The following is a 57,671-nucleotide window of genomic DNA, read 5'->3' as shown; positions in this document are numbered from 1 at the left end:
GGCTTAGCATCACGAATTGGAGAGCCTGCTTTGCAGGATTATGGTACAGACGAGGCGCTGCAGCGGCGGCGGGCAACTGAGGTGACTTCCGATTTGTATGCTATCGGTCACTTTCTACTCTTTATGCTGTATTCAACCTTTGAATCGTCAGAGGTTCTTGAGGAAAGCGCCAAAGGATGGGAGGAGGAGCTCGAGCTCACATCGGCTACGAAACGAATGATTCGCAAATTGCTCCAGATAGATCCCACTTACAACAGTACGCAAGATTTCATCGATGAGCTAAACGCGAGCCTTCCATAATCGCAAACAAAAAAGCCACTTTCGCGGCTTTGCCTTAACTTGAACTATGTTGTCTATTTCGGTAATAACCTTGACCTTGCTGGCTGTGACCATTCCCGTAATGCCGATCGGATGAAGAATGGCGACGACCATATTGGACCCTATGAGAGCTATTGTGACGGTAACCTCGGTGTTTGGAGTGGAAAATGGAGCCTAATAGTTTTTTTAGTAAATGTTTTATCATTTATCAGTAAGCCTCCAATCGTTTTATTTTTTAATACGAATGGAGAGCTTATTAGTTTCAAGCTTGCAGGGAGTTATTCCATCTTTTCTCGTTCTAATTCGTTAAGGCGTTCAAGAATTCTACGTTTTCTGTACAGCATTTTAGCAGATTCTCCTACATCCTTAAGCGTGCCGCGGTTAATCCATGCGCCGAAGAGAATGCCAGCAATCGGAATCAACTGAAACAGTTTCTTCCAACCCCAATTGTCACGGTAGGTAGCAAATACTTCCCGCCAGCCCTGCAGCTGTGAAATCATCTGCGCGTCTGCTTGATCATTGGCCGCATAGTCGCTCAGCTCATCGAGGATCGCCTTCTTACCGACGATGTCTGCGGAAGAAAATTGCATGCATTTGATTGTGAAGATCCGTTCCTGCTTGATTTTGGGATCATAGCCATAACAGATGGCCAGCTCTTGAATGGTTTTCAAAGACAGGCCGAGAACGGCTGGTATATCGATGGCAAGGGTCAGAATGCCGCCAATTCCCGTCGTTGCTCCTTGGAGCGTAGCTAATTTCGTCCGATTGTGAATAATCTCATCTGCTGCTTGATCAAGGATGTGAAGTGGAAGTGCCTCCACGTCTTCAATCGCAACAATCTGTGTATGTGCCGGATGATTTCCTTCACTTCGGTGCCGCACTTCTTCAATATGGCGCAATGTCCCTGCTTCAGAAATGAGATAGCGGCCACCCGCTTGCAAATAATTCCCTAGTTCATTTAAAGCCTCGCTAATCTTCTTGTTCAATAATTTAGGTGTCAGCCGATCTAACAGTTGAAAAGGTAGACGCCCAATTTTCTCCCAAAACCACAAATCCTTCTGCTCAGACTCCCAAGTTTTTATGATGTTTAGCTCTTGCAGCAATTGCTCTCTAGATTCCAACATGATTTACAACTCCTTTGCATCTTGTATACGTTTCAGAGCGGTATTTGGATGCAAAGTCAGATTTTTGTGATAACGAGTTGCAACTTGTTCCAAATATTTGTGAATCCAGTCATCGACAGATTCGGCGTTGAGACAGTTTTTGCGAAAGGAGCTTGGCGGAGTGCCCATTTCCTTCGTGAAAACTTGTGTAAAATAGTGGATGCTTTCAAAGCCAGTATCTTCTGCAATTTGTTTCAGCGGAATGTCCGTGTAACCGAGCAAATAAGCGGCTCTTTTGACCCTTTCTGTTTTGACCACCGAAGGAAAGGATTGACCTAATTCTTCCGCCATCAGGCGAGAGAGCTGCCGCTCGGACACGTGCAAGTTCTGGGCTACATCTGAAAGCGCTATCTTCTTAGTGAGATGCGTCTGGATATATTCTTTGGCCCGTTTGAGAGTGCCTTGCAGCTCGGAGATCGCAGTAGATGAAGCTGTATCGCCAGAGACGCAGTGATGCCGAAATAAGCTGATACAACTCATGACAAGCGTATAGGCTAGATGTTCAATGGACTCTTTGTAGCGAATCTCAGACTCGGCCGCCTGAATAAGCAGTGCTTGCCAAATGAGCGCGGGCGCGGTCTGTTCGGCATTCGGGATGAATAAGTGCGGATAAGCACTTAGTTGGTGAAAATCGCGAATAAAAGCTTCACTGGATTCGGACGCTACAGGTTCGATTGCAAAAAACAGCAGCAGCATGCCCTCATCGCTTTGTATATAATGTCTGCTCTCAGGTTTGGAACAATAAAGCGTTCCAGCACGCAGCGGATAGGTCACACCATCTGAGAAGTAAATGCCTTCACCTTGGACGACATAACATATTTCAAAAAAGGAATGGGCATGGGGGCTATTTCCCTTATGCTGCGGTTTCGCACCCCAGTAATGAACAAAGATGGATGCGGAGGCCCCTTGCAGCTGATCCAGATGTTGGTTGAGGTATAAGTTACTTCGAGAATAAACGGTATGGCTCAGCACGAAAGTGATCTCCCCTCTAGTAAGCTGACATCTATTATAGCACGGAATTTTTGAAAAAAAGCGGCGTGTTTTTACAAAGACTGACGCCATGTTCCTTTTCTATAATGAGGTGGAAGATAACGCAAAGGGGTTGTTCGATATGGGAAGCGAGAAGCATGTTTCGCTGGCAGGGATAATGGGTTTTCCGGTAACACCGTTTGATCATAACGAGAGTGTGAATGAAAAAGCGTTTGAGGCAAATGTTCAATTTTTATTGGACAATGGCTTAGATTCCATATTTGTTTGTGCGGGTTCTGGTGAATTTCAATCTTTGGATATCAAAGAATATGAGCAGCTCGTTGCGATCGGAGTCTCTGCTGCCGCGGGAAAAGTGCCCGTATTTGCAGGTGCAGGGGGCAACTTGAAGGAAGCAGTGGAACGCGTCCAACTGGCGGAAAGACTTGGCGCAGACGGGTTGCTGCTGCTGCCGCCTTACCTCATTATTCCTGAACAGGAAGGGCTGTACCACTACTATCGAACACTCGTTCAGAGCACGACATTGCCCGTCATTATTTATCAACGCGATAATGCGATATTTACTTTAAGCACTTTAGAAAAATTGGCGAATCTGCCTAACGTCATCGGGTTCAAGGACGGGTTAGGAAACTTCGAGCTTAATATCGAATTCGTGCAATCTCTTGGAAATAAGCTGCAATGGATGAATGGGATGCCGCTTGCGGAGCTGACTATGCCAGCCTATCATGCGCTTGGCTTTCATTCCTACTCATCTGCCATTTCCAATTATATCCCGCAGGTTTCGAGAAAATATCAGGAGAGTTTAATTGGAGGCAACCAGGAACTGCTGCAAGTGATCTACCGCGAGGTGATTTTACCGATTCACCGTATCCGTCAGCAACGCAAAGGTTATGCGGTTTCGCTGATCAAAGCAGGGATGGATATCGTTGGTCTGCCTGTTGGTTTGCAAGTTCGTTCACCGCTAGTCCAAGTTGAGCGAGAGCATTATGTGCAGTTGGAATCGATTATCAAGAAAAGCATGGACTTGATCGCTTCTGCCCATAACATTTAGGAGGTAATGAACAATGATGAAGGTATCGATTCAAGTTCCAACTTGTGATCTGTCCGATAGCGATTTGAAACAAATGTGCCAGCTCGGCGTCGATTGTATAGATTTTACACGGGGTTCTTCTTTTCCTGGCGTGAAGGAACTCGGTTATCCAGATCTCGATCAGTTGATTAAACTAAAACGAAGAATCCGTTCACATGGGATGGACATTAACCGTGTGACACTTCCAGATATATCAAGCAGCTTTATGTTGGAAGAACCTGGTTCAGACATGCAATTGGACCATGTCAGCAATGCCATCAAAGCATTTGGCGAAGCGGGGATCACCCTTGTTCGTCAGCGGTTTGCAGGGGATGTCTTTCCATATATGTCAGAGGAATATACAGCCGTGCACCGAGGAGGGGCGTTGGTACGCGGGGAATCTATTCAACGCAATCCAGACAAGCAGCCTCCCACCGTGGAACAAATGAATGCTTGGTGGAAACGTTTCGACCTCGTCTTCGGCAAACTGGTTCCATTAGCGGAAGAATACAACGTCAATCTGGCTGTTCATCCATCTGATACACCGCATCATAATACCCCATTCGGCGGACTTGGTTTTCACCGCGTTATCGATACTTTTCCCAGCAGGAATGTTGGATTGGTTTACTGCGTTGGTACTCGCGGAGAAGCAGGTGGCACACCGCTAGTTCTTGATGAAATTTATCAATACGGGCGTAAGAATCGGATATTTTTGGTGCATTTCCGTAATATACGGGGAAGTCTGGCGACGGCAGGTGCATTTGAAGAGGCACTATTAGACGATGGTCACATGAATATGGCGAAAATTTTATTAGCCTTGCATCAGGTTGGCTATAACGGTTGCATTAACCCGGATCACATTACTTCACTTGAAATGGACCGTGCACCGCATAATCCTTCGAAATCCGGCATGGGTTGGGTGGGTTGGGCCTATTCCATCGGTTATGTGAAAGCGCTGCTTGCGGCATTAACTGAATTTAGAGGCGGGAGGGACTAAAGAGTGGCTGAATCTAAAACGTATCTCAATTATGTTGACGGGGAGTGGAGAGCAGCTTCAAGTAACTTGGTCGAAGCTAGTATCAACCCGGCTAACCGCCATGAAACGGTGGGTTACATCCAGCAATCAAATCTGGATGATCTGAATGCGGCTGTAGGCGCAGCCAAAGAGGCCAAGATGGGATGGCGTAAATTATCAGGTCCGGCACGCGGTGAGTTCTTGTTCAAGGTCGCCAACCAAGTGGAGCAGCGTCTGGATGAAATTGCGGAGATGATGACCCGCGAAATGGGGAAAACGCTGCCAGAAGCGAAAGGCGAAACCGCACGTGGTTTGGCGATTTTACGCTATTACGCAGGCGAAGGCATGCGTAGTATCGGTGACGTGATCCCTTCTACGGATAGCGCCGCGTTGATGTTCACATCACGTGTGCCGCTTGGGGTCGTTGGTGTCATCACGCCTTGGAATTTCCCCGTTGCGATTCCTATTTGGAAAATGGCTCCTGCGTTGATCTACGGTAACACCGTAGTGTTCAAGCCAGCGCAAGAAACGGCAGTCACTGCTGCTTTGATCATGGAGTGTTTCCATGCAGCACGTCTTCCTGCTGGTGTCATCAATATGGTGACAGGTGACGGTGGCGTCATTGGACAGGCTATGGCCGACCATCCGGACATCCAAGGCATCACATTTACAGGCTCCAACGGAGTAGGTAAAAGGGTCGGGCAAAGCGCTCTCGCAAGAGGTGCCAAGTACCAACTCGAGATGGGAGGAAAAAACCCCGTTATCGTGGCTCGCGATGCGGATCTAGACCTAGCCGTGGATGCAACTATTAGCGGCGGCTTGAAATCCACTGGGCAGAAATGCACAGCGACGAGTCGAGTTATCGTCCATCACGAGATTTACGAAGCTTTTAAGAGGAAGCTGCTGCAGAAAGTTCAGACTATCCGTTTAGGCTCTGGTTTAGAAGCTGAAACATGGATGGGCCCTCTTGCGAGCGAAAATCAGTTCCGCACGGTGTTATCCTATATCGCAAAAGGGGTAGAAGAGGGCGGTACTTTGCTAAGCGGAGGCGGGCAAGGTCAGGGACACGAGTTGGAAGCTGGCTACTTTGTTGAACCTACCGTTTTCGAAAACATTTCCAGCTCCATGACGATCGCGCAGGAAGAGATTTTCGGGCCCGTACTTGCTCTTATTAAGGTGGATTCGCTGGAGGAGGCGATCCACATCGCAAATGACGTGAAATTCGGACTCAGCGCGTCGATTTTTACACGTGATATTTCGACCATGTTGACGTTCATGAATGATATCGATGCCGGCATGGTTCGGATCAATGCGGAGAGTGCAGGTGTGGAACTGCAAGCACCGTTTGGCGGCGTGAAGCAGTCCAGTTCCGGCTCTCGGGAGCAGGGGCAAGCTGCGATTGAATTTTATACGGATATTAAAACGGTCTTCGTTAAAGCTTAATCAGCGATTTAAAGGGAATAGTTGGGCGGGATTAACATCCTGCTCAACTATTTTTTTCTGCGATATGAACGGTTCTTATCGAAAAATAAGAGAAGACGACAAGAAATGTCAGCGATCTTTGTGTGAATCTGGCGTTTGAATGTATAATAGTCCTATAGATGATTTAACAACTAGGTGAACAAAGGGGGATGTACTGTGCAATCGAAGTTTAAAGTCGCTTTAGGCATATCCATTCTGGGGTATGTCGTAAGTCTCATAACTGCCCGCTTCCTGCCTGGCGCAGTTAACTTATTAGTGCCAACTACTTTTTCATTAGGCAGTCTTATCATACTTAGTCGCAATCATTCCATGGAAGTAAAAAGGTTAAATGTTTCGAATCCAGCTAGTGAATCATTGCCAAATGTGACGCGTACAAGCCGTACAAGCACCACGAGTGCCAGCAGTGAATTGGAGCTGAAAAGTGAAAGTGATCCATTTTGGGGGCCGATATCTGAGTACATTCATGTAATTGAGGAGACGATGATCTCAGAGGGCCAGAAGAATACATTGGATAATGAAATCGTAGAAAAGACACTTAGCCTACTTGCAAGAGTTGGCAGGTTAATTCCGCAGTTGAAAGAGCTTAATGATGCAAACATGAATCATAATATACAACGGTTGATCTTCAAGGACCTGAATGGCGCAATTAACCCCTTTCTTAAGTTGGGGGGAGAAGCAAAACGGTTAAATCGTCGGCTTCTGCTTACTGGGATCAAGGATATTAACTCCAAACTTTCCGCTTATGTTGAGACAATTGAACAAAAAGATCTGATTGAATTGCAAACTCGAATGGAGCTCATCCAACAACGCTATCGTTCTGAAGATTAAAGGAGGAACTAACTATGACAACCCAATTAGTGCAATTAAAGTCTGCGGATTTAGCGAGAGTAGAGCAGGAAGCGAAACAAATGCTCCAAAAAGTATCGACTACGGATGATATGGAATTAGAAGTCTTGATGGATTCCATCGGTCGTATGGGTGCCAAAACCATGGAGCAAGCTGGTCAATCTTTAGCCATGTTAGAGCGTCCTGTGAATGAACTGATGTCTGGCAAACGCTCAGAGGTCCAAAACAATATTTTGAAACTTCGCCATGAAATCGATTCTTTGAGTAAAAGTAAGCAGCTCGGCTTCTTTGAGAAAATTATGAAAAAGACACCACTCAAAAATTATGTTTACAAATATCAGTCTGTGAAAACTAACGTTAATGCGATCGTCCAATCGCTTCGAAATGGCAAGGAAACACTTGAAGAAAATATGGCCTACATGAAAACATTGAAGAAAAACTCCATAGAATCTGTCTACAATCTACAAATGCGGATCGCAATGGGCGAGAACTTAAAGCAGCTATTTGAAGAGGAGATTAGCAAGCCAGAAAATGAAGGCCGTAAAGTTCATCTCGAAAGAGGTCTTCGTAAAGTAGTGACGCGCATACAGTCATTTCAGGAAATGGTTATCCTCTATCAGCAGGCGATTGCTGGCACGGATATCATCAATGACAATAATGATAAGCTCATTGATGCGGTTGATGCGACTATCGATAAAACACAGAATCTGCTTACCGTATCTGCGATGATTTCTATGGCTATCGAAGATCAAGTACAAACCATTGATGCTGTAAATTCGGCGAATGCGACACTTAATAAAATGTTTGAGGACAACTCTCGGTTGTTGAAAGAAACGACGCAGAAAACGAATGAGCTGCTTGGTAACTCAGGTTTACAAATGGACTCCATCGAGCGGGGGATGAATGATCTCTTTAGTGCTTTGGATCTATTTGAACAGTCCAATCGGACGATCATTCAATCAGCTACGGAGCACACGAAACGGCTCGGGAACATTAGTCAGCAGATGACCCAGAGACTTGGCTTAATGCCAGGAAATAAAACGAATGCTGAGAAAGAATCTGAGCTCAGCGGGCTCTTAGAATAAAAATAGCGAGACTGCCTCTTGTACTTGGCAGCCTCGTTTTTTTATTCCCATTTTATCGTGAATAAGATCCATCCATAATTGGGAAATTAGACCGAATGTCAAACCAATCGATATGGGAGGTAAGTGCGATGCCTGATAATACGAAAGGCCAAAAGAACATCGTTGAAAACAAAACGAGTATGTTTAATAACATGGGACAGTCAGCGACAAATTATGTCCAGAACGCCATTGAGAATGTATTTGAATCCACGCAAGACGCGACCCAAAACTTGGTGAACAACGTCATGAAGCGACGGAAATCTGATAATAAAGATGAGTTGGAGTGATGATTCCATCTGGTTCAACAGCAGCGGGCGCTGGAGTACTTCGGATGAGCACACAATTCCATATGTTTCCCGCTAATACTTCAAAGACGCCGAATTAGCTTTCGTTCCATAGGAAACGGCCAACGCAGTCAACCTATCGTGCATGGTGTAAATTAATATTTATACGAATCAGCAAAAAAACCGCCAGTATGGCGGTTTTTCTATTCCATAATAATTTATCTGTTCATATACCCACTTTTCAGATCTATCAAATTCATGTAAAGTATGGAAAAGACATCTAAGAAATAAGCGTTTTTGGATGGTAACTAACCTTTTAAACGAGAGGAGAATGATTGATGTATTCTTTATTAATCGTGGATGATGAAAGGTGGGTTCGTCAAGGATTAGTTACAACCATTGATTGGCAAGCAGAAGGCATTAAAGTGATAGGTGAAATGGAGGATGGAGAAGAAGCTTTAACCTTCATTCAGGATCAGATACCGGATATCATCATCACTGATATCAAAATGCCGCGCATGGATGGTCTAGCATTCATTGAAGCACTCAAAAACGCCAATCTACCCTCAAAAATCATTATTATCAGCGGTTACAGCGAGTTTAGCTATGCGCAAAAAGCTATGCGTCTCGGAGCCGTCGATTATGTGCTGAAACCTATTGAGGAGAATCTCATGTTGGAAGTTGTGCGCAAGTGTATTGAGCAAATAAAACGTGAAAGAGAAGATCATGATGAATTCGTGCAGATGTCACAACGCGTTCGCGAAAGTTTACCGCTCGCGCGGCAGCGATACGTTGAAACACTCCTCAATAATGGAAGCGCTTCACAACAGTTCTCGCGAACGGTTTGGGACCGTCTTAATATTCAATTAGATCCGAGCCAAATCAAAGTTCTTATAATCAAGGTTTATGATTGGGGCGTGCATGAGCACAATCCGAAGGAGCATTATTTACTTCGCCACGCAATTGGCAATCTCGCCAAAGAAACCGGAAAAAATGCGGTGAAGATGATCGCTTGTCCTTTGCATGATGACAAAGATACGGATTTAGTCATTCTAGTTTCCCCCAACATGGAGAGTGATCTTAGCCATGAGCAGGCGATGTGGGAGACGCTAATTTCTGCTTGTTGGCGTTACTTGGGAATAGGTATCAACGTTGGGATAAGTAAGCAAAGTCAAATTACAGACATTCATGCTTCGTTACAAGAAGCCGTGCAAATCTCTGCTTATGCGTTCTACGAAGGATACGGTAAGGTTTATGACGCGGATCTGATGGAGGTGCCTCAATCACATCCACTCTCTAAATATTCGCAACCTAATGGCTGGGTGACCAGGTTCGTACATGCCGTGAAGCTTAGCGACGATGCTGCGCTTCGTACTTTAATCGATGAACTGTTCGCCCATCTGCAGATGCATAAACAGAAGTGTTCGCCGCATGCGTTGAGAAAGGGCTTAACCTTACTGTTCAGTGAAGTTGAGATGAAACTAGAGATCAATTCTCCTTCTGATTTGAAAGAGGTCAATAAGAGCTTTGTCCTTCCATACTTTGCTTTGTCAGATTTAAAGGATGTGCTGCTCACGATCTTGCTCCAATTCCAGCCAAGCGATAATACCTCGGGAAATCGAAAAAGATTTATCGAACTGGCTGTCGACTATATGGAAAAGCACTATACAGAACCGCTTACAATGAATCGAGTAGCTGAACATTTGTTTTTAAACCCTTCTTATTTCAGCAAAATGTTTCATGAAAAAATGGGCGAGACGTTTAGTAAATACTTAATTCGTCTACGGGTGAATAGGGCCAAAGAGCTTCTCAAAGTTTCGACGCTGAAAATATATGAGGTGGCGGAGCAGGTGGGTTACCAGGACTTCCGGCATTTTGTGAAACTGTTCAAGGAGCAGGAGGGAATGACTCCCGCTCAATATCGCGATATTGGCGTCTAATGCCTAATTTGGAGGGGACCATGGCTTGAAGCTTCTTACACATCTCAAATGGCGTTCGGTAGGCTATAAATTATTCATCTTATTTTTTGCAAGCATAACGATCTCCATCATGCTCATGGGGTATTTATCCTATCATAAAGCGAATGAGATCATCAGCTCCAAAGTTTCACAAGTAGCATGGCAAACGGTCCAGCAAGCGAACAGAAGGTTAGAGCTGATTATGAACGAATATGATAACAGGTCTTTATTGATTTTTGGAAATAAGGAAATTCAAAAAGGCATTCTTGGTGAATACAGGGATAGCTACGATCAGAGTTATAACAATCAACAGATCGGCAAGTTTCTGTCCAACTTGGTGAACGTCAAAAATGATACGTTGAACATTTATATTTTGGGTGAGCGCAGTGCCTCCTATCGGTTCACGAACACGGGGTTTACGGAGCTCCCGATGGTAAGCAAAGTGGAGGAAGAGGAGGATTGGTACAAGCAAATAAAAGCTGCCAACGGTCAGGTGGTTTGGTATGGCATCCGTTCACCTCTTGTTAAATCAACGATTGATCAAGACAATAAGCCTGTCTTTGTGATGGGGCGGTCGCTCAAAAACTTCGACAATCTGAATCAAACACTCGGTGTGCTCATCATGGAATTTAATCCGGAGTTGATCCAGCAATTTTTGTCCGAGGTCGATTTCCAAGCTCAAGGCACTACGTATATTGTGAATCAAAACGACACGGTTGTTGCGGATTCGAACGGTTTACTAAGCATGCGTCCAGCAGGCCTCAATCTTCCCCCGACGCCAAGCGGATACTTAACCGACAAGGTCGATGGCAAAGATCTAATGGTGGTCTATGATCAATTGAAAATCAATAATTGGAAGCTTGTCGGCATGGCACCGATTCAAAATTTGGTCAGTGATTCAAGAAAAATCGCCTACTACACGGTATATCTCGTCATTGGGTTTAGTGTTGTGGCTATCGCCTTAGCCTTCTTATTTGCCAAGCAAATGCATAAGCCGGTCAGAATGCTTCTGTGGTCCATGCGCAGGGCCAGAGAGGGCGATTTCGATATCCAAATTACGGATGAACGTAATGATGAGTTCGGCATGCTGTATCACAGCTTTAATACGATGGTCACACGAATTAAAGATTTAATTGATGAAGTGTATATTCAGAAGCTGCTGAAAAAAGAAACACAGTTGAAAATGATGGCATCGCAGATTAACGCCCATTTTTTGTATAACACGTTGGATTCCATTCATTGGATCTCCCGCATTTATAAGGTCGATGAGATCAGTACGATGATTTTCGGTTTATCCAAATATCTTCGGATCAGCTTAAGCGAAGGCAATGACTTTGTAACCATCCAGGAAAGCGCTGAACTGCTGGAAAGTTATTTATCGATTCAGAAAGTAAGATATCAAGACAAATTTACAGTGAATATGTACATAGATTCCGCCATGCTGAACCATAAAGTACTGAAATTCGTCTTTCAACCGCTGGTAGAGAATGCCATTTATCATGGGCTTGAGAATAAGCGAGGCAAAGGGCGTCTAGATATCAGTTGGAAAATGGAGGGGCAAATTCTTCATTTCCAAGTTGAGGATGATGGAATCGGGATTCATGCGGATAAAATGGCAGAGCTGACAGCAATGATGGCGAGTGATGAATGGGAGGGAGAGCATAATTTTGCTTTGAGAAATATTCATTCGCAAATTCAGTTAACCTATGGCAAAGAGTATGGTCTCTCTATTGAGAGTACGCCGGGAATAGGAACGAAAGTGAAGCTCGTGCTGCCACTTCGAATATGACGAATTTTAAGAACGAACAAAAATAATACACTAAAAACAAAAGTCCCCACGTTTAAAGAAGACCATGAAAGCGCCTACAATAAAGGTAAGCTCATAAGCGAGTGAGAAACTAAAAGGAGGATCAATATGAACAATAGAAAAAAACGTATCGATTGGCAAAGCAAAAAGTTGATTGCACTCCCACTCTCAGCAGTACTGGCAATGACTCTGACAGCAGCCGGCTGCAGTTCCACGAACACCGCATCGAGCAGTCCAGATACCAAAGGAACAGAAGTAAAGAGCACGGACGCTAGCACGCCTAAAGCAGCAACAAGCTCAGGCGAACCTGTTACAATTGATTTTTGGTTTCCGTGGGGCGGAGACTATCAGAAGGATTTTAAAACAAATGTCGTAGACGTTTTTGAGAAGCAGCACCCTAACATAAAAGTGAAAATGACATTCGTGGAGACAACAGGCCAAACACAAGCTTCAGATAAATTGCTAACTGCCATTGCAGGTGGAAATCCACCAGACGTCGCTTTGTTCGACCGATTCTTGATCGGCTCCTGGGCGGCTAAAGGTTCATTGACAGACTTATCGGGCTATGTGAAGAGCAGCGGAATATCTCCAGATGACTATTATAAAGGCCTTTGGGCCGAAACGGTTTATAAAGACAAGGTTTACGCACTTCCTTGGGGAACTGACAATCGTGGCATGTTTTACAACAAAACGTTGATGAAAGAAGCGGGCCTTGATCCGAACAAGCCGCCTGCAACGGTTGCTGAGTTAGATCAAATGGCGGAGAAGATTTTCAAAAAGGGCGGTAATGGTAAATATTCACAAATCGGTTTGATCCCATGGATGAATCAAGGCTACTTATTTACGCAAGCCTGGAACTTTGGTGGGAAGTGGGAGGATAGCAACCATATCTTGACGCCTAACGACCCGCAAAACGTTAAAGCGCTTGCATGGATGGCTGACTATGCTAAAAAGTATGATATCGGGAACTTGACCAGTTTCTCCGACGCTATGGGTCAAACCGGTATGAATCCATTTTGGACGGGTAAGGTTGGTTTCGTATTTGATGGGAACTGGATTCTCAACGATTTGGCGAAATACAAACTAAACTTCGATTGGGGCGTTGCTCCAATGCCAGCAGCAGAAGGTAATAAATCGGTAACATGGGCAGGTGGTTGGTCCTACGTCATTCCGAAGGGCTCCAAACATGAGAAAGAAGCATGGGAATTCGTGAAATTCGTCGCGCATAAGGATGGTACACTGCTCTGGGCGAAACGTCCGAAAGCGGGCTTTGATATTACAGCAATGCCGAAAGTGAATGAGGAGTTGAAGCTGTCCGAAAACCCGAACTTAAAGGTATTTTTGGACTTAATGCCAGCGGCATACACAAGACCCGTATCCCCAGTAGGCGCTTTCTTGTGGAATGAAGCCATTAGGGTGCAAGATTTGGCGATTCATGGCAAAGGGGATGCCAAAACGCTGCTCGATGAAGTGAAGAAGAATGTGGATGCCGAATTAGCTAAAGTAGGTAACTAGTTTTTAGAAAATAGGAGGCAGGGCATTCTGCATGGCCCTGCCTCTTTTACTTGAAAAGGAGGGGAACGGATTGAAATTGGCTGAGACTGAAACTTCTATCAATAAATTGTCAGCTTCCGCAACGATCGCAAAGACGAAGAAAACGCGCTTCGAAAGAAAGATTTCCTTATTCGGCTTGATCTTCGCAATGCCTTGGATTATCGGTTTGCTTCTCTTTCACGCCTATCCGCTTATTATGTCAGCTTACTACAGCCTAACCACCTATAGCATTCTTGAAGCAGGAGAATTCGTAGGTTTCGATAATTATGTCCATCTTTTTAAAGACGAGGTATTCTGGATCAGTATCTATAATACCTTGTACTATACGGTGATTTTCGTTCCGTTAAGCATTGCGTTTGGCGTGGGTCTCGCTTTGCTTCTAAATTTAAAAATACGCGGTCAAGGCTTTTACCGAACACTGTTTTTCATTCCTAGTTTGGTGCCTCCAGTCGCTACTACAATCATCTGGTTGTGGCTGCTTAACCCGCAATTCGGTCTCGTGAATTTTTGGTTGGAAAAAATCGGCATATCGGGCCCGCCATGGATTGGAAGCGAAGCATGGTCTAAGCCTTCTTTAATCTTGATGAGCTTATGGGGCACGGGGCAAGCAGTTGTTATTTATTTGGCGGGCTTGCAGGATATTCCCCAAGATTACTACGATGCCGCCAGCGTGGATGGAGCCAGTGCTTGGCAGCGTACCAAAACGATTACGTTACCACTGTTAACGCCTGTTATCTTCTTTAATTTAATTATGGGTACCATCGGCGCTTTACAAAATTTCGTACTGCCCTTTACGCTCACGAATGGTCAGGGGACGCCAGCTAATTCCATGATGTTCTACGTGATGTATCTATACACGAACGGTTTCGGCTATTTGAAAATGGGTTATGCTTCCGCTATGGCCTGGATTCTGTTCTTGATTGTGGTCGGTTTAACGGCGCTGATTTTCGTGTCTCAGAAGCGTTGGGTCCACTATCAAGGGAAAGAATAGGGAGGAGAGATCATTATGGGAAGCACGGAACTTGGAACTGTTCGAAAAATATTTTCACATCTATTGTTAATTATCGTGGGCGCCTTTTTCCTTTCGCCATTTCTATGGATGGTTTCTACTTCACTCAAAGCAAACGATGAATTGTTCATGTGGCCGCCGGTATGGATTCCACATGTCATGGAGTGGAGCAACTATCCGGCAGCGTTAGATTATATTCCTTTTTTCAAATACTTGAAGAACACGCTTACGATTGCAGGCCTATCGACATTCGCGGTGCTATTATCCTGCCCGCTTGTCGCTTATAGCTTGGCCAGGATTCCTTGGAGGGGGGCGAAGCCGCTTTTTGCCGTTACACTCATCGTCATGATGCTGCCTTATCAGGTCACGATGATTCCTATCTTTATTGCCTTCAAAAATTTCGGCTGGGTCGGGACCAGTATCCCGCTTTGGCTTCCCGCTTTTTTCGGCGCACCGTTCTTTATTTTCTTGCTTCGGCAATTTTTTATGGGCTTGCCCAAGGAGCTGGAAGACGCTGCGCGCATTGACGGCGCCTCAGAACTACGCATATATTGGCAAATTATTCTTCCGCTGTGCCGACCTGCTTTGCTGACGATCGCACTGTTCCAGTTCATGGGCAGCTGGACGGATTATCAAGGGCCTCTCATTTATTTGTCGGACGAAAGCCAGTACACGTTGATGCTTGGTATGCAATCGTTCAAATCACAGCACGGTGCCGAGTGGCAGATGATGATGGCTACGCTGGTTATGATCACACTGCCTATTATCTTGCTTTACTTTTTTGTACAAAGAGCATTTATTCGAGGCATTACTTTCTCAGGTATTAAATAGGAGGCTACAATCCAGTGAGCAAAATTCGTATTGGTATGATTGGAACGGAAGGAATCTCCCAAGTACATGGCCGTCAGTTGCTGGAATTAGAGGAAGTGGAGATTGTTGCGCTTTCCGATACAAGCACGGAGAACAGAGAAAAGTTTGCTGCCAAGTTTGAACTTGAAGCTGTCAAGCATTTTACAGACTATAAAGCGATGTTGGATGAAACCGAATTGGATGCTGTCGTAATCTGCTCTCCGCATACGCTGCATTTCCAGCAAGCGACCGATGCGCTGAGCAAAGGACTGCATGTTCTCATCGAGAAGCCGATGACTTGTTCCTCAGAGGAAGCGGAGCTCTTGATTGCAACAGCTGAGAAGGCTGGGAAAGTGATGCAGGTCTCCTACCAGCGTCATTTCCAACCGGAGTTCCTGTTCATTCGCGATGCGATTGCAAGCGGTGAGATCGGAAAACTAACGTCGATTACAGCATCGTTGTATCAGGAGTGGAAACAATTCACTACTGGCTTGTGGAGACAAGTGCCTGAACTGTCTGGCGGCGGTATGCTGATGGATTCTGGCAGCCATATCATCGATGTACTCCTATGGACGACTGGACTCACACCGGCTGAAGTGAAAACGAACCTGCATATGCAAGGAGCGCCTGTAGAGATTGATTCCTTTACTTCAATCCGGTTCGAAGAAGGTGCGGTAGCGGGATTAAGCATTATCGGTTTTGCGCCATGCTGGCATGAAACCTATGTGTTTTGCGGGGAAGACGGGGGTATTTTCTACGATAATGGTAAAATTACGATCCAGCGCTTTGGAGAAAATCCTGTTGTTCCAGAACTGCCTAAATCGACGACCAATCAAGATAAGAGCTTTATCGACGCCATTCTAGGGCGGCATGAAGTCAAGGTTCCAGGTACTTTTGCCCTGAAAGTCGTCAAGCTTACCGAGATGATTTATCAGGCTGGTGGATATAAACCCTATTAAGACAAAGTTGGCAAAAGGAGAGATGATTATGAAATTACAAATAGGAATGCGGATCCCGCCTAGAATCGGCGCCGAAGGGTTGGAGTTAACTGCTGCATGGGCCGCTCAGGTTGGCTTGGATGTCCTTGACGTCCCTCATTTGAATCCTGAAGTCAAACGTGTCTGTGATGCAGCGGGAATTGGCATTGGTTCTGTGGATGCGGTCCAAATGGGTGCACTTTTAAGCCAAGAGGATCTTCGCCGAGAAAACGCTGCCGAAGCAGTCAAGAAACAGATTACGGAAGTAGCTGCTCTAGGTGCAAAGGTCATGTTCATGTGTCTCGTACCGGAAAATCACACACAGACGCGTCAGGAGAGCTTCGCTTTATGGAAGGATACATTCCCGGAAATTGTTAGCCACGCCGAGCGCGAAGGCGTCTACATAGCTATTGAGGGTTGGCCAGGTCCAGCGCCTCATTACCCAACTATCGGCTGTACGCCGGAAATGTGGCGCGCCATGTTTGAAGCGCTCCCTTCCAAGCATTTTGGCTTGAATTATGATCCGTCACACATGGTGCGGCTTGGTATCGACTACTTACGCGCATTGACGGAATTCGGTGAAAGAATCAATCATTGCCACGGCAAAGATACGGAAATTCTGCATGATGAGTTATATGAATGCGGCATCTTGCCTGCAACCTTTGGGGCGAAATACGGATTCTCTGAAGGATCTTGGCGCTATACGATTCCTGGTCAAGGGGACGTAGAGTGGAGCAAAGTCGCTGTGCGATTAGACCGGCTGGGCTATCAGGGAGCGATTTCCATTGAACTGGAGGATCACCGTTTCTGGGGAACACTGGAGAAAGAACGGGAAGGTATCGTGAAAGCAGCAGCGCATTTAAGAAATTATTTTTAATGGAAAAAATAGATAGTTCGAGAACCTTATCTGATCAGCATTCTGCTGTTTAGGTAAGGTTCTTTAGTTTGTGACATATATATCCAAGATGTGACAGATGTGATAAGATATTGTCGAATTAGTATCCTACCAAATTTGATGTAGATTTGCAGGGGGGAGCCCAATGCACGCACGTATCTGGAGTCAAGCTGCCAAACAACAGTCCCAAGGAGGGAATTCAAGCAGGTCGAGTACACAACAGAATGTGTCGAATAATCCTTATTCATCTCTTTTACAATTACAACGAACGATCGGAAACAAGGCTGTTCAGCAGATGGTGGTCGGAGCGCCGCTAATACAAGCTATGAGATGGCCTGCTGCCAAGCAGCAACCCAAATTAATGAACCAAATCGCAGAATATTGGAGCGACTTAGACAATGCGGATGTTAAGGCGTTCTATGAATGGTGTACTTCGTCAGAACAATTCGTGAATATCCCCAAAGAACTCAGTCACTCGGAATGGAAAACGCTCAGAGATAAATGCACAGGCACACAGTTTGATGAGCAAGGTTTCGCGCAAGATTCCAGTGTGGAGAATGTACGCGGGATTTTTACTTACCTTACTGCGAAGAAAGCAATTCCCTTCAAAAGTTACGATATGGGAACTTATGTACAAACGAATGATCTGCTAGCCGGTGAGATATCAAGCAAGCAAACCCAAGGGGTTTTTGACCTCAATCGAATTATTGATTTGGATAAATCTCTCGCTTTTGATCTCGTGGAGGCTGACAAAGAACGGCATGCAGCATTGTGGGAGAAAGAGAACAATACGGACCTCGAAAGAGAAAAAACATTGTCATTGAATCAAAGGATTAAGGCGGCTAAAGAAAAAATACAGCTAGCGCTAACCGCTTTGGTTCATGCGCATGAAATCAGAGTCGCTGAAGAGCTAGAAGCTGCCAAAAAGCAAGCGAAGATTGATGGTGCTATAGTAGCAGCAGAACAGTCGTATGCAATTACCGGGAGCAGTCCATTGACACAAGCGATATGGACTAGCACGAAAGCGAATGCTGGTGCAACGGGTTATTTGGAGATCGGCGGATCGTATTCGGCTCAGGATTTGCAGACCGCTCATGACGAATGGCGTGCTTTTGGGATCGCATATAACAACTCGGTCGGCAAAGTCGATTATCTGGATAATATACATAGCCCAGGGAATGGAACCGCGCAGGATAAAACCGGACATGCCAATTTTGAGAGCCGGTCCTGCTGGAGGCAAGTCGATTTCATCTCCACATGGGGTGGAAGCCGTACGGTTATGCATGTGGGTTTACGAGGAACTGAGAAGTAAACTCGTGCCGAAAATAGGGAGATGCGAACCGCGCTTAGCGCGGTTTTTTTCTATAGATAGTTACCTGATCTACTACTTGTATGATACAATGAGTTTAGAAATTGACAGAAGATGGCATGCTACATACAACAAACATGTTTTGAGGTGAAAGGTTTTGAATGACAAAGTTGTGCTGCCGGTTTGGACGGTCGGCTTATTTATCGTTATCATGAATACGACGATGTTTAATGTCTCGATCCCTAGCATTATTGGAGATCTTCACATATCTGCGGATCTCGGGGCATGGGTCATCTCGAGCTACTCCATTGGATATGCACTGTCCACGGTCATTTACAGCAGGTTAACGGACATTGTGCCGCTAAGAAGATTGCTGTTGATAGGGCTGCTTGTACTTGGCCTCTCTTCCGTTTACGGGATTTTTGCACACAGTTTCAACGCTTTGCTTGCAGCTCGTATCCTTCAATCCGCAGGTGCTGGCGTAATGGCAGGACTTGGCTTGGTACTGGCGAGCCGATACGTGCCCATGGAAAGACGCGGCTCTGCAATCGCTATGATTTCAGCTGGCAGTGCGATGGCCTTCGGACTAGGCCCAATTGTAGGTGGACTGATCAGTGAATATTTCGGCTGGAACGGGCTGTTCGCGATCACTTGTCTCGTCTTGGTCATCCTGCCTGTACTGCTTCGCTTGCTTCCGAAAGAGGACCCTAAGCCGTTCCGTTTCGATCTGTTCGGAGCCATCTTAACCGTTATCAACGCTGCCACGGTGCTATTAGCTGTGACGCAATTATCCTTGATTTGGATCGGCATTAGCCTTGTATCCTTCATGCTGCACGCTTGGCATTTGAGGCGGGGGAAAGAAACGTTCATCAACCCAAGCCTCTTGAGAAACCATGATTTTCGTAAACTGATTGTCATTGGATTTTGTGTTTTGGTTTTAAATCTTGGGAATCTATTTCTGATGCCGCTAGTACTGGCAAATCTGTTCCATCGCTCAGCGATGGAAATCGGCTTGACGATTGCGCCGGGCGCTATTCTTTCGGCTTTCTTGACTCGCTTCGTCGGTCGCTGGATTGACACATACGGGAATCTACGGTTTCTCCTTATCGGACACATTGTAATTTCTGTTGTCATGCTGTTTTTTTACACCGTAGTAGGAGCTTCGTCCATCGTTGTGCTCGTTGGGTATTTGTTCTTTTCGCCTGCTTTTTCTGCAACGCTTTCCTCCTTAAACAATGAGACTTCGCGAATTCTACCGAAATCGCTCATCGGATCAGGGATGGGGTTGATGCAGTTGATTCAGTTTTGCGGTGGATCTATCTCAGTCGCGGTGTGCGGTATATTGCTCGAGGTCCAGAATCATACGAGCCTCGTGCTGTCCTACCAACACGTATATGGTTTATTGCTACTGATTGGCATGGTTTCTATTGGGATGTTATTGTGGTATCAGGCTGCTGGTAAAAGAGCGCGTCTGGCCGAAAATTGAGTATCACAAAAAGGATTTGCTTGAAAAATAATTGAAAGTCAACTATTATGGATATTATAGGTCCATAAAGATATGAACTACATTATAATCGCTGGAAGGTGATACTCATGCAATTCTCCAAAAGCACAGGCTACGCTCTGCACGCCATCATTCATTTAGCCAGGGCTGAAAGAGGTCATCATGTAGGCATTAAGGAATTAGCTGCGCTTCTTGGCGTCTCCGAGAGCTACTTGTCCAAAATCATGTCGAAGCTGCGGCAAGATGGTATTGTACGTGCAATGACAGGTGCGAGTGGAGGTTACGAGCTTGCTAAATCAGCTAAATTGATTACGTTTCTTGATGTCATTCAGGTTGTTGAGGGCCGTCAGACGATGTATGAATGTTTCAACATGGATTCCCTGCAGCATCAGTTATTTTTTGACTCAGAAGCTCAGGGCTCAGATTCCTCTGACCATCATGAAGGTAATGGGTGCGAATGTTTGGTTAAGAAAGTGATGGATGGTGCTGAACAGCAGATGGTTCACTACTTACAGCAGCAAACGATTCAGGGTGTGCTTGATACAGCAGCATCTAAATGTACTAAATAAGCAGTAATCAAGAAGCTATTAGCTTCTTGCACTAATATTATGGATATTAAGGATCCAGGAGGATGGTAAAGATGGAGCAGCTTATGGATGTAGGGATAATTGGCGGAGGACCGGCAGGATTGAACGCAGCACTTGTGCTCGGGAGAGCTAGAAAAAACGTCGTTGTTATCGACGAAGGACGACCTCGTAATCGAGTAACACGGGAGACGCATGGTTTTCTAACGCGCGATGGTGTTGCTCCAGCGGAGTTTCGACGGATTGCTAGAGAACAGATACTAGCCTATCCATCTGTTCAATTTGTTGATGAAGCAGTTGTTACGATAACAGGTATGGATGGTAACTTTCAGATAACGACAGCTCAAGGCAACACGTATCGGACAAAAAAGCTGCTATTCGGAGTAGGCATGAAAGACCTTCCGGTTGATATTGACGGCTTAGCTGAGATATATGGCAAAAGCGCATTTGTTTGTCCCTATTGTGATGGATGGGAGCTGCGTGACCAATCGCTCGTCATCCTTACAAAAGGGGCGAGGGCGCTGCACATGGCCAAAATTCTGGCAGGCTGGACCAAACAATATGTCATTTGCACCGATGGTCCCGATGAATTGACGGATGAACAACGTGAAGAACTCAAGCAGCATCATGTGTCCGTGTATGAATCACCTATCTTGCGTATTGAATCGGACAATGGCATGGTGCAGCAAATCAGCTTAGAGGATGGCACGATTGTTCCCTGCACGGGCATATTCTTTGCACCGAAGCTTGCAGCTGGGTCGGATATACCGCACACCCTAGGCTGCCAGATGACGGAAGCAGGTGCTATTGTCGTAGATGCTTTTGGAAAAACGAATTTACCAGGTGTTTATAGTGCTGGGGATGCAGCCTCGGAAATGTATCAAGCGATTGCAGCCGCTTCATTGGGTGCTTTAGCGGCCGTTGGGATTAATAGTGAACTGCTTGCAGAGGCATGGGATCATAAGGGTTAGATTAAAGCAGCAGCAGCAAATTCGGCTTCTTTTTATCATGCGATAATAAATAATTCTGTATACTGATGTAAAAAAAACCAGCTTCTCGTCACATACACGAGGAGCTGGTTTTGCTTTTTGGAAGCAACCAATTAGAAAGTTAATGCTTGTGTGCGAGCTTCTTGTACAGCCTTTTCTTTGATCTCTTGAGCTTGATCCGAAGCTGCGGCCATGCCTTCTACAAAAATAGCATCAAAGCTTGGCACACCTAAGAATTTCATGATGGTGTCCAAATGGCGGTGGCTCATTTCTAAATCAGCGTAAGCCGATCCCGGTGACAAAACGCTGCCGCTAGCTTGAATGTGAAGGGCTTTTTTCTCCGTTAACTGCCCGACAGGACCTACACCAGCTACGTATTTGAAGGTTTTGCCTGCCACACAGATCGCGTCGATATAATCTTTGAGTACTGGCGGATAGGAGAAGTTCCACACCGGATTGACGAACACATATTTATCTGCGGCAACGAATTGATCAACAAGCTCAGATAGACGACCAACTTTATGCTGCTCGGAGCTTGTTAATTGATCAAATGCTGTTCCGGAGCCTAATTTCCCCCAAGCGCTTAGTACGTCAGCGTCAATGCGTGGAATGTCCATTTGAAATAGGTCAAGGTAAATGACTTCATCATTCGGGTTAGCCTCGCGATAAGATTGGATAAATTGGTTTCCGACGGCTGTGCTATAAGATGCTTCACCTTGCATAGGGTGAGCTGAGATATAAAGAACTGTTGACACTGTAAATTCCTTCTTTCGTTTAATAATGGGAGTTATAATTCCTCCTTAACTTACCTTTAGTATGTTACTATGAAAAGATGGAGCTGTCTATTGACATATAGTGGTACACCACAAAGACCACAATAAGCCAAAAAGGCCGCCCTGTGAGGGCTAGCCTTAATGACTTAAGCAAAAACTCGGTTAAACTTACTTAGGAGCTCACCGAACTTTTGCTGATCTTCTGTCGACCAATCTTGGAGTAGCTCTACAACGCGTTCGTATCGAGCTTGTTTGTTCGAGGCAAGTTCCGCAGCGCCTATTTCCGTAATTTGCAAGGAATAGGCACGTCCATCTTGAGGATCGGGGATCCGATAGACGTAGCCTTTTTGCTCCAGCGAAGCAGTCTGTCGACTGATTGTCGAGATATCTAGCTGAAACTCTTCCGCCAATGCTTTCACACCAGAGGAGCCGTTCGAAGAAATCTGATGCAGCAATAGATAAGCGGAACGGTCTAAAGTGCCAATTTTTTTAGTGGTCGTTGCAGCAAGGAATCGACGCATTAGAATGGCGAGTTCGAGTTCAATCGTTTCGGCAGGATGAAGGATCTTTTCGGTCATGGAATACCTCATTTATAATGTAATAGATAGAAAACCATAACTTTATCGTAACATACAAGATTTGTTTGGCATATGTTTCTGCATAGGTACGAATTACAATTGAACTTCCTTGTACATAGTTGTATAATACAAATATATAGTTGCATTATACTGCTAGATCAAACAGAAAGCAATTTATATGGGGGGGATCGTCATGAAAGCTAAAGAAATTATGGTACGCCAAGTTTACAAAGTAAAAGAAAACGACCCTGTTAGTGATGTGATTGAGAAATTTATCAAATATAGAATTAGTGGGCTTCCTGTCGTCAATGAGCGGAATGAAGTAGTTGCCTACATTAGCGATGGAGATATTATGCGTTATATAGGCAAACATGATGATCATGTGTTCGGGACTTATATGTACACGGCTGTGATCAAAGGGGATGACGAAGAGTTTGATGAAAGAGTTCGCAAATTGCTTCCAAGATGCGTCATGTCTATCGCTCAAAAGAAAGTGATTGCCGTAGATGCGGAAGAAGATATTGAGCAAATCGCTGCGATATTAGGTAAAAAACGAATAAAGAAACTGCCTGTGGTCCATCGAGGCGTACTAGTTGGTATCATTAGCAGGGGAGATGTTATCCGCCATTCATTTCAATCATTATTGTAAGCGGATACTATAGCTTGAAAAAAGAAAAAAAGGATGTCCTTATAGCCCCAAGAGGCTGAGGGCATCCTTTTTTACTGTATTAATAGGCTAAAGCGAAAAGACCATGGATATGCGACAAGTAGCGAATGTTACTTGCTTCTTTCATCAGGGAGGCAGGTAAGCCTTTCAGCTGTGTGCTGTTTCCGCCGATTGTGCCGATTCCGTCTTTGCGGCCTAAGCTGCCAAGTGTTCCGGAGAAGACAGGAGTGAATTTATCCATAGCGCCGCCTTTGATCTGAACGGACAGATTGTAGCCAACTGTTTCGCCCATCTGCCAAGCAAGTTGTGCAGTAGGAGGGTAAGGTCTTTCACTTCCTTCAGGGAATACCACAGCGCAGTCGCCTGCAAGGAAGACATCGGAGTGAGAAGTGGATTGAAGCGTTGAAGTGACAGTCGCACGACCGCGGTCTTCTGCGATTCCACAGCTTCCAACAACCGGATTGCCTTTCACGCCGCCAGTCCAAATAATCGTATTCGACTCGATTGTTTGTCCACTTTTCAGAGATACCGTGTTCTTGGTAGCTTCTGTAATGGCAACGCCTGTTAAGAACGTAACACCGCGTTTCTCAAGGCTAGTCACTGCGCGCTCGATCAGTACTTTCGGGAATACTGGAAGGATTGCAGGGCCAGCTTCTACGCAATAGATGGAGACATCGCTGAAATCGATGCCTTTGCTGTGGCAAATTTCAGGCAGCTTATCAGCGAATTCGCCTACGAGCTCAACGCCTGTTAGACCGCCGCCGCCAACTACGATTGTTGCGTCAGCTTTGTTGCCGGATGCTTTGTAAGCGTCCAGACGAGCTTCAACATGCTCACGAATACGGTTAGCATCAGAAGCTGATTTGAGAACCATGCTGTTCTCTTCCAATCCTGGAATGCCGAAGTAGTTCGTTTCGCTGCCAAGAGCAACGACTAGCGCATCGTAATTATGTACTGCGCCACTAGTTGTTACGACTTTTTTGTCATCTGGTTTAATTTCTTTGATTGTATCAACCACGATATTAACTTGTTTGTCGCCTAGCAGTTTTTGCAAAGGTAGTGCAACAGCTTGCTCTTTAATCGTTCCGCCTGCAAGACGGTGTAATTCCGTAATAATTTGATGTGTTGGGAAGCGATTAATAATTGTTATGTTCGCTTCTGAAGCTGTCAGATGTTTACGTGCTGTCAATGCGGTTAATAGGCCGCCATAACCGCCGCCAAGAATAAGTATTTGTTTAGCCATCGTTATCATCCCTAGTCCGTATTAATTTTTACGTTCAGAAAGTACGTTCAAGAATGCTTGTGCAAAACGAAGAGTTTTCTGCACTTCAGGATCTTTTAGCATTTTTAGTATTCCGAAGAGACCGATTGTTGATCCTACTTCAGCCTGCGAGCGTTCGCCAGCTTCAATTGCCGCAGATGCAATGTCTTTTGCCTTATCAGATACAGGTTTTACAAACTCGCCAATACCTTGGGCAAAATCGTTGATCAATACTTTGTCTGTAGCTACGCTTTGCGCAAAATCATAAGCTTTCGTTAACACAGTCACCATTTCTGCCAATTTAGGCAGGTTATCGACCAGGACAGTCAGAGATTGTTGCACCTCAGGCTTCAGCAATTGGTCAAGTACGTCTAACGATTTTGGTTCCGCAGCAGCCGTTGCTGCCACTTCTTGAACAGCAGATGTCTGTGACATATGAAAATCCTCCTTTGCGATGAAAAAAATCGGGTACTGTCACAATGTGCACGGGTGAAACATATGTTTCCCAGATGGTTGTAACATTTTTCACATAAGAAAATGTGTAGCAACATCGCACAATTGGATATAAACCGTATTTACATATTGTACACCTAATGGACACAAAATTATATTTGAAAATATTTCAAATTCGTGAACATTGGATGAATATGGGGGAGAAAATCACTGGACGGATAGGGTGAGAATTATTATCATTGAAGGTGTACGGAGAAGGACTGAAAGGGAGTTCAACTAACGATGATCAATGATAACCTATGGAACCAAATGGGAGACGTCAGCTTCAGTCTGTGCCAACCGGTGCGTAAACGATATCCAGCAGGCAAACGTGTACGACGCAGGTTTATTACCTACTATCACCTTGTGCAGATTCAGGAAGGCCGCGGTACTTTATATATAAATGGAACGGAATACGAGGCAACCCCTGGTTCGTTATTCTTACTGCATCCTAAGAGCTTAGTGGAAGCGGTTGTAGACGGGGAGCAACCCATTCAATTTATGATGCAATCTTTTACATACAAATGGATAAATGCCGTGGTCACAGAGATCTTCACTGAGGAAGGGTTATTAGCCTTAAACGACTCAGCCACAATCATGCGAGGATTTGAACAACTCCACGAGCTAGGGAGCACATCCAACCCATTGCTGCCTTGGAAGCGGCAATTAGTTTTTCAAGAATTGCTGTTCACAATCGTGACCGATCAACAATCAGAGAAGCAGCAGGGTGGCACACGGTTTGCCATCGAGAAGGCGAAAGATTTCATGGATACGTATTATCACGAGGATATTCCGCTTAGCACGCTGGCACAACGCCATGGCATTAGCCCGAGCAATTTTGCAGGTATTTTCAAAAAGCATACCGGCGTACGACCCATTGAATATTTGACCCGTCTACGAATGGAACATGCCAAAACATGGTTAAGGTCGCAGCAAAGCCTCAAAACGGTAGCGTTTAAAGTAGGTTTTCGTGATGAGCTCTATTTTAGCCGGACATTTAAGAAAGTTGTAGGCGTTTCACCAACCATATATATGAAGAGTCACGTCAATTCCAAAATCATGACGGTATTTCCGTTGTTAAATGACTATTTGCTGGCGCTGGATCTTAAGCCCTTCGCAACGCTCTCGTATGCTGGGAACGACCAAATCCGCGGGCTGCTGCCGCATATCGCAGATGAACTGATGGAGACCAAGATTGTTGGCCGCTGGGATCGTCCAGATCGAGAGTCTGTACTGCGCGCAGAACCTGAGCTAATTCTTGGCGTCAATTGGGCAAGCCTGAGCGCTGACACCTATCGGAATGTCGCTCCGACAATCACGCTTTTTAATAAGGACAATTGGCGCGATACCTTGCTTGAATTGGCAACCCTGTTCGGGAAAAAAGAGCAATATGCCGCATGGTTGAAGCAGTATGATCAGAAAGCGGCAGACGCCAGATCACGTTTAAGATCAGGTTTCGGTCACGAGCAGACGGTTATGTTGCTAGTGGATGCCGGCAGGGAATGGCGCGTATATGGGGGGAAACGGCAGCTTGGAGATATTCTGTACAAGGAGTTAAAGCTGAGTCCACCTATTGGCGTTAAGCCGCATAGTCACTACACCGTGATCTCAGAGGCTGATTTGGAACGAATGAATCCGGACCATATTTTCCTTACCACATGCAACTCCAATTCTGATGCTCGATTAACTGAACAATTAAAGAGCAGCCAGGCATGGAAATCTCTGCGTGCTGTCCAAAACAGCCGATTGAGTGAGGTTCCAAGCTGGTTCAATAGTCATGCTCCCATACAGCATAGTTTAGCTATAGATATGGCGGTTAATTCTCTGCTGTCGTCTCAGTCCTTCTAATGGGAACTGAATTTTATCCATATGCTTGAAAGATTTTATCCATTGAACGGAGGGGTTGTTTCGCTTACGATTACCTTTGATGATAATGATTATCAATTTCATAAATTAGAGGTGGTCAGTAATGAAACAGACGTATACAAGAGAAGAGGCAGGTCCAGGAGCTGTAGCTTTGACGGTTCGTTCACGCAGAACAATGCGAGCTTTTACGGATGAACCCGTCTCCGAGAAGTTTGTGATGGCCTTGTTGAACGATGCCGTGTGGGCTCCAAATCACGGTCTCCGGGAGCCGTGGAGATTTCTTTTTGTACCATCTGAGCAGAAGGAAGCGTTCATTGAGCATTTGATGCCAGGGTTTGCGGTAGACCAGCATGAGAAAATGCGGAAGTATCTCCATGCGCAAGGGTCGGCTTTCTTAGTCGTCATCATGCCGGAAGATCCGCGTCCGAAACAATGGGAAGAAGATCTCATGGCATCAGCGGCGCTAATCCAAAATTTCCAACTGCTGGCCTGGGAACGCAAACTTGGCGTCGTTTGGAAAACGAATGACCACAACTGGAATCCAGCGGTTAGGGCGTTATTAGGCGTGCAGCCGGGGGAGAAAATAACGGGTATGCTGCATCTTGGATTTTTTGAGGAAGATCATATTCCCGAACCCAAAAGACCGCGAACGTTGGCCGAAGTGAAAACTCACATATTTGGAAAGACAACTAGAGAGGGCAGTGTTGAATAATGAAACAAATCATACGCAAATCCACGCCAATATTGGCACTTATGCTTACTACAGCATTACTTATGACCGCATGCGGCAAATCGCAGTCAATCTCATCAAGCAGTCCTGCTGCTACTCCAGTCCAAGAATCAGTAAAGTCTCGCACAATCAAGCATTTTGCGGGTGAGACAGTGATCACTGGAAAGCCTCAAAAGATAGCCGCTCTTAACCCTTGGTTGATTGATCTCATGCTGGCCCTTGGCGTGAAGCCGAGTTCTGCCGTTCAAGCTGGACCGGAAACGAAAGATTTTTCCTGGTATTTGAAAGATAAAATGGCTGGTGTTACGAATTTAGGTTGGCAGTCGGAGACGAACTTCGAGTCGATTCTGTCAGCTGCTCCTGATCTTATTCTCGCTAACGACGGAATGGGAAAAGGGTTCGAACAATTAAGCAAAATTGCTCCTACGGTTGTTTTGAAGCCAGAGGAAACAGACGGAGCCAAAGATTGGCGTAAAACATTTACCGTCTTGGCCGGTGTTCTTGAAAAAGACGAAGAAGCGAAGAAGGCGATAGCCGCTTATGATGAAAAAGCGAAGCAAGCAAAAGAGAAAATTGCAGCTTCTATTGGTAACGAGACCGTTATGTTTCTGCGTGTAACTTCCAAGGAACTTCGCTATTATGGTGCAAAGAATTACGATATTCTTTACAAGGATCTAGGTCTGAAAGCACCACCGTTGTTCCCGGATAATAAGGCGACTTTCGCCCCTATTTCCATGGAAAAGCTGCCTGAGATCAATCCGGATCATATTCTTATCCTGAATGAAAGCAATGAGAAGCTGGATGAGCTGAAGAAAACGGCCATATGGAGTCAGTTAAAAGCTGTGCAGAAAAACCAAGTTCATCCCGTCGACTATGACTTGTGGTTCCAGGGCTTTGGACCGACAGCCTATTCAATTATGATTGATGAAACAGTGAAAATGTTGACGACGAAACAATAAATGCCTACATGAATATAAACGGCATTCGGTCTAATCGATCGGATGTCGTTTTTTGCTGATCTCGAAAAGGATTCTTTAGGGAAAATATTGAAATACTAAAAAAGTACGCCACGCGGAAGTATTCGCAAATATTTGTACATTGTGCTTATAGGGGAAGGAGATATACGATCTTGCATGTATTTATCATTATTCTAATCTTGTTGATTCTTATTGGTGTTTCCAATGTCGTGAACCGCTTTGTTCCATTTATTCCTATACCGCTGATTCAAATTGCCTTGGGGGCTGTGCTGGTGATTGTGCCGCTAGGTATTCACTTGGAACTAGAACCGGAATTGTTCTTCCTTCTGTTCATTGCCCCGTTGTTGTATCACGATGGCAAGCATACGCCACGAGATGAGCTGTGGAAACTGCGAGCACCGATTTTGCTTCTTGCTGTGGGTCTTGTTTTCATAACGGTGTGTGTCGTCGGGTATGTTGTCCATTGGTTGATTCCATCTATCCCTCTGGCGGCGGCATTCGGGTTAGCTGCCATTCTTTCGCCTACGGATGCTGTCGCCGTAAGTTCCTTAGCCGGTCGCATTCATTTACCGAAAAGCTTGATGCGGCTCCTTGAAGGAGAAGCCTTGATGAACGATGCGTCGGGCCTCGTTGCGTTCAAATTCGCCATCGCCGCGGCGGTCACCGGTGTGTTTTCGTTCCCGAAAGCAAGTCTAAGTTTTCTCGTCATCTCAATCGGGGGCTTAGTGGTGGGAGCGCTAGTCGCCTTCTTAATTATTGGCATTCGCCAGCTGCTGCGCCGAGCAGGACTTGAGGATGAGACGATGCATATGCTGCTGCAAATACTGACGCCTTTTATGCTCTATTTGATTGCGGAGGAGATAGGTGTATCGGGCATTTTGGCAGCAGTAGCAGGTGGAGTAGTGCATGCGATCGAGAACGAGCGTTTGGCGTTTACGATGCCGAGTCTCCGTAATGTCTCTAATTCAACATGGTCTGTCATTTTGTTCGTGCTCAATGGTTTGGTTTTTATTCTTCTGGGGCTGCAAATTCCGGGTGTGTCGAGGACGATTCTCAAAGATCCTAACTTCGATAATTTCAAAGTGATTGGCTACGCCATTCTAATTTTCGTCTTACTCCTGCTCTTGCGTTTTGTTTGGACGCTAATCTTTGCAAGAGGAGGGCGCTGGTTCGGGAACGCGAATCAAGAAGTACCAAGCTTGCGTATTCTGACGCTAACGGCGATTTCGGGTGTACGTGGAGCGATAACACTGGCAGGTGCATTCTCCATTCCGCTTATCCTGCAAAACGGCGATCCGTTTCCGCAAAGGGATCTGATCATTTTCCTTGCATCGTCCATTATTTTGTTCTCACTTCTGACCGCAAGCATTGTCTTACCGCTGATAGCCAAGAAGAAAAATACAGATGGTGATGCCGAAAAGGAAAGAATGGAACGTGAGTGGCAGTTGGAGGTTATGGCTGCTGCAGTTCGGGCTCTAGAGAATTCTAGTAACGAGAAGCACGAGGTCGCCGTAGATACCGTGATTGGCGATTACAAACTAATGATGCAGCAGCTTGATCAAAAAGAAGGTAAATTGAAACGTCTGCCACGATTCCAACAGGAGGAAGCCGAGATGCGCCTGCTGGCATTGGATATTGAACGCAAGTATGTGAATGATCGTCTAGAAAGCGGTCAAGTGAGCCGTGAGCAGGCCAATTATTATTTAAACATGCTGGAACAAGTCGAACTTATTCTGGCTAATAAACTTGATATAGGCAAAGTAATCGTGAAAAATATTTGGCGCCGTTTGAAACTAATTTTTACTTTCCTCACACAACCTCGTTTTGCTTCGAATATTGTAGAACCCGATTTGGAGGAGATTCGGACACTGAAAATGCAATGCAGCCAAGCCGTTGTCGAGGAGTTCTCCAAACGCTGCGCCTATCAAAGTGATGAAGCAACAGAGGGAGTGCTGGATTATTACCAGCAAATGGTGGACAGGCTGCGCAGATTCGCGTTCGGATCACGGCGCAAAGATTCAACCTTCAATGATAGCAGGCGTGAGCTGCACTGGATCGCTATACAGGCGGAGCGGGATGCTGTGCAATGGTTCTATGAGCGTGGAGACATCACGCGTGACATGGCTGCTTTGCTGAGACGAATCATTCGCAATAGGGAAGCATCGCTGTATGAGCTTGAGGAGATTGGTTAGTTTTAGCGATTTTATTTTTACTTTTGGAATGAAAATAGGTTATTATGTTAAATGAGATAAAAACAGAAAGTGGGAACAAACGTGGGCCGTAAGTGGAATAACATTAAAGAAAAGAAAGCCTCAAAAGACGCAAACACAAGTCGAATTTATGCGAAATTCGGACTTGAAATTTATGTAGCTGCACGCAAAGGTGAACCGGATCCTGAAGCGAATCGCGCATTGAAAGTTGTGCTCGAGCGGGCAAAAACTTACAATGTACCCAAAGCGATTATTGATCGCGCTATTGATAAAGCAAAAGGCAGCTCAGATGAAATTTATGAAGAGCTTCGTTATGAGGGCTTTGGGCCAAATGGGTCGATGATCATTGTGGACGCATTGACGAATAACGTGAACCGCACGGCGCCAGCCGTTCGTTCAGCCTTTAATAAAAATGGCGGCAATATGGGCGTGAGCGGCTCTGTAGCCTACATGTTTGACGCGACAGCGGTTATCGGCCTTGAAGGCAAAAGCATGGATGAAGTCATGGAAGTTCTGCTCGAAGCGGATGTTGACATTCGTGACATCGTGGAAGAAGACGAAATGGTCATGGTATACGCAGATCCAGAGCAATTCCATGCTGTTCAAGAAGCATTCAAGCAAGTTGGCATTAGCGAGTTTGCTGTTGCTGAGCTGACGATGCTCGCGCAAAACAACGTCACTTTATCCGAAGAAGGACAAGTCCTATTCGATAAATTGATTGATGCTTTGGAAGATCTAGAGGATGTACAGCAGGTTTATCATAACGTGGAATAATTCATATAGGATTAGATGTAGAGATCCGCGCCTAGCGCGGGTCTTTTTTTCTTTACATATGCCCAACCAGTTAGAATACGCTTAAGATAGGGCATCCATATCTACGGTTCTACTGGGAGGGGAAGAAGTGTCTAAACATCTGGAAAGATGGAGTTTGCAAGATCAAGGCATCCTATGGAACATTACACAAGACCGCGTAGATCCTCACGAAGATCATCTTGAAATGAGCGGCAAAAAGGTGTCCGTAATTGTCAGTTATGGTGTGAACCAAGTGGGGAAGTTGGTCCTTTCTCGCAAAGTAGTCTGGCCTACGCTTAGGACGATTCCTAATGATACCCATGGGAGCTTGATGTATGATTTTGAGCTGGAGTCGATGCCGACTTTATGGATAAATGGGAATCCTAGCGTAAATGAAAAGCCGGAATACTTTCAATTCGATGGTTTGCTGCAAATCCGAAGTAAAGCGGAAAATGGGGTTATGATTGAGAGAACCCTCTTTCCTTCGGTGAGTTCGAGAAGTGTTTATGAGAAATTCGTGATTACAAATACATCTGATCAAGCCGTGTCTATCAAAATCAGCTCCTCCTTGCCGCGAAAATCCGTAAAAGGAGTTGCCGGTATTTATTTCATCGAAGTTTCTCATGATGCTGCAAGTCCGTACCGGCTCGGACCTCTGGAGTCTTGTCAATTCAGTGCTCGTATAAGCGCGAGGCATATGCAAGAGAAGGATGAAAATTTGGATGTTCGTCAGGAAGAAGAACGAAGGATTGATTTTATAAGGCAAATGAATCAAAACGTACGTTTAGAAACGCCAGATCGGGTTCTCAATCAAATGTTTGCATTTGCTAAATTAAGAGCCGCGGAAAGCATTTTTGAAACGAAAAGCGGCCCTATGCATGGGCCTGGCGGCGGGCGTTACTATGCGGCTATTTGGACCAATGACCAAGTGGAGTACGCCGGACCCTTTTTTCCGTATCTGGGATATGCGCTTGGCCATGAAGCAACACGTAATGCGCTACATTTGTATACAGCTTTCATGGGCCCTGACTATCAACCGATTCCAAGCTCCATCATTGCAGAAGGCAATGATATCTGGGAAGGAGCTGGAGACCGCGGTGACGCGGCCATGTATGCTTACGGAGCGGCGGTTTTTGCGCTTGCATTAGGTGACAAGGATGTCGCTATTGAATTATGGCCAGCTATCGTATGGTGTTTGAACTTTTGCGAAAGGCAAAAAAATAAAGATGGCGTTATCGCATCGGATTCTGACGAGTTAGAGGGTAGGTTTCCAAGTGGTTCGGCGAATCTTTCGACCTCTTGTTTGGCTTATGCGGGTTATGTGTATGGTTCGCGTTTAGCTCGCGAATTAGGTGAGGAGGCAGTTGCCAAACAATATGTGTCATCTGCTCAGGAGCTGTATGAAGCTATTGAACGATATTTCGGTGCTGCAATTGAAGGCTTCGATACCTACCGATATTACGACGGTAATGAGCTTTTGCGATCATGGATTTGCTCACCACTAGTTATGGGGATTGAGGAGCGCAAATCGGGTACGATCGCTGCTTTGCTTTCCCCGAGGCTGTGGTCAGAAGATGGATTAGTAACGCAAGCTGGAGACGCTACATTCTGGGACCGATCCACATTATATGCTTTACGGGGGTTATTTGTCGTAGGCGCAACTGAGGAAGCAACCTCTTATTTACTTTCGTATTCGCGGCGGAGACTATTAGGAAATCATGTCCCTTATGCCGTTGAGGCTTATCCGGAAGGCAATCAGAGGCATCTTTCTGCTGAAAGTGCATTATATGGCCGGATTATTACGGAGGGTATTTTTGGGCTCCAGCCTACAGGATTGAGCAGCTTTACTTGTAAGCCAAGGTTGCCTGATGCTTGGGATCATATGGCCCTTCGCTCCGTTTTTGTATGTGGCCGTGAGTTGGATTTGATCGTGAATAGGCAGGGTGGTAGGATTGAGCTGATTGTCTCGGATAAGGATGGCTTCATCAGATTCGAAGGGGCGATAGGGGCAGCTTTTGAAGTGAAAACATAAGTTAGGTTGAATGAGGTTCGTTCCGTATTTACGGTTTGTGACTAAGTCACGGTTTATGCAATTTGTCTTTGCTATAATCATCACATAAAGACAAAACAAACCTTGATGGAGGGAACAAATCATGAAAAATGTTGGTGGTACTGATCGTTTTATCCGTATTGTATTGGGGATTATCCTGTTGTCGTTGTTCTACTTCTTGCCTGGATATTGGAAATTATTCGGATTCGTTTCGTTTCCGCTCTTGATTACAGGATTTGCGCAAAAATGTGCGATTAATCAGATGCTTGGACGTAATACTTGTAAAATACGATAAAGTAGATATGTGAAAGCTGCAGGAACTGCAAGGGCTATCCGATTCGGATGGCCTTATTTTATTGGCGCTTTTTTCCATTTTGGAGGGAACTACAGGCCTTTATTTTTATGACGAATTTTGATACTTCAGGTTAAGTGATTTGCATAAAAAAACAATAGATATTAAAAAATAGAAGAAGGAGAGGATAGCGGAATTATCATTGGAAGGTCATCAACCAATCATCGGGGAGTGTGGAGAATGTGGGAAAACTGTTAGTCATTAATGCTCATCCAAAAGTGGATTCAAACACTTCTTTTAGTTTGCGAGTGTTGGACCAATTTATGAAAGTATATAAAGATAATCAAATGCAAGGCGAGACAATCGAGCAAATTAATCTTTATGAGGACGAGGTGCCGTTAGTCGACAGTACGGTTCTTGCGGCTTGGGATAAGCTTGCGGAAGGTGAGCAATTGTCGAGTAAGGAACAGAGAATAACAAGCAGAATGGCGGCTGTTCTGGCACAGTTCAAGAGCGCAGATAAATACGTCATTGCAATGCCGCTCCATAATTTTAACGTGCCCTCCAAACTAAAAGATTATATGGACAACATCCTTATTGCACGCGAAACGTTCAAATATACGGAAAATGGATCAGTCGGACTACTGAAAGACGGGCGCAGTATTGTAGTCATTCAAGGAAGCGGCGGCGTTTACACAAATAATGATTGGTATACAGAGGTGGAGTTTTCGCATAAATATCTCAAAGCCATGTTTAATTTCATGGGACTAGAGGATTATCAAATCATTCGCGTTCAAGGCACGTCCGTCTTGAATCCTGAGGAGATTATGCAAAAAGCTAATCAGGAAGCAGAAGATGCCGCGCGGCGTTTGGCCAAACATACAAAAAAGGACACGCAAGAGGTCCAATAACAGGATGAAAAACCCCTCAGATCAATGATTTGAGGGGTATTCTTCCAGGAATAATTTATTTAGTTGATATCCAATACAGTAGGAATAGACTGAAAAGAACAATGAACAAGACATTTAGTATCAATAGGCTATTCAGATTCTTTACTGTATGCTTGGTGTATGACTCACTTGCTACTTGGTTTTTGTGGGAGAATCCTAAATAAAGTGTGGAAACTAAAGCCACTAAACAGATCATGCCTGTAAACCAATAATAGAACATGATTCATATCCCCTTTCTTATTCTCTCTATGAAATCCATCTTCTCTTGTATCTGTTTTTATTGTAGCTCATTATGCACAGACTCGAAGTGATTGAGATCACACTTTGAGCGAGTAAATTGAGCGTACGAATTGCGACAACAAAAAGCCGTCTCCAAAGTCACAGGCAACTTTGGAGACGGCTTTTTAGTGTCTTAAAGGATGGAATCTGCGGCGGCGAACGAACAATCTCGTTAAAGCTTTCAAGAATAGAATCGATATCGACTTTTTCTTTGGAGACGGATGCCGCATGGAGCGTGGCGTTAAGTGCGTGGAGGAAAGCACTAAGCTAAGCTCATGCTTCACTTCCGTTGTACGTACCGGTTCAATAAGGACTGTCATCTCTGCGGTACTGGCGACTTGGGCTCTGCTTTCCATCAGTACATCCAATCTGCGCTCATATTCAGCAATCCGATTAGAGAGGATTACATTTTCTTGTTTTAGCTTTTTAATAAGTTCATACAGTAGTTTCATGGTTAGTTTTGGCCTCTCCGACAAGTTCGTTTCTTGATTATCGCAATTAGGGGACAGCAGCAACAATAGCTCCTCATCACTGATCACTTTATGTGCCACGATGGGTCCTCCTTTTAATCATAGTATTAATCATAGATTAATAGATTGGATATAAAATGTCGCTCGAAACACGTTGTCGTTTTGTAGGCTTTAATGATGAACGATGTTTCCCTTGAAAATGAGGCTTAAAACACTGGAAATTTATCTAAATGATCGGAATTTCATCTAAATACAAATCACCTACCGGACGGCATAATGTAGTAAAACTACTTGGAGGACCTCATCAAGATGACAAAGTATAGTGAACATTCTGCCCTTATGGAACCAGAGGAGCGGGACCTGTTAGCGGTAGAACAGGCGGTTGCGGGTTGGTGGCCTGTTTCCCTAATTAACAAGGAAGAGCGGTTTTCGTGGTGGCGCGAAGCTCGGTACGGTTGTTTCATCCATTGGGGTCCATATTCGGTAACCGGCGGAAGATGGAAGGGCCAGCCATCCCAAGGTTATGCGGAACATCTCATGAGGGCTCAGAAAATCAGTCTTGAGGATACAAGAAGGAATGTATCGAGAAATTTAATCCGCAACTATTTGATGCGGAGGCATGGGTACAGCTATTTAAAGCAGCTGGCATGCGATATGTCGTCATTACGGCAAAACATCATGATGGCTTTGCGATCTATCCATCGGGTGCCTATCCGTTTGATATTCGGATGACGCCATTTCAGAGAGATCCGCTGCAAGAGCTTAAGGAGGCTTGCAAACGGCATGGCCTGCGGTTCGGATTTTATTATTCGCATGCCTTCGATTGGGAGCACCCGGATGCCCCCGGCAATGACTGGGAGTATGCGAATCCGGGAGGCGATCTGCGCCTGTACGAAGGAAAGGGCAAGCTGTGGTTCAACGAGCATCCAGAGCTTGTCCCCAGGGTAGCGAACTATTATGTGGATCAGAAATCAATCCCGCAGATTGTAGAGCTAATCAACAAATATGAGCCGGATATTTTGTGGTTTGACACACCTCATAAATTGCCGCTTTCGGAAAATTTGAAAATTTTGAAAGCGATTCGTGAGGCGGATGACCGCATTGTCGTCAATGGGCGTCTTGCACATGGATACGGTTTTGACACTTTCGCCGATTATGTGAATACGGCAGATCGCGCGTTAGAGATTTTTCCATGCGAAGGCGACTGGGAAACGATCCCAACGACGAATGAATCGTACGGCTATTCGGCAGATGACCATAGCCATAAGCCGGCAGACGTCTTTGTTCAACTGTTGGCGAAATCTGCCGCACGAGGAGGCAATGTCCTCATGAATCTGGGCCCAATGGGAGACGGTCTCATCGATGAAATCGATCGTTCGATTCTGCAAGGAATCGGTTCTTGGTTAGATATGAATGGGGCGAGCATCTACGGAACCCAAAAAACGCCGCTTGCTGTCCAGAGTTGGGGAGAATCTACGAAACGAGGAAATCAATTATTTCTTCACGTATTTGATTGGCCACAGGATGGAAAATTGGTGCTAGGCGGCTTGAAAAGCCATATTAAGAAAGCGTGGTTGCTGGATGACGAAACGGAGAGTCCGCTCACTGCCAAGAGATTGAACTACTACGATTGGGAGATCCATGTGCCTCAGAAGGAACCGAGCACGTATCATCGGGTAGTAGCCATTGAAGTGGATGGAGAACCTGCCGTGCATCCTGGGCGGTTGATAAGCAGCAGTCAGGTGACAACTTTAAGAGCTTTTGATGCGGAAGTGAGCAAAGGGATTGGTTATGGAGATGGCAAGAAGGGCAATGATTATGTATGTAAATGGACAAGTATCCATCAATTCGTCAAATGGCGTGTAAGATTAAATCATCAAGGTGTATTTAAGTTGGTGATTCGCATGAGCGCGCCTGGACCTGCGTATAAGGGGAGCTATGCTTTATGCCTAGGCGATCAACGGATTCACGGTGATATTGTACCTTCTGAAACGGCTGCCTCATTACAAATAGAGCACGAAGTAATGCTTCCAGCAGGCGAGCATGACCTCATGGTGCTGCCTGTCTCCATCGAAGGGGAGGAGCTAATGAGGCTTCATGCGATTACGTTAATGCCGTTGTCCACCAATCAGGAGCAGAAAGAAACCTTTGAAGAGCTTGATACAACGGATGTTGGGAATTAACAGCTGCCACGGCTAATGATTTTCCTTTCTGGAATGGGACACGGTTGCTAGCTTCGTCTGTTTCCTTAATTCGGAGGGAGGAAGACCAAAATATTTGGAAAATTGCAGGGAAAAGTAATGGACGGAGGAAAAACCTAGATCTTCTGCAATCGATGTGATCGAGCGTTTACTTTCATGGATAGTCGCATAAGCTCGCTGCATTTTAATCCGAAAAAAGCACTCTTTTGGCGTCAGTCCGGTCATTTTCTTAAACATACTATAGAACTGTGATTTCTTTAATTGGCACATTTCCAGCCACTGCTCATAGGGCGGATTCATCCCAGGATACTGTTCCATGAGATCGATGATCTTTTGAATCCGGTAATCAGGGATATTGTCGGACAGATTTAAATTGACTAGCTGTAAAATCCAACTGTAAAGCAAACTGTTTACGATCTCGGCTTTATATTGAATATCCAATCGGTTCATACGGACAATCTGAATGAAGGTTTGAATGAGCTCTGGATACCGGGTTAGCTGAGTAATTCCTGTTAATTGTTCCAATTCGTTGCATGGTTTGCTCTCTGTCATGAGACCAGGTTCGAAATCGAGCTGTGGATCGAAATAAAGATGCTGAATCGTATTTTTTTTCGTGAAAAAATCACAGTACATATCATAGGAAGAAATCGGCTGTGATTCATTCATCTGAAAAGTATGTTTAAGGCCTGGTGGGATGAATACAAGCGTGCCTTTCTTTAAAGGATAACTGCGGCCGTTCATCTGCACAGAGCCAGTCCCTTTATAAATAAAATGAAAAGCAAAGCAGTAGCCGAATCTGTTTTTTTCTTTCACTCTGCCGGAATAAGCATGATAATGGGCTGCCCGAATGGATGGTTGGATCGAGACGATAGAAGTTAATTCCGTCATTGGTTAACACCTCAAGTCTGCGGAATTGCAAGAATGCTGCCATTTTACGCGTTTTTCTTAGGATAAACCGCTTACAATCAGCTGTCAATTGAGACTAACATTTTGAGCACATAATGGAGGGTATATATGACTATACAAACAAAAAGCTTGTACGACAGGTTAAAACCAGCGCCTAAGAACGGCGGATTCCGGATGGAAGGGTACTGGGTATGGTGCGGTTCCGTTATAAAAGGCGAGGATGGACGCTTTCACATGTTTGCATCAAGGTGGCCCAAGCATCTGCCGATGCACCCAGGCTGGCTTGTTCACTCGGAAGTTGTTCGGGCGGTCTCAGATACGCCGGAAGGGCCGTATGCGTTCGAGGAGATCGTGCTTCCTGCGCGCGGAGCTGAATATTGGGATGGTCGCAGCACGCATAATCCGCATATAACGAAACACGGGGACACCTACGTGCTATATTATATGGGCTCAACAAACCCTCTGGCTGATGTATTGCCGGGAGAAGAATTTGGACTTACTGATCCGCGTTGTATCGTTGCTCGCGCGAATAAGCGTATAGGCATTGCCACCTCTACAAGCGTGTTCGGTCCTTGGGAACGAAGGGACGCTCCGATTTTACCGACAAGACCAGGTCATTTTGACAGTTTCCTGACCTCGAATCCTGCACCTTGTATTCATAAGGACGGCTCTGTCATGCTCATTTATAAAGCACGTCAATACGAAGGCAATGTACACGGGAAAATGATGATTGGTGCGGCGCGCGCTGAACATTTTGACAGTACCTACCACGTAGCCAGTGAAGATCCGGTATTTCCGCCCGCAAAATTTCATCTGGAAGATCCATTTATTTGGCATACGGGTGAGAGATATGAGCTTATTGCCAAAGATATGGATGGCCACATATGCGGGGAGCTGCATGCAGGCATTCAGGCTCACTCCGTGGATGGATTAACCTGGCAGTTATCCGACAATCCTAAGGCATACTCCAGGAAAATCCGTTGGGATGACGGCACGGAGACGGTCATGGGCAGCTTCGAGCGACCTTTTATTCTTTTCCAAGATGGAAAACCAACGCATTTATTTGCGGCAACAGCAGATGGAGCAGGGGGATTCACCAAAGCTTCTCATACATGGAACATGGTGGTGCCGATTGCCTCGGAATAACGAATAAGACATTGAAATAAACAAGCCGTTCTCTGTTTACCAGAGGCCGGCTTGTTTATTTTTAATGAATAGCTAAGACATATCTATTGAATTAAGACAATATAGTTGAATATAACAAATTTGGGGAGGCCGTGAGATATGGGGGCAGCTGCAATAAAAGGATGGACAACTATGCTAGCGGGAGTCATGTTATTAGGGAGCTTAGCAGCGTGCAGCGGAAGCGGGGGTACGAGCAATACGCCTGCGCCTGGCGAGAGCACGCCAGCTTCTACGGATGCTCCGAAGAGTACGGAGCCTGCTGCAAAACAAGTAACGCTTCAGATGATCGAAAGTCTAACGAGCCCGGAGCGCACGAAGCTGCTCCAAGACGCTATTGGACGGTTTCAGAAGGACAATCCCAACATTAAAGTAGAACTCATTTCGCCACCTTTCGATCAAGCAGACAATAAGATTAGAACGATGCTGGCTGCCAAGCAAGACCTCGATATTCTCGAGGTTAGGGATCTGAACATAGCAGAGTATGTCAATAATGGTTATCTTGAGCCCTTGGATACGTACGCATCAAGCTGGGCGGATAGCAAAACACTTTCGGGGACATCCAAAGTTGTAGGTTCAACGGGCGGAAAACTTTACTTTATCGCAAATGCGCTATATCAAAGACAAATGTTTTATCGGAAAGATTGGTTTGAGGCCAAAGGGTTGACAGCGCCGAAAACGTGGGAGGAACTGGTGGATTCTGCCAAAAAACTGACCGATCCGAAGCAGAATCGTTACGGCTTCTCATTCCGTGGAGGTTCGGGAGCAAATGGGAACTTTGATCATATGATTTATGATTATAATGACAAAGTCATGAATATAGACGATGCCCCTTTTACGAAGGACAGCAAGACGGTATACAGCACACCCGAAGCCAAACAGGCTTTAGAATTGTATAAAAAGCTGTACAAAGAAGCGTCGCCGCCAGATTCCATCAACTGGGGCTTCCAAGATCAAGTTCAAGCTTTTACGTCAGGTGTAACCGGCATTTTGCTTCAGGATCCTGATGTGATTAAGGTGCTTCAGGACAAAATGGACCCCAAAACACTTGAGACAGCAGCTATGCCTCTCGGGCCTAACGGCAAGTCATTGGTCAGTACAGGGGCGGCAGGATGGGGGATAACCGCCAATTCCAAAAATAAGAATGAAGCTTGGAAATTGATTTCTTATCTCTCAAGTCCGAAAGAAAATACGGAATTCTCCAAACAAATCGGCACGATTCCGATCCACACGTCGGCAACAGCGGACACGTTCTTCCAAACGGGTCCCTATAAAACGCTCCTGGACATGACGGCCAAAGCGGATACTTTCGTCAACTTTACACCGCCTTTTAAATATCCGGGGAATGGCAGCTGGGGCGAGCTGAGCATGAAAGGGCAGCAGTCCTATTTGCTGGATAAGAAATCCTCTGACGACCTATTGAAGGAATGGGATAAATTCTGGTTGGATCAGCAGGCGGGTTTGAAAAAATAAGGAAGCAACAGAAAGCGGCGGGCGCTCATCGCCTGCCGCTGCTGTCTTACCGGGGAGGTGTTCGATGTGAGTGCTCGGCAAAAATTCATACTCTCCAGCTTGCTGCCCGCACTGATGCTAGTTCTGATTTTCACCTATTACCCCTTTCTCAAAGGGGTAGTCATGGCTTTTCAAGATTACAAACTGTTCAATCTGAAGCAGGTGCATTTCGTCGGCATGCAAAACTTTGTTGATGCGTTCCGAGACCATCAATTCCTCGCCGCGCTGAAAAATAGCTTGTACTGGGTGTTCTTTTCGTTAATTTTGCAATTTTTATTGGGGTTCATCCTGGCGCTGTTTTTGAATAAGAAATTTTGGGGACGAGGCGTTTATCAAGGATTTATTTTTTATCCGTGGGCGTTATCCGGCTTTCTAATCGGTCTGATTTGGAAATGGCTGTTTAACTCGCAAATCGGCGTTATTAATGATCTCTTGCTGCGATTTGGTATTATAGAGGACCGGATTGGTTTCTTGTCGGATCCCAAATGGGCGATGTCTTCCGTTATTGTTGCGAATGTCTGGTATGGCATAGCTTTCTTCACGATCATGCTGCTGGCTGCGCTGCAATCTATTCCTTCGGAGCTATATGAAGCAGCTAGCATTGACGGGGCCAACGGCTACCGAAAGCTGCTTGATGTGACAATTCCTTACATTATGCCAACTATCATTGCTACGACTTTGCTGCGTGTCATATGGATTTTCAACGATCCAACGCTCATCTATGGGATGACGAATGGTGGGCCGGGAGGCGCCACACACATTTTGTCTTCCTTAATGCTAAACAAAATCATCTATGACGGGGATTATGGGTCAGCTTCAGCCGTTGGTGTGATTATGATCGCAATGCTGTTTCTGTACACCGTATTTTACTTGTTGGTAACGAAGTCAGAGAAAGTAGGTGACTTCTGATGAAACAAAGATTCGGATATCGGCTTATCAAGGTTGTTTTTCTCTCTTTTTACTTCGTCTTGATGGTGTTTCCATTATACTGGATCGTGATTACCTCGTTGAAACCACAGAAGGAAATCTTCAGTTTTCCAATTCATTATTGGCCGCAGCAATTCACACTCCAGAATTACATTAACATTTTCAAAGTATCAAAGTTCAACGTGTATATCGCCAACAGCCTGCTTGTCTCCATCACTTCTGCGCTGATTGTTATCGTGATTGCTGTATGCAGCGCTTATGTGCTTGCACGATTCCGCTTTCGTGGCCATAAACAAATTATGCTCGGGTTCTTCCTTACACAAATGCTGCCAGGTTTCATCTCTTTGGCACCACTGTATATGATGATGTCAAATATGCATCTGCTTAATCAACGTATTTCATTAATTTTAATGTATACGGTCATTCTGATCCCTTTTTCTACGATCATGCTGCGGGGCTTTTTCCAACGAATTCCGTCCAACCTAGAGGAAGCAGCGATGATTGACGGTTGTTCCCAGCTATCTGCCTTACTTCGAGTAATCATTCCAATTATGATGCCAGGTATCTCCTCTATGTTTATATTTGCTTTCGTACAAAATTGGAATGAGCTATTCTTGGCCGTTATGTTTATTGATAATGAATCGCTAAAAACGCTTCCAGTAGCTATGAATTCTTTTATTCTCAAATTTAATGTCGATTGGGGTTCAATGTCCGCTGGAACAGTGATTTCTGTACTGCCAACTATTCTATTGTTCGCTCTCGCACAGCGGTTTATTGTGGAGGGATTAACGCAAGGGGCGGTGAAAGGCTAATGACTGCAAATGAGAAAATGTTCTCAATCGTCGCACATGATGAACATGATGACCAACACCACGGCTCCATCAATGTTCCCATTTACCAGACCAGTTTATTTTCCTTCGATACGTATGATCAATATAATTTGGCAAGAGTAGATGAGCAAGAAAATTACGTGTACTCAAGAGGCAACAATCCAACTGTACGATTCCTGGAAGACAAGCTCGCGCAGTTGGAGCAGGGTGAGAGAGCCAAATGCTTCTCATCCGGAATGGCGGCCATTTCGGCTGCGATTATGTCAATCGTCAAGACAGGCGATCATGTGATATGCACGCATCAAGCGTATGGCCCGACAAGGGAGTTCCTCGGCAATTATCTCCGAAAATTCGGTGTTGAAACGACTTTTGTTGATGGCAGTGAGCAAGATAACTGGAAAAATGCGGTGAGATCAAATACGAAATTACTTTATTTGGAGAGTCCGACGAGTATGTTTTTTCAGCTGCAGGACATTCGCAGTTGTACGGACTTGGCAGCTTCCATTGGAGCGGAAACGATTCTCGACAATTCTTGGGCGACGCCGTGTTTCCAAAATCCGCTCAGAATGGGAGTCGGTCTCGTCGTCCATTCGATTACGAAGTATATTTCCGGTCATAGCGACTGCTTAGGAGGCGTCGTCGTCGGTTCCAAGCGGTTAATGGACCCGCTAATGTCAACAGAATATATGTTATTCGGCGGCGTTATGACACCACAAACAGCAGGGTTGGTAATGCGAGGTCTCCGAACACTGCCATTACGGATGCAGCGCCATGAATCAAGCGGGCTTAAAGTTGCTGAATACGTCAGTAAACAGAGTTATGCCGCGAAAATTAATCACCCTGGGCTTCCGATTCACCCTCAGTATGAACTGGCAAGTTCTCAGATGTCTGGCACTGGTGGTTTATTTTCCTTTGAATCGTCTGAATCCGTCGACAAACTAAGGGCTTGGGCAGACCACATGCAATATTTCCGGATTGGCGCGAGTTGGGGCGGATTCGAAAGTTTGGTCAATGTGAATGCTCTGAATGCCAACGATCCGCAACTAGGTACGCTTGTCCGACTCTACATCGGTGCTGAAGACCCTGATGACTTAATTCGCGATCTGGAACAAGCATGGCAATGTGTCACACGGAGCCCTTCTGAGGAGGAGCTATATGAGCAGAATCCGGGTATCAGCCAAAAGGGATGAACGTCAGCCGCTTTATTTGCAAATACAGGAGCATTTTAAACAATTAATTCTTTCAGGAGAACTTGAAGTAAATAGCAAATTTCCGACGGAAAAGCAGTTGATTGAACAATTCAAGGTCAGCCGAATGACGGTGTCTAATGCGCTTACGCAGCTCGCGAAGGACGGGTGGATTTACCGAATTCCGGGGAGAGGCAGCTTTGTCAGCCCAGGGTATGAGGAGAACACGGATAATAATTTGGACGACGAATTGGAGTACAATCACTCACCTGCTGGCAAGCAAGCAAAGGAGTTAAGCAGACCTACTCCCACGCGCAAAATGATTGGTTTAGTTCTTCCCTTTTTGGAAGATTTCTTTGCAATCCGTCTACTAAGAGGAATCCAGACCGCTCTGGCAGATACCGGCTTTTATTTATCCATCGTGCTTTCTCACAATCGACAGGAGCGGGAGAAGGAAGCGATTCAGGAGTTGATTCTTAACGGAGCGGCTGGGCTTATCATTTTTCCGATTGATGCAGAGACGTACAATGAAGAAATTTTGATTTTGAAAATGAACAAATTTCCGTTCGTACTGGTGGACCGTTTCCTGCCGGGATTTGAAACGCATTGTGTTTGTTCGGATAATATGGTGAGTGCACAGCTGGCTGTTAATCATTTGTGGGAGCTAGGACATAGAGATATTGCGATATGCTCGGATATTTCAATCGGTACGATGACCGTTGACGAGCGGATTCGCGGTTACATGCAAGCGCTGAAACAAAAAGGTTCGATGATTAATCCATCGTTGATTGTGACTGATTTTGAGGTAAGCGATAGAAATTCTATTGAAAAACATCCGCTATATTTGTACATGAAGAATCGTACTGCAACCGCATACATTACTTTGAACATGAAGTTAGGCTTATTTATGGCTGGACTTATTAAACATTTGGGGATGAAGGTCCCGCAAGATCTATCTATTATTACTTACGATAATCCGTACTCAGAGCTAACTGATAATCGGGCATTCACCTACATTGATCAGCATGAGCAAGAAATAGGCTCGAAATCGGTTGAACTGCTGCTTCAACAGCTCGGTAACAAAGAGAAGATGAGCGAACCTATGAAATGGATTGTGAAGTCGGCTTTAGTTGCAGGCGAATCCTCGGGCAGCATAGCGGCAAAGGTATAAATTCGGATATTGACAAGGAGGAGTTATCGAATGAATCCTATCTCTAGTCCAGGAGAGTTTACAGAGTTAGATCGATTCACATTTGAATCTTGGGGCTATCTGCTGATTCCCAATGTCCTCTCAGAAGAGGAAGTCAACGAATGTCTAGAAGCTTCTATCCGCTTGCATCAATCAGCCGGCACTAAGGGCTGGGCACAAGTGGGAAGGGGATATGAAACTGAAATATCCTTGGAGCGATTGATCGATCATCCTGCTGTACTGCCCAAAGTCAGGGCGCTTTACGGTGATCGGTTTATTATGCAGTCCGGTTGGTGTACGAAACAGCCGGCTTTCGGCGGGGTAGGCGGTTGGCATCAAGACGGATCAGGCGCTTACGACTTTCGTAAGCTTGGCTATCCGATTCCACTGCTTCAACTGAGGGCTTCCTTTTTACTGACGGATCAGACGCTTCCGCGAACTGGCAATATGGAGCTCATCCCAGGAAGCCATCGAAGCCAGGTTCAGCTGCCGGACGCGATTAGAGCGAGCAGGGAAAGCGTACCAGTCAGCCATGTCATATGTGCTCCGGCAGGGTCGGTCTTATTTTTCCATAACGCGGTTTGGCACCGCACTTATGCGCATGATGGGGACTATGACCGTTACACCATGCACTATATTTATAGCCCGCCTTGGGTGAGATGCTCCGATCGATTCGAGAACAATCCAGAGTTTCTGCAGCGTACAACACCGACTCGCCGTTATCTCATGGGAGAATTTGAAAGACCTGATGCGCCGTTTGGCGCCAGCTATCCGACACAATTTGAGAATGAATGATTCGCGTGGCACATAATGAGAAGAGCCCAGGATGGACGTTCATCCTTGGGCTTTTTGCACACTTATTTTTCCCGAAATCCGCTATTTTATGGGTTGAAAATAAACAAAAGCCCAGGGATATTTTCCCCCGGGCTTGCTTCCAAACTTGTCTATGGTTATTTTTGATATGAAACGAAAGAGGCAGGCTCCTCATAAAATGTAAATCCATAAAATTTATTGTTCGGCAAATCATTTGTTTTCGTCTTGACAATCGGATCTGTCTCGCTATTTTCTTCAACTAAACCGAGTCCAACAATTGCTCCTGCGAAAAATAGAAATGTGATTGCAATGACAAAATGATTCTTTTTCATGTGAACTCTCCTAGGTAGTTTCTACATCGGCTGCAGGATTTGCTTGATGGTGATAGTTTTATTGTAAACCATGTTTAGCGTAAAAGTTGTAGAAACGTGGCACTGCCAGAGAAACTACCTGTTTATTTTCAGTTTAAATAGCCATCGTATACTTTGGTCAGTTGATAAATAAAATCTAACGCCGAGGTGTTGATACGTATGAATACTACCAAAGAACAGCAACGCATTGCTATCATAGGAGCAGGTCCTGGAGGATTGACGTTGGCCCGGATCTTACAGCAGCATGGGATTAAAACGACCATTTATGAACGTGAAGCATCCCCTGCAAGCCGTAAGCAAGGCGGTTCGTTAGATATCCATTCCGATTCTGGACAGAAAGCGCTGAGAGAAGCGGGTTTAATCGAACAATTTGAGGCGCTAGCCAGATATGAAGGACAAGATTTCCGACTTCTAGATAAATTCGGTAACGTGTATATGGATGAGGTGGCGGAGCCCCATGAAGGGGATAGGCCCGAGATCGATCGTGGGGCGCTGCGTGATCTGTTGTTAGACTCGATCGACCCTGGCACGATTAAGTGGGGGCACGACTTCGTTCAGGCGATTCCCTTGGAAAATGGGAGGCACGAGCTGCATTTCGAGAACGGACATGTGGATACCGTTCACCTTGTTGTAGCGGCAGACGGTGCATTTTCCCGGATACGACCGATGCTTACAGAATCTGTTGCCGCCTATAGCGGATTAAGTATGGTTGAACTTTATATTGAAAATGTCGCTTCCGCTCATCCGGAATTGGCTGCTTTTAATCGACGCGGCAAAATGTTTGCCTTTGCGGATCATAAAGGGATTTTGGGTCAGTTAAACGGGGATGGCGGTATTTGCGTATACGCGGCTTTTGAAGTTGAACGTGAGTGGCTGGATACATGCGGCATCCCGTTTGAGCAGCCTGAAGAGGCGAAGCGGCAGTTGCTGGAGCATTTTCGCGATTGGGATGAGTCGCTGACCAACTATATCCGCTGCGCAGATGGGGCTATAGTGCCAAGACGCATCTATAGCCTGCCCGTTGGACTCAAATGGGCGCATAAATCAGGCGTCACCTTGATTGGAGACGCCGCGCATCTGATGTCGCCATTTGCAGGCGAAGGCGTGAATTTAGCGATGTTAGATGCCGCAGAGCTGGCATTGTCCATCGTTCAACACGTAGACTTGAACACGGCCGTTCAAGCCTACGAGGAGAAGATGTATGCTTACTCGTCCCTTTCAGCTGAGGTGTCCGATGCGAATCTGAAGCTTTGCTTCTCTGATGATGCCGCTAGCAAACTGGCGGATCTGATGAACCAGTATCATGAGGCAGCGAGTGAGTAAGGTTTGTGAGAAACAGAGGCTGTCCCCAAGATAGGCACACATTGTAACGATGTTTCTCATCGCTACAGCTGAAAAGGCGGGGCTTCCCCAGCTCTGCACTGGCTTCTAACGATGTATTACATCGTTACAGCTGCCCTTGCAGTCGCTGGCACACACTGTAACGATGTTTCTCATCGTTACAGCTGAAAAAGCGGGGCTTTGCCCGCACTGCACTGGCTTATAACGATGTTTTGCATCGCTATAGCTGCCCTTGCAGTCGCTGGCACTCACTGTAACGATGTTTCTCATCGTTACAGCTGAAAAAGCGGGGCTTTGCCCGCTCTGCACTGGCTTATAACGATGTTTTGCATCGTTATAGCTGCCCTTGCAGTCGCTGACACACACTGTAACGATGTTTCTCATCGTTACAGCTGAAATAGCAGGGCTTCCCCACCCGAGTCTGTCCCACAGAGCTACGATTAGTTACTTCTGGGACAGCTTTTTTTGCTTTTTTAGCACAGAAAATGGGCAAATGTGCGAAATTCGGATAGAATAAGAATGACATATTTTACATAGAAGAGGTATATGGATGAAGCGAATAACCATATTGGTCGCGGATGACGAGGCGGAGATTGCCGATCTGATTGCGCTGCATTTAGAGAAAGAAGGCTACCAAATTATCAAAGCAGCAGATGGAAAAGAGGCTGTTCATGCAATTCAAACGCATTCGATTGATTTGGCTATTCTAGATATCATGATGCCTAAGCTCGATGGGCATGAGGTGACGCGGCAAATTCGTGAAAAGTATCAAATGCCGATCATTTTTCTGAGCGCCAAATCATCTGACTTGGATAAGATAACGGGTTTGGTGATTGGGGCCGATGATTATATGACCAAGCCGTTCAATCCTATGGAACTAGTCGCCCGAGTGAACGCACATCTGCGTAGGTCCATGCAATTAAGCCAACCCAAAGCTGACCATAACCTGCTTGAAACAGGCGGATTAACGATTGATCCTGACAAACGGACAGTGAAGCTGTATGGCGAGAATATAGAATTAACGCCGAAAGAGTTTGATATTCTATATCTGCTAGCAGCGCATTCCAAGAAAGTGTTCAGTGTGGAAAATATTTTCCAGCAAGTATGGGGCGAAGCCTTCTATGAAAGTGGCAACACCGTCATGGTGCATATCCGTACGCTGCGCAAAAAACTAGGTGAAGATGAGAACAATAAAAACAAATGGATCAAAACCGTTTGGGGCGTGGGATATACATTCAATGGCTAAAATGATACGAAGTTTCCGATTCCAAATGATCGTTCTATTAGGGATGAGCATGCTTTTGTCGGGCATTTTCACGTTCATCCTTTACAAAGTCCTGCAGCTTTACTACAGTGGTGTTCGGCTTGAAAATCCTTTGGCGAAATTTCGCCATGTGATTGCTAACATTGGAGATTTTAATTTTTTCTTAATCATTTTTATCCCTCTGGCGATTGTATGTTTCTTTTTCCTTACCAAACCTTATGCCGCTTATTTTCATGAGATTTCCACGGGGATTCACCGTCTAGCTAATGGTGATTTCGAAAGCCGTGTACACATTTCATCGAACGATGAGTTCAGAGATATTGCAGAAGACATCAATATGGCAAGTGAGATGCTGCAAAAAGCGGTGGAGCGAGGCGATTTTGCGGAAAGCAGCAAAGACCAGCTGGTCTTGAATCTAGCTCACGATTTGCGAACACCATTAACCTCGGTTTTGGGGTATTTAGATTTACTGCTTCAGGACAATCAATTGACGTCGGAGCAAATCAAGCATTATACGACAATAGCTTTTACCAAATCTAAGCGCTTAGAAAAGCTTATTGATGAGCTGTTTGAGCTCACAAGAATGAATTACGGCATGCTTTCAATTGAGAAAAAACAAATCGATCTAAGCGATCTTCTCATTCAGCTTAATGAAGAGTTGTTCCCTGTTTTTGAGAAAAGTCATCTACAAGCTAGATTGAATATCGAGCCGCATTTGCTAATTTGGGGTGATGGGGAGCTGTTGGCGCGAGTTTTTGAAAATTTATTAACGAATGCGAATCGCTATGGAAAAGACGGCCAGTTCGTGGATATCAACTGTCAGCTTGATGCAGGCGAAGTTGTGGTCCAAGTCGTCAATTATGGCGATAGTATTCCACCGGATGAGCTGCCGCATATTTTTGACATGTTTTACACCGGTGATCGGGCCAGGACGCATCAAGGTGGGAGTACGGGACTCGGTCTGTTCATTGCCAAAAATATTGTGGAACAGCATCAGGGAGCGATTTCTGCCCAAAGCAACTTGATTCGTACGCTTTTTGAAGTGCGTTTACCGCTATAATGAATGAAATTTAAGAAAAACTTTAAGTTTATCCCACTTCTTTCTTAAAAAGTTTGCTCTATTCTTATGTTTAGATAAGAAGAAGGAGGAAACGAAGAATGAAGAAGTGGGTTTTTTGGCTTGTCATACTTGCACTACTCGGATATGAAGCCATGCACCAGAAACCGGAACGCGTAAATGAAAAGCAAGGGATAGAGAAATTCGATATTCGAGAGTCGATTCCCTCAAAGAGCGAACAAACGCTAAAGATCATGAAAGATCAAATATACCAAGGCAATTTAGTCTTAGTTAATAAGGATTACCCGATCCATCAAGTAGGGATTCTCACGGATGTGGTCAATCTTTCTCAACATAAAGAGTTGGTCGATGGTTATGTTTTATTAGATAACACAATTCGTTTGTCTCGAAGCATAGTGAAAAATTTTACAACGATGATCCGTGCTGCCGATAAAGAGGGGATTCATCATTTTATGATTAACAGCGGCTACCGGGATAACAACGAGCAAAGCAAACTTTATAAAGATATGGGCCCAGATTATGCTTTGCCAGCGGGGAATAGCGAACATAACTTAGGGATATCTCTTGATATTGGTTCTACGCAATCGGAGATGAGTCAAGCTCCTGAAGGGAATTGGCTTAAGAAAAATGCTGCGACCTACGGGTTTATTTTACGTTATCCCAAGGATAAAACGGCCATCACCGGCATTCAGTATGAACCTTGGCATTTCCGATATGTTGGTTTACCCCACAGTCTGATTATGCAGCAAAAGAATTTAACGCTCGAACAGTACTTGGATTTTCTGAAACAACAGAAGACGCTAACAACGACGATTTTGGGTGTAAATTATGAAATTTCGTATCACTCGATTTCGAAGGACACAACCATTCAAGTGCCAAGTAATAGTAAATTTCTGCTGTCTGGCAACAACATGGACGGCGTCATTGTGACTGTATTTTAATGAATGGATTCAAAATCTCAGGAAGGTGAGGACGCCATATGAAACAAATGAAATACATGTATGACGCTGCGATGTCCGGACTATTTGCCCTCTATATGTACGTGGTGTTTAAAGTTATCTTATTTAAGTTCGGTTCGATGGACTTCTTCTTCCTATGGGAGCAGCTTCAGAGAAGTCTAGGGAATCCGAGCAATATCCATCATCGATTGCAAACAGCGAATTTCCATCCATTCGTGTCCATATCTCAGAATATTCATAGTCTATCCGGCCATGACATGATCAATTTGTATGGAAATATTCTAATTTTCATTCCTTTTGGCATTTTCTTGATGCTATTGTCGAAAAAATCAAAAATGTCATTGTTAGGCGTAGGTTTTCGATCTTTAGCCTTAAGTTTGAGCTTGGAATGCTTAGAGGTTTTATTTTTAATCGGCAGCTTTGATGTGGATGATCTCATTTTAAATGTGTCTGGTGGTTTGATTGGTTTTTGCCTATGCAAACTAATGTTAGCTGCTAGCCCCTTGATCGGGGTCGGTTCCTTTCGTTTCTTTGCCAAAGAACAGCAGAACCAACGCTCCGAACACAATGGCAATGAAAAAGATGGTAAATATCGAGGTAATGCTGTGATGTCGAGACACCAATAAGCCCACAAGATAAGGGCCGATGATACCTCCAACGCGTCCAAAGGATGCGGCAAGTCCTACGCCTGTCGAGCGGACGTTAGTAGGGTATAGCTCGGGTGTGTAAGCATACATGGCTCCCCATGCGCCAAGATTGAAAAAAGAGAGGCTGATCCCTGCTGCAATAAGCATGGCCTCTGTGCTGGCTGAGCTGAACCAAATCGCGCTAAATGCTGTTAACAGCAAGTAAGTGACGAGAACAAACTTACGACCGAATTTCTCAATAAAGTAAGCAGCTGTAAAATAGCCTGGAAGCTGTGCTAGCGTCATGATCAACACATATTGAAAACCTTTTACAAGACTAAAACCCTTGAGAACCATGACGGATGGAAGCCATAGAAATATCCCGTAATAGGAGAAAACCACGACAAACCAGAGAATCCAGAGCGTAATGGTTGATTTTCGAAAATTTGCTGACCAGACGGAAGTTACGCGTTCTTTGAGCGTTAATCGGCGATTTCGCTCTGCGTTAAAACGCGGTGAATCTTGAATAGCTCTTCTTAGGTATATGGCATACAAGGCTGGCAAGGCGCCAATGAGAAAGGCTGCTCTCCAGCCATAAGTAGGAATAACAAAATAGGAAATTAAAGCCGCGATAATCCACCCGCATGCCCAAAAGCTTTCGAGCAGCACCACTGCCCGTCCCCTTTCTGTAGCAGGAAACGATTCCGAAACTAATGTGGAAGCAACGGGGAGCTCCCCTCCAAGACCAAATCCAGTAATGAAACGCAGGATACATAACATAATGAAACCTGTTGCTAATGCGGAGAGTCCGCTGGCAACAGAAAAAATCAGAAGTGTAATCAACAGCACGGATCTGCGACCATAGCGATCTGCACTTGCACCAGCAACGGCTGCTCCAACAGCCATTCCTATTGAATTAATGGCTGCCAATAGGCCTATTTGCTGTGCTCCCAATTTCCAATCAACAGACAGAGCGGCAACGATAAAGGAAATAATCCCTACATCCATGGCATCGAATAACCAGCTTATTCCTGCGCTAAAAAGTAATTTACGTTTTGCTGGGTCTTGCAGCAATGATGGTTTACTCATGTTCGTATACATCTCCATCCTTAAACTCCTCAAACTATTACCCCTATCTTCCGCCTATATTTCGTTTTCATACATGCGAAAGTTTAAAAAGGTGGGCTCTGATTTGCTGGAGATGTGGGCGGATGATATGATTAGTGGATTAGTTCAACTTGTTATTTGTATAGGAGGCTACCGTGGACAAAATATCAATTCCTGATTTGTTTAAAAAACTAGAACAAGAAGAAGTCCTATTGCTTGATGTCCGCAGCAATGAAACCGCTTCTGAATATACACCAGAGCATAGCAACCTTCATCGCATCCACATTGAAAAAGGTGAAATTAACAATTGGTCAGAAAGTACCGCAGCTGAACTTCAACAAATAGCTGAAGGCAAAACGGTATACGTCACATGTTCAGGAGGAAACTCAGGAACGAATTGTGCCATTTTATTGCGCGAGAAGGGATTCGACGCAGTTACTGTTGATGGCGGTATCCGTGCTTGGCAAGCTGAGTTATCCAAACAAGAGGATGAAAAGGGACCCGGCTGGAATTTCGACAACAGCTACGCTCGTCTGCCTAGAATATTTTATCGCCGACTCAACCCGACTCCAGTTAGCTCACCGGAAATCGTTGTTTTTAACGATACACTGGCAGCTACATTAGGGTTAAATATCCAAGCGCTTCAAGGTACGGAAGGCGCGGCTATTTTCGCAGGCAACCAAATACCTGAAGGCGCTTCGCCTCTTGCTCAAGCTTATGCGGGGCATCAATTCGGGTATTTTAACATGTTAGGGGACGGTCGGACGAATCTGCTTGGTGAACATATTACGCCACAAGGCAGCCGCGTTGATATTCAGCTGAAGGGGGCTGGCAGTACGATATACTCCCGCGGCGGAGATGGTCGAGCGGCACTTGGACCTATGCTGCGTGAATATATCATAAGTGAAGCCATGAACGCACTAGGCATCCCTACAACACGCAGCTTAGCGGTTGTCACAACGGGAGATACTGTGTATCGCGAAACCGAGCAGCAAGGTGCGATAGTTACCCGGATAGCTGCTAGTCATATACGTGTAGGTACTTTTCAATTTGCTGCAAAATTCGGCACTCCTGAGGATCTCCAAGCCATGGCTGATTACACATGGCAGAGGCATTATCCAGAAGTTGAAGCGGATGAGAACCGGTACCTGTCTCTGCTTCTTGAAGTAATCAAACGTCAGGCTAATCTTATCGCCAAATGGCAGCTCGTTGGGTTTATTCATGGTGTGATGAACACAGACAACATGGCGCTAAGCGGTGAAACCATAGATTATGGTCCTTGCGCATTTATGGATGTGTATGACCCAGCAACGGTATTCAGTTCGATTGATTCGCAAGGCCGTTATGCCTATGGCAATCAGCCGCGCATTGCCGCTTGGAATCTCGCGAGATTTGCTGAAACCCTATTGCCTTTATTGAGTGAGAATGAGGAAGAAGCGATTAAAATAGCTGAACATGCGCTTGCAAGTTTTTCGGAATTGTATCATCGAAATTGGCTGTCTGGTATGAGAGCGAAATTGGGGATTTATAATGAAGAAGTGGAAGACGTAACGCTAATCGAAGACCTGCTCAATATGATGCAAAAATACGGGGAAGATTTCACAAATACGTTCCGTGCGTTAACGTTTGATAAACCGGAAGAGACTTTCCTATCCGGCACTTCGGAATTTGCTCTATGGTATGAGCAGTGGCAGGCAAGGTTAGCTAGACAGCAGGAGACAAAAGACTTGTCGCGCCAATTGATGCGCAGCAGCAATCCAGCAATCATTCCGCGTAATCATCGGGTAGAAGAAGCTTTAGAAGCAGCCGTGAAGCATGGAGATTATCGTGTGATGGAGCGACTTCTGCAGGTTCTTTCAAACCCATTCGCACACTCGGCAGAACAATCGGAATATTCCACACCGCCAGCGGGGGCTACGCGTCCTTATCGGACATATTGCGGAACCTAAGATCGAATAGTAGGAACAATGGGGATGTCACATGGATAATCAAATAACCATTCAAGCTTTGAAATATGGAAATCTCCTTCATTATGAATGGAACACGACTCTTTTGGAAAAGACGGATGCTCACATTTTTGTCTTAGGCCAAAGAGGAAGACAGTTACATCATTATACGAAGCAAAAGGTTTTTACGATGGAGACTTGGACGATTGAATTTTTTTCATTTGATTCATGGTTTACGGTAAGTGCAGATATCGTCAGTGGCGAGATCAAGCAATATTATTGCAATATTAACCAACCAGCCAAGATGGATGGTCATACGGTTTCTTTCGTTGATTTAGATCTGGATTATATCTGGATAAACTGCGAATGGATGGTTGTTGATGAAGATGAGTTTGAGAGCAATGCGATCAAATTCGCTTATCCAGACACGCTGATTCATCAAGCTCGTCAAGAATTAGAGGATTTGAAGGAACGGATTCGTAATAACCTGTTTCCTTTTGATGGCTCGCTCGCCAAGCATATAGCGTCCGTTCCGAGCGAATAGAGTAGAAAAGAGGCTTTCCCAAAGGTCGTGTTATGACCGTGGGAGAGCCTCTTTTTAAGTTTTTTCATCTATATCAGCTAATACTGGTAAATGGATTGCCACCTCGGAACTGTGAAGCTGAGTGGGTGGATGACTTAATGCGCACTAACCTCACTAATTTCAACTTGAGTTGGCATTACTTCTTTTGGTGAGCGTTTCTTTTGAATGAGCACAATAATGGCTATCAGCGATAATGCCATAAAAATAACAGATCCCGTGATGGATGCTGCAGAGGCGTGAGCGAGTACATATCGAGCTTGATCCTGCTGTGTTGCCCCTGCAAGTGGATGCGTAACGGCCTCGCGGCTAGCTGAACCAAACACGGTAATCAAGATGGCTAGCCCCAAGGAAGCGCCCGTTTGATGAGCGACATTCACTACGCCGGAAGCAGCACCTGCGTCGCTGCGTTCAACACCGGCGATTCCCGACGATGTGAGGGGGATAAAGACAACCCCAGCACCAATTCCTAAGATAACTAATGGAATCGCGATATTTGGAAAATAAGATGTATCTACGGTGATACGGCTTAACCAGATCATACCTATAAGAGCAAGGAAGACACCGCCGATCATCAATCTTGTGCTTCCAAAGCGAGACAATAAACTTGGAACAGCATAGACCATGCTGAACATTACGCCAGTCATCGGTAGAAAAGCAATACCTGCAACGAGGGCATTAAAGTTCGTTACGCCTTGCAAGAATTGCGTTAGAAAAAAGAACATAGCTGACATGCCGCCGACAAAGAGAAGACGCGCTAAATAGGCACCAGTGCGTTCACGGCTTGCAAATAAACGAAGCGGTGTAATCGGCTGTTCGGCTTTCTTTTCAATACGGATAAAGACCGCTAATAGAACGATCCCTACAAGGAAAGATGCGATAGTGCCATAATTACTCCAACCCTCAGAGGCTGCGCGAACGAAGCCGTAAACGAGGGAAGTCATCCCAACAGTTGAAGTAATGGCGCCTATGATGTCGAATCGACCATTTAGCCGCGGCGTTTCTTTTAAGTAGCGAGGAGCTAAGATAAGAAGTGCGATCCCAATAGGCACATTGATGAACATGCCTAATCGCCAAGAAATTAGGTCGGTTAGAATGCCGCCGAGAACAAGACCGACGCTCCCGCCAGCACCGGACACTGCGCTGTATAGGGAAATGGCGCGCGTCCGTTCTTTGCCTTCTGCGAAGCTAACCATGAGCAGCGCAAGTGTTGATGGTGCGGCAAAAGCAGCAGCGAAGCCTTGAATGGATCGAGCGATTAGCAAGCTCTCAGCGGAATTGGCGAAACCGGCGATTAACGAAGCCAGTGTGAATAAGGCGATGCCTGCCATGAAGACACGTCTGCGTCCCAGGAGATCTCCGGCTCTCGCCCCAAGCAGCAGAAGCCCGCCGAAGGTTAAGGAGTAAGCATTTTGCACCCAGGATAAGTCTGTTGCAGACAGGTGCAGGTTGCGTCCGATCTCAGGCAGCGAAGTGATGACAATCGAGCCGTCCAATATAATCATTAGTTGACAGGCAAGTATAATGGCCAGAACGATTGGT

The 57,671-nt window shown here is 45.2% G+C and carries 52 protein-coding genes and 2 pseudogenes (2 of these 54 cut by a window edge); 42 read left to right on the top strand and 12 right to left on the bottom strand.

Annotation, left to right across the window (positions count from 1 at the left end; genetic code table 11):
- Positions 1-300: the 3' end of a serine/threonine protein kinase gene (locus AC58VC_RS22010; RefSeq protein ID WP_497371320.1), read on the top strand. 501 nt of this gene lie to the left of the window's left edge; the window shows 300 of its 801 coding nt (coding positions 502-801); its start codon lies off the left edge, out of view; the stop codon is at positions 298-300.
- 296 nt (positions 301-596) lie between these two features.
- On the opposite strand, the gene AC58VC_RS22005 is transcribed toward AC58VC_RS22010, so the two are convergent.
- Positions 597-1,442 (bottom strand): EcsC family protein, encoded by an 846-nt coding sequence (locus AC58VC_RS22005; protein ID WP_497371318.1) that lies wholly within the window; start codon positions 1,440-1,442, stop codon positions 597-599.
- Positions 1,443-1,445: 3 nt separating this feature from the next.
- Positions 1,446-2,453 carry a helix-turn-helix domain-containing protein gene (locus AC58VC_RS22000; protein WP_497371316.1) on the bottom strand — a complete coding sequence of 336 codons (1,008 nt, stop codon included), beginning with the start codon at positions 2,451-2,453 and terminating at the stop codon, positions 1,446-1,448.
- 139 nt (positions 2,454-2,592) lie between these two features.
- Here AC58VC_RS22000 and kdgD point away from each other — a divergent pair, with 139 nt between their 5' ends.
- From kdgD to AC58VC_RS21915, 17 genes are all read left to right on the top strand, one after another.
- Positions 2,593-3,519 (top strand): 5-dehydro-4-deoxyglucarate dehydratase, encoded by a 927-nt coding sequence (kdgD, locus tag AC58VC_RS21995; protein WP_497371314.1) that lies wholly within the window; start codon positions 2,593-2,595, stop codon positions 3,517-3,519.
- Between the two features lie 13 nt (positions 3,520-3,532).
- On the top strand, positions 3,533-4,534 hold the full coding sequence (locus AC58VC_RS21990; RefSeq protein ID WP_497371312.1) for a mannonate dehydratase: 1,002 nt from the start codon (positions 3,533-3,535) through the stop codon (positions 4,532-4,534).
- A gap of 3 nt (positions 4,535-4,537) precedes the next feature.
- The gene (gene gucD / locus AC58VC_RS21985; protein WP_497371310.1) at positions 4,538-5,995 is read left to right on the top strand and encodes an alpha-ketoglutaric semialdehyde dehydrogenase GucD; all 1,458 of its coding nucleotides are present in this window, start codon (positions 4,538-4,540) and stop codon (positions 5,993-5,995) included.
- Positions 5,996-6,190: 195 nt separating this feature from the next.
- Complete coding sequence (locus AC58VC_RS21980) at positions 6,191-6,862, top strand: hypothetical protein (RefSeq protein ID WP_497371308.1); 672 nt, start codon at positions 6,191-6,193, stop codon at positions 6,860-6,862.
- Between the two features lie 14 nt (positions 6,863-6,876).
- A complete protein-coding gene (locus AC58VC_RS21975) occupies positions 6,877-7,965 on the top strand; it encodes a toxic anion resistance protein (protein ID WP_497371306.1) in 1,089 nt (362 codons plus the stop codon).
- A gap of 128 nt (positions 7,966-8,093) precedes the next feature.
- Positions 8,094-8,291: a hypothetical protein gene (locus AC58VC_RS21970; protein WP_497371304.1), complete on the top strand. Its 198-nt coding sequence runs from the start codon at positions 8,094-8,096 to the stop codon at positions 8,289-8,291.
- Positions 8,292-8,626: 335 nt separating this feature from the next.
- On the top strand, positions 8,627-10,228 hold the full coding sequence (locus AC58VC_RS21965; RefSeq protein ID WP_497371302.1) for a response regulator: 1,602 nt from the start codon (positions 8,627-8,629) through the stop codon (positions 10,226-10,228).
- A gap of 25 nt (positions 10,229-10,253) precedes the next feature.
- Complete coding sequence (locus AC58VC_RS21960; RefSeq protein WP_497371300.1) at positions 10,254-12,035, top strand: cache domain-containing sensor histidine kinase; 1,782 nt, start codon at positions 10,254-10,256, stop codon at positions 12,033-12,035.
- Positions 12,036-12,161: 126 nt separating this feature from the next.
- Positions 12,162-13,568 (top strand): ABC transporter substrate-binding protein, encoded by a 1,407-nt coding sequence (locus AC58VC_RS21955; protein ID WP_497371298.1) that lies wholly within the window; start codon positions 12,162-12,164, stop codon positions 13,566-13,568.
- A gap of 70 nt (positions 13,569-13,638) precedes the next feature.
- On the top strand, positions 13,639-14,598 hold the full coding sequence (locus tag AC58VC_RS21950; RefSeq protein WP_497371296.1) for a carbohydrate ABC transporter permease: 960 nt from the start codon (positions 13,639-13,641) through the stop codon (positions 14,596-14,598).
- Positions 14,599-14,613: 15 nt separating this feature from the next.
- Entirely contained in the window at positions 14,614-15,447 is an 834-nt protein-coding gene (locus tag AC58VC_RS21945) for a carbohydrate ABC transporter permease (RefSeq protein WP_497371294.1), read from the top strand.
- A 14-nt stretch (positions 15,448-15,461) separates the two neighbouring features.
- Entirely contained in the window at positions 15,462-16,424 is a 963-nt protein-coding gene (locus AC58VC_RS21940) for a Gfo/Idh/MocA family protein (protein WP_497371293.1), read from the top strand.
- Positions 16,425-16,452: 28 nt separating this feature from the next.
- Entirely contained in the window at positions 16,453-17,319 is an 867-nt protein-coding gene (locus AC58VC_RS21935) for a sugar phosphate isomerase/epimerase family protein (RefSeq protein WP_497371291.1), read from the top strand.
- 163 nt (positions 17,320-17,482) lie between these two features.
- Positions 17,483-18,649, top strand: a complete 1,167-nt coding sequence (locus AC58VC_RS21930; RefSeq protein WP_497371289.1) for a hypothetical protein — start codon at positions 17,483-17,485, stop codon at positions 18,647-18,649.
- 154 nt (positions 18,650-18,803) lie between these two features.
- Positions 18,804-20,132, top strand: coding sequence for an MFS transporter (locus AC58VC_RS21925; RefSeq protein WP_497371287.1), 1,329 nt, complete (start codon positions 18,804-18,806; stop codon positions 20,130-20,132).
- A 107-nt stretch (positions 20,133-20,239) separates the two neighbouring features.
- Positions 20,240-20,719: an RrF2 family transcriptional regulator gene (locus AC58VC_RS21920; RefSeq protein WP_497371285.1), complete on the top strand. Its 480-nt coding sequence runs from the start codon at positions 20,240-20,242 to the stop codon at positions 20,717-20,719.
- Between the two features lie 71 nt (positions 20,720-20,790).
- Positions 20,791-21,705 carry an NAD(P)/FAD-dependent oxidoreductase gene (locus tag AC58VC_RS21915; RefSeq protein WP_497371283.1) on the top strand — a complete coding sequence of 305 codons (915 nt, stop codon included), beginning with the start codon at positions 20,791-20,793 and terminating at the stop codon, positions 21,703-21,705.
- 131 nt (positions 21,706-21,836) lie between these two features.
- On the opposite strand, the gene AC58VC_RS21910 is transcribed toward AC58VC_RS21915, so the two are convergent.
- Positions 21,837-22,478, bottom strand: coding sequence for an NAD(P)H-dependent oxidoreductase (locus AC58VC_RS21910; protein ID WP_497371281.1), 642 nt, complete (start codon positions 22,476-22,478; stop codon positions 21,837-21,839).
- Positions 22,479-22,642: 164 nt separating this feature from the next.
- Positions 22,643-23,074 carry a MarR family winged helix-turn-helix transcriptional regulator gene (locus AC58VC_RS21905; protein WP_497371279.1) on the bottom strand — a complete coding sequence of 144 codons (432 nt, stop codon included), beginning with the start codon at positions 23,072-23,074 and terminating at the stop codon, positions 22,643-22,645.
- A 193-nt stretch (positions 23,075-23,267) separates the two neighbouring features.
- On the opposite strand from AC58VC_RS21905, the gene AC58VC_RS21900 reads away from it, so the two are divergent.
- Positions 23,268-23,723, top strand: a complete 456-nt coding sequence (locus AC58VC_RS21900) for a CBS domain-containing protein (RefSeq protein ID WP_497371277.1) — start codon at positions 23,268-23,270, stop codon at positions 23,721-23,723.
- A gap of 79 nt (positions 23,724-23,802) precedes the next feature.
- Here AC58VC_RS21900 and AC58VC_RS21895 read toward each other — a convergent pair whose 3' ends face one another.
- Both AC58VC_RS21895 and AC58VC_RS21890 read right to left on the bottom strand, forming a co-directional pair.
- Complete coding sequence (locus tag AC58VC_RS21895; RefSeq protein ID WP_497371275.1) at positions 23,803-24,984, bottom strand: NAD(P)/FAD-dependent oxidoreductase; 1,182 nt, start codon at positions 24,982-24,984, stop codon at positions 23,803-23,805.
- Between the two features lie 21 nt (positions 24,985-25,005).
- Positions 25,006-25,437 (bottom strand): helical membrane plugin domain-containing protein, encoded by a 432-nt coding sequence (locus tag AC58VC_RS21890; RefSeq protein ID WP_497371273.1) that lies wholly within the window; start codon positions 25,435-25,437, stop codon positions 25,006-25,008.
- Between the two features lie 300 nt (positions 25,438-25,737).
- On the opposite strand from AC58VC_RS21890, the gene AC58VC_RS21885 reads away from it, so the two are divergent.
- The 8 genes from AC58VC_RS21885 to AC58VC_RS21850 all read left to right on the top strand — a co-directional run bounded on the left by AC58VC_RS21885 (position 25,738) and on the right by AC58VC_RS21850 (position 35,322).
- On the top strand, positions 25,738-27,342 hold the full coding sequence (locus AC58VC_RS21885) for a helix-turn-helix domain-containing protein (protein WP_497371271.1): 1,605 nt from the start codon (positions 25,738-25,740) through the stop codon (positions 27,340-27,342).
- Positions 27,343-27,463: 121 nt separating this feature from the next.
- Positions 27,464-28,072: a nitroreductase family protein gene (locus tag AC58VC_RS21880; protein WP_497371269.1), complete on the top strand. Its 609-nt coding sequence runs from the start codon at positions 27,464-27,466 to the stop codon at positions 28,070-28,072.
- Complete coding sequence (locus AC58VC_RS21875; RefSeq protein WP_497371267.1) at positions 28,072-29,049, top strand: ABC transporter substrate-binding protein; 978 nt, start codon at positions 28,072-28,074, stop codon at positions 29,047-29,049. The genes AC58VC_RS21880 and AC58VC_RS21875 overlap by 1 nt, the downstream gene beginning before the upstream one ends.
- A 170-nt stretch (positions 29,050-29,219) precedes the next feature.
- Complete coding sequence (locus tag AC58VC_RS21870; protein ID WP_497371265.1) at positions 29,220-31,259, top strand: Na+/H+ antiporter; 2,040 nt, start codon at positions 29,220-29,222, stop codon at positions 31,257-31,259.
- An 81-nt stretch (positions 31,260-31,340) separates the two neighbouring features.
- The gene (locus tag AC58VC_RS21865; protein WP_497371263.1) at positions 31,341-32,051 is read left to right on the top strand and encodes a YebC/PmpR family DNA-binding transcriptional regulator; all 711 of its coding nucleotides are present in this window, start codon (positions 31,341-31,343) and stop codon (positions 32,049-32,051) included.
- Between the two features lie 127 nt (positions 32,052-32,178).
- Positions 32,179-34,101 carry a glucosidase family protein gene (locus AC58VC_RS21860; RefSeq protein WP_497371261.1) on the top strand — a complete coding sequence of 641 codons (1,923 nt, stop codon included), beginning with the start codon at positions 32,179-32,181 and terminating at the stop codon, positions 34,099-34,101.
- Positions 34,102-34,222: 121 nt separating this feature from the next.
- Entirely contained in the window at positions 34,223-34,414 is a 192-nt protein-coding gene (locus tag AC58VC_RS21855; protein WP_497371259.1) for a YgaP family membrane protein, read from the top strand.
- A gap of 239 nt (positions 34,415-34,653) precedes the next feature.
- Positions 34,654-35,322, top strand: a complete 669-nt coding sequence (locus AC58VC_RS21850; protein WP_497371257.1) for an FMN-dependent NADH-azoreductase — start codon at positions 34,654-34,656, stop codon at positions 35,320-35,322.
- A 443-nt stretch (positions 35,323-35,765) separates the two neighbouring features.
- Here the strand turns inward: AC58VC_RS21850 and AC58VC_RS21845 are convergent, their stop codons facing one another.
- The gene (locus AC58VC_RS21845) at positions 35,766-36,191 is read right to left on the bottom strand and encodes a hypothetical protein (RefSeq protein ID WP_497371255.1); all 426 of its coding nucleotides are present in this window, start codon (positions 36,189-36,191) and stop codon (positions 35,766-35,768) included.
- Positions 36,192-36,419: 228 nt separating this feature from the next.
- Here AC58VC_RS21845 and AC58VC_RS21840 point away from each other — a divergent pair.
- Positions 36,420-38,293, top strand: a pseudogene (locus tag AC58VC_RS21840) (alpha-L-fucosidase).
- Positions 38,294-38,305: 12 nt separating this feature from the next.
- Here AC58VC_RS21840 and AC58VC_RS21835 read toward each other — a convergent pair.
- Entirely contained in the window at positions 38,306-39,199 is an 894-nt protein-coding gene (locus AC58VC_RS21835; protein WP_497371253.1) for an AraC family transcriptional regulator, read from the bottom strand.
- A gap of 126 nt (positions 39,200-39,325) precedes the next feature.
- On the opposite strand from AC58VC_RS21835, the gene AC58VC_RS21830 reads away from it, so the two are divergent.
- From AC58VC_RS21830 to AC58VC_RS21800, 7 genes are all read left to right on the top strand, one after another.
- On the top strand, positions 39,326-40,363 hold the full coding sequence (locus AC58VC_RS21830) for a glycoside hydrolase family protein (RefSeq protein ID WP_497371251.1): 1,038 nt from the start codon (positions 39,326-39,328) through the stop codon (positions 40,361-40,363).
- A gap of 138 nt (positions 40,364-40,501) precedes the next feature.
- Positions 40,502-41,872, top strand: a complete 1,371-nt coding sequence (locus tag AC58VC_RS21825) for an ABC transporter substrate-binding protein (protein ID WP_497371249.1) — start codon at positions 40,502-40,504, stop codon at positions 41,870-41,872.
- Between the two features lie 66 nt (positions 41,873-41,938).
- Complete coding sequence (locus AC58VC_RS21820) at positions 41,939-42,820, top strand: carbohydrate ABC transporter permease (RefSeq protein ID WP_497371247.1); 882 nt, start codon at positions 41,939-41,941, stop codon at positions 42,818-42,820.
- The gene (locus AC58VC_RS21815) at positions 42,820-43,650 is read left to right on the top strand and encodes a carbohydrate ABC transporter permease (RefSeq protein ID WP_497371245.1); all 831 of its coding nucleotides are present in this window, start codon (positions 42,820-42,822) and stop codon (positions 43,648-43,650) included. Before AC58VC_RS21820 ends, AC58VC_RS21815 begins: the two co-directional genes overlap by 1 nt.
- Positions 43,650-44,858 carry a trans-sulfuration enzyme family protein gene (locus tag AC58VC_RS21810; RefSeq protein WP_497371243.1) on the top strand — a complete coding sequence of 403 codons (1,209 nt, stop codon included), beginning with the start codon at positions 43,650-43,652 and terminating at the stop codon, positions 44,856-44,858. The genes AC58VC_RS21815 and AC58VC_RS21810 overlap by 1 nt, the downstream gene beginning before the upstream one ends.
- Complete coding sequence (locus AC58VC_RS21805; protein WP_497371241.1) at positions 44,824-46,026, top strand: GntR family transcriptional regulator; 1,203 nt, start codon at positions 44,824-44,826, stop codon at positions 46,024-46,026. Before AC58VC_RS21810 ends, AC58VC_RS21805 begins: the two co-directional genes overlap by 35 nt.
- 30 nt (positions 46,027-46,056) lie before the next feature.
- Complete coding sequence (locus tag AC58VC_RS21800) at positions 46,057-46,839, top strand: phytanoyl-CoA dioxygenase family protein (RefSeq protein WP_497371239.1); 783 nt, start codon at positions 46,057-46,059, stop codon at positions 46,837-46,839.
- Positions 46,840-46,994: 155 nt separating this feature from the next.
- On the opposite strand, the gene AC58VC_RS21795 is transcribed toward AC58VC_RS21800, so the two are convergent.
- Positions 46,995-47,189 carry a hypothetical protein gene (locus tag AC58VC_RS21795; RefSeq protein ID WP_497371237.1) on the bottom strand — a complete coding sequence of 65 codons (195 nt, stop codon included), beginning with the start codon at positions 47,187-47,189 and terminating at the stop codon, positions 46,995-46,997.
- A gap of 198 nt (positions 47,190-47,387) precedes the next feature.
- On the opposite strand from AC58VC_RS21795, the gene AC58VC_RS21790 reads away from it, so the two are divergent.
- On the top strand, positions 47,388-48,551 hold the full coding sequence (locus AC58VC_RS21790) for an FAD-dependent oxidoreductase (RefSeq protein WP_497371235.1): 1,164 nt from the start codon (positions 47,388-47,390) through the stop codon (positions 48,549-48,551).
- 105 nt (positions 48,552-48,656) lie between these two features.
- Here AC58VC_RS21790 and AC58VC_RS21785 read toward each other — a convergent pair whose 3' ends face one another.
- A complete protein-coding gene (locus AC58VC_RS21785; RefSeq protein ID WP_497371233.1) occupies positions 48,657-48,953 on the bottom strand; it encodes a hypothetical protein in 297 nt (98 codons plus the stop codon).
- Between the two features lie 166 nt (positions 48,954-49,119).
- Between AC58VC_RS21785 and AC58VC_RS21780 the strand changes: the two genes are divergently transcribed.
- The 4 genes and pseudogenes from AC58VC_RS21780 to AC58VC_RS21765 all read left to right on the top strand — a co-directional run.
- A complete protein-coding gene (locus AC58VC_RS21780; protein ID WP_497371231.1) occupies positions 49,120-49,815 on the top strand; it encodes a response regulator transcription factor in 696 nt (231 codons plus the stop codon).
- Complete coding sequence (locus tag AC58VC_RS21775; protein ID WP_497371229.1) at positions 49,808-50,893, top strand: sensor histidine kinase; 1,086 nt, start codon at positions 49,808-49,810, stop codon at positions 50,891-50,893. The genes AC58VC_RS21780 and AC58VC_RS21775 overlap by 8 nt, the downstream gene beginning before the upstream one ends.
- A 98-nt stretch (positions 50,894-50,991) precedes the next feature.
- Positions 50,992-51,852 carry a M15 family metallopeptidase gene (locus AC58VC_RS21770; RefSeq protein WP_497371227.1) on the top strand — a complete coding sequence of 287 codons (861 nt, stop codon included), beginning with the start codon at positions 50,992-50,994 and terminating at the stop codon, positions 51,850-51,852.
- 38 nt (positions 51,853-51,890) lie between these two features.
- Positions 51,891-52,346, top strand: a pseudogene (locus AC58VC_RS21765) (VanZ family protein); the annotation flags it as partial.
- 12 nt (positions 52,347-52,358) lie between these two features.
- Here the strand turns inward: AC58VC_RS21765 and AC58VC_RS21760 are convergent.
- Positions 52,359-53,585, bottom strand: a complete 1,227-nt coding sequence (locus AC58VC_RS21760) for an MFS transporter (RefSeq protein WP_497371225.1) — start codon at positions 53,583-53,585, stop codon at positions 52,359-52,361.
- A gap of 173 nt (positions 53,586-53,758) precedes the next feature.
- On the opposite strand from AC58VC_RS21760, the gene AC58VC_RS21755 reads away from it, so the two are divergent.
- Both AC58VC_RS21755 and AC58VC_RS21750 read left to right on the top strand, forming a co-directional pair.
- The gene (locus AC58VC_RS21755; protein ID WP_497371223.1) at positions 53,759-55,552 is read left to right on the top strand and encodes a protein adenylyltransferase SelO family protein; all 1,794 of its coding nucleotides are present in this window, start codon (positions 53,759-53,761) and stop codon (positions 55,550-55,552) included.
- 31 nt (positions 55,553-55,583) lie between these two features.
- A complete protein-coding gene (locus AC58VC_RS21750) occupies positions 55,584-56,093 on the top strand; it encodes a DUF402 domain-containing protein (RefSeq protein ID WP_497371221.1) in 510 nt (169 codons plus the stop codon).
- A 134-nt stretch (positions 56,094-56,227) separates the two neighbouring features.
- Here the strand turns inward: AC58VC_RS21750 and AC58VC_RS21745 are convergent, their stop codons facing one another.
- Positions 56,228-57,671 carry the 3' portion of an MFS transporter gene (locus tag AC58VC_RS21745; protein ID WP_497371219.1) on the bottom strand. 44 nt of this gene lie beyond the right edge of the window, so the window shows 1,444 of its 1,488 coding nt (coding positions 45-1,488); its start codon lies beyond the right edge, outside the window; the stop codon is at positions 56,228-56,230.

It is taken from the genome of Paenibacillus sp. J22R67 (assembly GCF_059692175.1).
Note: the sequence above shows the minus strand (reverse complement) of the source record. Positions and strands in the feature narration are given on the sequence as shown.

Bases quoted from the DNA above. Each gene is read 5' to 3' on its own strand.
- AC58VC_RS22005 (WP_497371318.1), bottom strand. From the start codon at position 1,442: ATGTTGGAATCTAGAGAGCAATTGCTGCAAGAGCTAAACATCATAAAA.
- kdgD (WP_497371314.1), top strand. From the start codon at position 2,593: ATGGGAAGCGAGAAGCATGTTTCGCTGGCAGGGATAATGGGTTTTCCG.
- AC58VC_RS21990 (WP_497371312.1), top strand. From the start codon at position 3,533: ATGATGAAGGTATCGATTCAAGTTCCAACTTGTGATCTGTCCGATAGC.
- AC58VC_RS21975 (WP_497371306.1), top strand. From the start codon at position 6,877: ATGACAACCCAATTAGTGCAATTAAAGTCTGCGGATTTAGCGAGAGTA.
- AC58VC_RS21970 (WP_497371304.1), top strand. From the start codon at position 8,094: ATGCCTGATAATACGAAAGGCCAAAAGAACATCGTTGAAAACAAAACG.
- AC58VC_RS21965 (WP_497371302.1), top strand. From the start codon at position 8,627: ATGTATTCTTTATTAATCGTGGATGATGAAAGGTGGGTTCGTCAAGGA.
- AC58VC_RS21955 (WP_497371298.1), top strand. From the start codon at position 12,162: ATGAACAATAGAAAAAAACGTATCGATTGGCAAAGCAAAAAGTTGATT.
- AC58VC_RS21945 (WP_497371294.1), top strand. From the start codon at position 14,614: ATGGGAAGCACGGAACTTGGAACTGTTCGAAAAATATTTTCACATCTA.
- AC58VC_RS21935 (WP_497371291.1), top strand. From the start codon at position 16,453: ATGAAATTACAAATAGGAATGCGGATCCCGCCTAGAATCGGCGCCGAA.
- AC58VC_RS21930 (WP_497371289.1), top strand. From the start codon at position 17,483: ATGCACGCACGTATCTGGAGTCAAGCTGCCAAACAACAGTCCCAAGGA.
- AC58VC_RS21920 (WP_497371285.1), top strand. From the start codon at position 20,240: ATGCAATTCTCCAAAAGCACAGGCTACGCTCTGCACGCCATCATTCAT.
- AC58VC_RS21915 (WP_497371283.1), top strand. From the start codon at position 20,791: ATGGAGCAGCTTATGGATGTAGGGATAATTGGCGGAGGACCGGCAGGA.
- AC58VC_RS21905 (WP_497371279.1), bottom strand. From the start codon at position 23,074: ATGACCGAAAAGATCCTTCATCCTGCCGAAACGATTGAACTCGAACTC.
- AC58VC_RS21900 (WP_497371277.1), top strand. From the start codon at position 23,268: ATGAAAGCTAAAGAAATTATGGTACGCCAAGTTTACAAAGTAAAAGAA.
- AC58VC_RS21895 (WP_497371275.1), bottom strand. From the start codon at position 24,984: ATGGCTAAACAAATACTTATTCTTGGCGGCGGTTATGGCGGCCTATTA.
- AC58VC_RS21890 (WP_497371273.1), bottom strand. From the start codon at position 25,437: ATGTCACAGACATCTGCTGTTCAAGAAGTGGCAGCAACGGCTGCTGCG.
- AC58VC_RS21885 (WP_497371271.1), top strand. From the start codon at position 25,738: ATGATCAATGATAACCTATGGAACCAAATGGGAGACGTCAGCTTCAGT.
- AC58VC_RS21880 (WP_497371269.1), top strand. From the start codon at position 27,464: ATGAAACAGACGTATACAAGAGAAGAGGCAGGTCCAGGAGCTGTAGCT.
- AC58VC_RS21875 (WP_497371267.1), top strand. From the start codon at position 28,072: ATGAAACAAATCATACGCAAATCCACGCCAATATTGGCACTTATGCTT.
- AC58VC_RS21855 (WP_497371259.1), top strand. From the start codon at position 34,223: ATGAAAAATGTTGGTGGTACTGATCGTTTTATCCGTATTGTATTGGGG.
- AC58VC_RS21835 (WP_497371253.1), bottom strand. From the start codon at position 39,199: ATGACGGAATTAACTTCTATCGTCTCGATCCAACCATCCATTCGGGCA.
- AC58VC_RS21830 (WP_497371251.1), top strand. From the start codon at position 39,326: ATGACTATACAAACAAAAAGCTTGTACGACAGGTTAAAACCAGCGCCT.
- AC58VC_RS21825 (WP_497371249.1), top strand. From the start codon at position 40,502: ATGGGGGCAGCTGCAATAAAAGGATGGACAACTATGCTAGCGGGAGTC.
- AC58VC_RS21815 (WP_497371245.1), top strand. From the start codon at position 42,820: ATGAAACAAAGATTCGGATATCGGCTTATCAAGGTTGTTTTTCTCTCT.
- AC58VC_RS21810 (WP_497371243.1), top strand. From the start codon at position 43,650: ATGACTGCAAATGAGAAAATGTTCTCAATCGTCGCACATGATGAACAT.
- AC58VC_RS21805 (WP_497371241.1), top strand. From the start codon at position 44,824: ATGAGCAGAATCCGGGTATCAGCCAAAAGGGATGAACGTCAGCCGCTT.
- AC58VC_RS21800 (WP_497371239.1), top strand. From the start codon at position 46,057: ATGAATCCTATCTCTAGTCCAGGAGAGTTTACAGAGTTAGATCGATTC.
- AC58VC_RS21795 (WP_497371237.1), bottom strand. From the start codon at position 47,189: ATGAAAAAGAATCATTTTGTCATTGCAATCACATTTCTATTTTTCGCA.
- AC58VC_RS21790 (WP_497371235.1), top strand. From the start codon at position 47,388: ATGAATACTACCAAAGAACAGCAACGCATTGCTATCATAGGAGCAGGT.
- AC58VC_RS21785 (WP_497371233.1), bottom strand. From the start codon at position 48,953: ATGAGAAACATCGTTACAGTGTGTGTCAGCGACTGCAAGGGCAGCTAT.
- AC58VC_RS21780 (WP_497371231.1), top strand. From the start codon at position 49,120: ATGAAGCGAATAACCATATTGGTCGCGGATGACGAGGCGGAGATTGCC.
- AC58VC_RS21775 (WP_497371229.1), top strand. From the start codon at position 49,808: ATGGCTAAAATGATACGAAGTTTCCGATTCCAAATGATCGTTCTATTA.
- AC58VC_RS21770 (WP_497371227.1), top strand. From the start codon at position 50,992: ATGAAGAAGTGGGTTTTTTGGCTTGTCATACTTGCACTACTCGGATAT.
- AC58VC_RS21760 (WP_497371225.1), bottom strand. From the start codon at position 53,585: ATGAGTAAACCATCATTGCTGCAAGACCCAGCAAAACGTAAATTACTT.
- AC58VC_RS21750 (WP_497371221.1), top strand. From the start codon at position 55,584: ATGGATAATCAAATAACCATTCAAGCTTTGAAATATGGAAATCTCCTT.